Source organism: Ruegeria jejuensis (genome assembly GCF_041537905.1).
Classification (GTDB): Bacteria; Pseudomonadota; Alphaproteobacteria; order Rhodobacterales; family Rhodobacteraceae; genus Ruegeria_C.
The window spans coordinates 1-50,571 of record NZ_JBGRUO010000030.1 but is presented as its reverse complement, the minus strand read 5'-3'; the positions used below and the strand labels follow the sequence as shown (position 1 = coordinate 50,571).

Here is a 50,571-nt window from a genome sequence, read left to right as displayed (position 1 = left end):
CATGGGAAAACCCTCTGTCAATCGAGGCAAAATCACCTCGATCAACAGGAAACTCCCAACTCAACAAACCGCGAAACATATCCCGCGTAAGCACAACTCACGCCAAACAGAGCCCATATCGCGGAGCGATTTAGTGCCTGAGCCGGATAGCGACATTTGACGGCTCGCAGCGAATGACTGCATGTTTAGACAGCCAATCGCGGCTCACGAACTTGAAAAGGTCCAGCTATGAAGCATGTAGGTAGCTGTCATTGTGGTGCGATCCGTGTTGAGTTGGAAACGGCCCGCATGCCTCAAGATCAAGTTCTTGGGGCTTGTCAGTGCTCGTTTTGCCGCAAACACAACGCGGCGATACGGAATCTGAACGGCAAGGGTCTTCTGTCGACGGCGATGGGTGGAAAAGTCTGGCACAGGCCAGTCCAACCCAGCCAATCGCAAGAGGCTGGCGACCATCCCCGCCGTCTGTCTCAGTGGCAGCTTGAGCAGTACCTTGATCGACAGGCAGAATTGGATCGCCGCATTCGAAAAGTCCGGCGGACGCCCAGGCCGACCCTCATGCGCTGCCAACCAGGTCATACCCTTGTCCAGCCAGACAAGAAGGGACCCACGCTTCTTGAGCGCAGCATTGTAGTCAGACCAGTTCGTGACGCGGTAACGGGCGGATGATAGCTTGCTCATTCGACCCGATTAACCATATGGATACACGTTGTGAATCCTTCGCAGCTAGAGTTATGCAACAACGCCGGTCGAAGCCCAGATCGGCAGATGGAAACAAGCTATCGGCGATCGCCTGCAAGCGCGTCATTTTGACAATCAAATTGTCGAAGCGAAAATAGCATCAAAAGCGCTCAACCGCATGACTGATCTCGGTCGCGCGGTGTATAAGCGCGTCGTCTGAAGTGATGGGGTAAGGGGCCAATCCGCCCCAATACTGATCCATGCAACATATTCGCTGAGAGCTTACTTTCGCCGGAAAATCGACCTGGCAACTACGGCATTGGGGCCCGACTCAATACCAACTATTTCTATGGTGTCTGGCCCCAGCATTTTGATGCGATGCATGCCAGTGTCTGGGCGATCGACCATGATAAAGGTGCCATCGAAGTCTTTCACACCAACAAGGGTTTCATCGCCGCTTGTGCCCACTTGGACACCGTCATCCACTTCAAGCTCGTCCGTATTCAATTGCCATTGCCACCTGACCGAAAAAGTAACGCCATCAAAGTCAGAGATTTCGAACTCCAAGCGGTCAATGTCTTGTTCGGTAAATCGTGTCCCGTTCCAGCTACGGCCAACGGTTTCAGCCAAGACCCAAGTACCTGGTAGGTTTTCCGAATGGTCTTGGGCGCTAGACGGTTTTGCCGGCGCCAGAATGACAACCACGAGCAAAATGGCATAAATACTCCGCTTCATCTGGCATCCTTTTCGCGTACTGCAGTCATCGGGGCGGGTAGCTGACCATAGTTTCCAAGTCTATACAAGAACGTTTGCGGCGATCAAGGCCAGCTTGGCGCATCATCTCAAGCACGCATTTACCGAGTAACATTGTATAAGGAGAAGCTTGCCCATTTTCGTGGACGTTTTCAACTCTGACGGCAGTGTCGGCTACAAGACCATCGGCTTTGAGGGCTCTACCAACGCGTTTTCTTAGCTTTTCTTGGATTTTGGCCCATGTGGGCAGCGCCAAGACACAACTATCAAGCCGCGTTTGTCCCGGTTCCGTTGTGATGTCTGTCATGTAGGCCTCGGCGGTGGCTTTAGGGCGCGAATGGCGGCGAGGATTTGTCTGAAAACGAGAGAAGATAGTGGGTCGGCTCAAGTCTCACCGGCAGGCTCAAAGATTTCTGTCTGCGCATGACCAGATCAACCTGATTTTCCGCCCCGGCCGATACCAACTCACCGCAATCTCATACTGCCACGCTCGCTCTGACGCGTTTAAACTCTGGGACGACTACGCCGCCGAAATGGCCGCCTGAACCTGCCTTCGCTAGTGCCTAACAAGCTCACGTCAACAACTTGGCAATACCCTGGCGATACATCACCATTCTGGCACATTGCGATGCCGCAGAGCGGGTGACCTGCCCCCGAGACTCCCTCATTCATAGCGAGAGTCTGCGGGTCTGGTTTTCATAGTTTTGGGTTTCGGTTTGAGCAAGCGCATCGGGCACGGAGCCCTTAAATTGCTCATGCGTCCGGCGCGCTTCTGCTGGGGTCTGGTTCCCGAGCGATGAGTAAGGGGCCTTTCCGAAAGCGGGAAAAGACGATGCAAGGCCATCGCTCTCCAGGAGGGTTGCAAATGTTCGTGGCGACCCACTCAGCAATCCGCAATTGTTTCAGCTCTCCCGCTCGCCGCCGCTCAGCCTTAACTATTCGATATCACCGCCTCGAAGCAATTGACGCCTGGATTGCCGCCACTCAAGCAGCCTTAACTTAATGGGACTGCATTTCTTGGAGGTCCGGCAGTTAACGTGACAACACCCCGTTTTGGGACCTGCTCTGGCTGGGGGCAGAATGACACCGTCTCATGAGTGTTTTTGATTTTCCCGGCAAGATGAAAATACCCCGCTGGCGCGGGATGGATCATGAATGATTTCGTCTCAGGTCGCAGATTTTGGCTTCTTTTGTCGGTCCAAGTCCAATTCATTGTCAGGCGGGCGTACGGATGCAACAGTGCCGATGTAAAACCGCAATTTGCGTAGCATGAGGTGGATCTCAATGAAACTTTTGGTGGGTGTCTTTGTATCAATGATGTTTTTCCTGCACGTTGTGGACGCACAAGCGCAGGATTCTCAAAGTTTCGTTGGGACCTGGACGGGGGAGACAACGATCCTGCTGGATACGGGTAAAAAGATCATTGAAGCACCCCGCCAGCAGTCGATCATAATAACGGAAGCGGACGGCAATCTTCTTAGGGGCTATCGTACTTGGAGTGCCTTGGAAGAAGATCAGCAGGGCTTTGTGGGTTCGGTACCGACCAGTGACGCCCAAGAGCCATTCATTGGCGTCATCATGTCCAACGGCACAACGATCCGCATGGTGGAAACTGAAGATGGCGGCTTGATGTTTTGCGAGTTGATCTCTCCGGATCAAATCGAAATGACCTATATGGAAGCAGCCCCGCATGCGGTGATCTACACCACCGTCTACAAAAAGATCGAATGAACCTGCCGAGGTGAACCACTAATCTGGGCAGCTTTGGTCCCCTGTCAAGGGGAGAGCCGGTTCGGACGTCGGGCTCAAAGCGTGGTCTGTATCAATCACACTGGGCTCACGTCTTAGGAGATAGATGAAGGCGGTTGTCAGCTTTCGGACTGTGGGGACGTCGGGACACCATCGCACTGCGCAGAGGCTTAAGACCCTGCGCCAAGTTAAGGTGACAGAACCGCGATACGCTCCTAGATTCCTACAAGGTCGAAGTCTCGAACGTTTGGCTCGTTGCTAACTAAGCGGGGGAGGGTGATCAAAGTTTGGTCCACGCGACACTGTTCCGGTTAGAGTCACCGTAAGAACTTGCGGGGACTTTGCGGTGGCCAAGGAAAACACGGTCGAGGCTGACCATGCGCGCGCTTGGTGGGCGTGCTGTGCGAGCTTGTTTTTTTGCGGCTTTCTCCTAGCCACTTGGATCGCTCATATTCCAAGCTTCGCAGAGCGGTTCGAGTTGAACTCGCGCGAAATGGGCGACGCAATCTTTGGTTTGTTCACCAGAGCTCTGGCTCCCGTGTAATCGCTGACCTGCCCAGCGGATATGAAGAAGCGTATCGGACGTCCGACACTGTCGGTAACGGCGTGCAACTTCGTATTCATGCCGCCCTTGGTGCGCCCGATCAGTCGACCGCGCCCCCCTTTTTCAGCCGCAGGCTGGAGGCCGTGCGATGCGCTTTGAGGTAGGTTGCATCAATCATGATGGTCTTATGGTCGGTTCCTTCCGCCGCGAGCCCAGCCATGATCCGAGCGAACACACCCATGTCGCTCCACCGCTTCCACCGGTTGTAGAGTGTCTTGGGCGGGCCGTACTCGCGAGGTGCATCAGACCACCGCAACCCATTGCGGTTAATGAAAATAATCCCACTCAATACACGCCGATCATCAACCCTCGGCTTGCCATGGCTCTTCGGAAAGTAAGGTTGAAGGCGCGCCATCTGTTCATCAGTCAGCCAGAATAGATTGCTCATGATACACCCCTGAAACTCAGGGGCTTGAATCACGCAGCCGAGATGGCGGCAACCAAATTAATGGGTCCAGAACCTAGAGCCGTGCAAACGATCTGATCCCGGAGGCGTAGGAAGGTCAGACGGAAGGTAAGGCGCAACAGTCGATGAGACGAGATCAGGAAAACCAGATTGCGACACAGTGCTTCGAGCACGTGGCTTTGAATTGGACTTGATCTGAGAACTCCATACGGGCCCGCGGCATGTGAAAGCCGCACTAGGAGGCCGCATACATGTCAGCACCCGACTACGCGAATTGCCAACCAAAGATTCTTCTTGCCCAAAGGGGGATGTCCATACATGTCGCAAACTCTGGCGTCGGTAAGAGCTATCGCATTGGCAGGCGGTTGTTATCCAGCGAGCTCTGCAAATTGACGGAATCCGCTTGTCGAAAGTCCGAGCTGCCCCTTGCGGATCATGTTGGCGGTCTCAATGCCTGCGAGTGTCGCGGCAGCAGAGGCGAAGCTCTTGAAGCCGAGCATCGGCCTCGTGAGCCTCTTTATGAAGCGGTGATCCTGCTCAATAATGTTGTTTAAGTATTTTGATCTGACAGTGTCGATCTTGACCGGTATCTGCAATCGCTTGAAGAGCTTGTTGACCTCTTTGATCCCGGCTGCGTTGCTCCTGCTTTTGTCAATGGTGATCCGTTTCGGAATGCCATTGTTGCACAATGCATTGGCGAAGAATTTCTTTGCAGACTTGGTGTCTCGCTTCTCGGAAAGCATGAAATCAAGGGTTTGCCCGTCGCGGTCGACGGCTCGATACAGGTACACCCATTCACCGCGAACTTTGATATAGGTCTCATCCATGCGCCAGGATTCAGCGGTATTGGCCTTCCGTTTCTGAGCCGCACGGGCGGCCAAAGGTGCGTACTTCACAACCCAGCGGTTCAGCGTCGCGTGATCAACCGATACCCCACGTTCTCCCATGATCTCTTCCAGGTCACGGTAGGAGACGCCGTAGCGCACATAGAAGTAGACAGCGAACAGGATCACCGATTGCGGAAAGTGTGCACCTTTGAACTCGATCACCGGACATTCCCAAACAATGCAGCAGACCGACCACCAGTTGGATCAAACTTCAGGAACGTGCAACAGGCTGGCCAAAGTTTGCGACAGTACCCTTGAAACGTGTTGGGTCAATGCGAAGTGATTTGATCTTGGAATAGACCGTTGTTGGCGCGACACCAAGCATGGCGGCAGCGCCGCGCTCGCCAGACACTTTTCCCTTGCTCCGCCGCAAGGCGTTTTCGAGGTTCTTGCTCTCGAGATCGCGGAGCTCTTCCATGGTCAGAACAACGTCTGACCTGGGATCGGCCCTGCTTTCCGAAAGCTGGAAATCGAACTTCAGCCGCCCGCCCTGAGCAAGGATGGCTGCGCGCTCGATCACGTTTTCCAATTCCCGAACATTTCCCGGCCACGAGTATTGCTGAAGGACATCGATGTTCAGCCGGGTGAGGCGGGTCTTTGGCAATCGCAGCCGTCGAGTGCTGCGATCAAGGAAGTGTTTCGCCAGGTAGGGGATGTCTTCGGGCCGGTCACACAGACGCTCGCAGCGGATCGAAAAGACGTTGAGCGCAAAATACAAATCTTGCCGGAATCGGCCCGCGCGGACTTCGGTCAGCAGGTCACGGGACGTGGTTGCAACAACGCTAAGGGATACCGGTGTTTGCCTGCTCTCACCAAGCCTTTGGAAATAGCCGGTTTTCAGAACGTCGTGAAGCTTGGCCTGCACGGTTTTTGGCAGATCGGCGATCTCGTCCAGATGCAATGTGCCATTGTGGGCCATCAGCACCTTGCCGGTTTCGTCACGGGTGGCACCCGGAAAGGCGCCCCGTCTGTGGCCAAAAAGCTCGGCCTCCAGATGCTGTCTGTTTGTCTCGTCGCAATTGATCCGCACAAGGGGGCGGCGATGGCGTCTGCTGGCTTCGTGGATCGCGGAAACGGTCAGGCTTTTGCCCGATCCCGGCGGCCCGGAGACAAGAACATGGGCATCATTTTGCGCCGCCAGGTCAATCTGTGAATTAAGCGCCTTGAGGGCTGACGAAACTCCCACCACGCCGGTATGGGACCGGGCGGTGCGGATCTCGGTCAGAAGGTACTCGTTCTCCTGTTCCAGCTTGGTTCTGAACTCTTCGACCTGCGCGAGCGCCTCGCGCAATTTGCGCTCGTTTTCCTTGCGCTCTGTAACGTCGCGGAAGATCACCACCGCCCCGGCAAGCACATCGTGATCGTAGATCGGGGTCGACACGTATTCGACCATGATCGGCCTGCCGTCCTTGCGCCAGAATACGTCGTCATCCACACGCATGGTCTCGTCGCGACGAAAGGAGGCATAGATCGGGCATTGATGCGCCGGGAAATGATCGCCGTTCAGATGCTTATTGTGGATGATCGGATGCAGCTCGCGCCCAACTAGATCATCAGAGGACCATCCCAGCATCTCTTGCGCCGCGCGGTTGACGAACGTCGCCTGCCCCTTGGCATTGATGCCATAGATGCCTTCACCGGCGGCTTCGAGGATCAGGTGATTTTGCGCCTCAACCTCCTGAAAGAAAGAATAGATGTTTTTCCATTGTGACAACCCAGCCTTTTGGTGTGCGTCCTTGTCGGCGACCCGATTGCGATGGTTGTGCTCTTCAAGGTCCAGAAAACTGAGCAGAACCCGATCCCGCGCATACTGCACGCCATAGCTTTGCAGGTGCAGCGGTTCTCTGTTCTGTCCGGCAAGGACCAGCTTGCGGTCCACGTAAGATCCAAAGTGCGCCACGGCGTCGAAGAAGACGCAAGTCCATGAATGATCTGATCGGAGCATGTTGGAGAATGCCCCCTCAAGAGCAGCGGCACCAAACATAGCCTGCGCTGCCGGATTGGCTGCAAGGATGCTGTCGCTGGCTGTATCCAGCAGAACGGTTGGCAATGGGTTGTGTTTGACGAGTCGGGTGGAATCTACGGCATCAAGCATGATCGGATCATTTCGCAATCTGACCGACCCACCACTACGAAAATCCGTAATTTACGAGAACTCGTAAAAATCGCTCAAAAAATAGTCAACTATTTCAATACAGTGCCGGTTCTGGTCGGAATGCAGGCGGTCTATGTTCGTCGCGATCTGCATGACAACCTGACGTTAAAAGACGACAGGAGATGGACATGACGATAAAAAGTTTGGGCAACCCTTTTTCCGAAAAGACCGATCTGCGACATGGTGCCGATTGCGGCTGTGACGGATGCCTTGCGGGTCATGGCCACGACAGCGACCATGTCGAACAGCATCAAATGTCCTCTGAGCAGATGATGGAACGCGCGGTGGAAAGCGCGATTGTCCGCTCGGTTTTTGGTCAGAGCGATATCGGGCGGCGGTCCTTCATGGGGATGATCGGCGGGACGACGGCGGCGGCGGCGCTGGCGTCAGTGTTCCCTCTGGAAAAGGCCACGGCGGCGATCCTCGACGATCTGGGTCCGCCTGAAAAGACCGATCTCAATATCGGCTTTGTGCCGATCACCTGCGCCACGCCGATCATTATGGCGCAACCTTTGGGCTTCTACGAACGCCACGGGTTGAATGCGCAGGTTATCAAGACTGCCGGCTGGGCGGTGGCGCGCGACAAGTCGCTTTCGGGTGAATACGACGCCTCACACATGCTAACCCCGATGCCGCTGGCGATGACTTTGGGCGCAGGATCGGTCGCCACGCCGTACATCATGCCTGCGGTCGAAAACATCAACGGTCAGGCCATTGTCCTGTCGAATGAACACCTGGACAAGCGCGACCCCAAACAGTGGAAAGGCTTCACTTTCGGGGTGCCGTTCGAGTACTCCATGCACAACTTCCTGTTGCGCTACTACGTGGCCGAGTTTGGGCTGGATCCGGACAAAGACATTCAGATCCGCGTGGTTCCGCCACCGGAAATGGTGGCCAACCTGCGCGCGGGCAACCTCGATGGTTATCTCTCGCCCGACCCGTTCAACCAGCGCGCCGTCTATGAGGGCATCGGTTTTATTCACATCCTGACCAAGGAGATCTGGGAAGGGCATCCCTGCTGCGCCTTTGCCGCGCCGCTCTCCTTTGCCACCGACCTGCCCAACACCTATGGTGCATTGCTGAAATCGATCATCGACGCAACGCAATACGCGTCAAACCCGGACAACCGGGTGGAAATTGCCGAGGCGATCTCGCCGACGAACTATCTAAACCAGCCGGTAACGGTGGTGCAGCAGGTGCTGACCGGGACCTATGCTGACGGTCTGGGCGAAGTCCAGCGCGTGCCTGACCGGATCGATTTTGATCCGTTCCCGTGGCACTCGATGGGGGTCTGGATCCTGACCCAGATGAAACGCTGGGGTTATATCGAAGGCGACTTGGACTATAAGGCGGTGGCCGAGCAGGTTTATCTTGCCGCGGACGCCAAGAAGGTGATGACCGATCTGGGCTATAACGCGCCCGATATCACCTACAAGTCCCACGCGATCATGGGCAAGACCTTCGATCCGGCGCAACCGGAAGCCTATGTCGACAGCTTTGCGATCAAGGCCAGTTGATGAAGATGCTTACCGAAAACAAGAAGGCTGCCGTGCTTTCGATCCTGATACTCGTGATCGGATGCCTGATTTGGGAGGTTTCGATCCCCGCCCAGAAAACAGCGGGAGAACTGACGGAATACGAGCTGCTGACTGGGGGAGGTCAACCAAAAGCTGGCGTGCCTCCGCCAACCGACGTGCTTAGCAAGGCCTGGGAACAGCTCTCCAATCCGTTCTATGACGCCGGACCCAACGACAAGGGGATCGGCATCCAGATCGGATATTCTATCTACCGCGTTCTGACCGGCTATCTGCTGGCGGCGGTGATCGCGATCCCGCTGGGGTTCCTTATTGGTATGTCGTCGGTGGCCCATAAGGCGCTCAACCCGTTCATTCAGGTGCTACGGCCGATCTCTCCGCTAGCATGGATGCCGCTTGCGCTTTTCATCATTCAGGACAGCGAGGCCTCGGCTATCTTCGTGATCTTCATCTGTTCGATCTGGCCGATGCTGATCAACACCGCCTTTGGCGTGGCTGGCGTGCGCGAAGACTGGGTCAATGTGGCCCGTACCCACGAATTGGGGCCAGTCAAGACCGCTTTCACCGTGATCCTGCCCGCCGCAGCACCCACCATCGTGACCGGGATGCGAATCTCGATCGGGATTGCCTGGCTGGTGATCGTAGCTGCGGAGATGCTCGTCGGTGGTACCGGCATCGGCTACTATGTCTGGAACGAGTGGAACAACCTCGACCTCACTTCCGTTATCTTCTCAATTCTCATGATCGGCGTCGTCGGCATGCTGCTGGATTCCATCTTCGGCTTACTGCAGCGCACCGTCGCCTACACCGAATAGGAGTGGTTTCGTGGCAAAACCCTTTCTCAGCATAGAACAGCTGACCCAGCGGTATCCCGACCGGACGGGCGGCGAGTTCACCGTTTTTGAGAACGCAAGTTTCGGCGTCGAAAAGGGCGAGTTTGTCTGCATCCTCGGGCATTCGGGCTGCGGGAAATCGACCATCATGAACATCCTTGCCGGGTTGGCTGAACCCAGCTCGGGCGTGGTCAAGATGGACGGGATGCATGTCTCAGGCCCCAGCCTGGACCGGGGCGTCGTGTTCCAGAACTATTCGCTGTTGCCGTGGCTCTCGGCGCTCAAGAACGTGACCTTCGGCGTAGCCGCGCGGTTCCCGCAATGGGACAAGGCCAAGGTGGTTGAGCATTCAACTGCCTTCCTCGCCAAGGTGGGGCTGGCGGGCGACACGATCCACCGCAAGCCCAGCCAGCTTTCGGGTGGTATGCGGCAGCGGGTCAGCATCGCGCGGGCCTTCGCCAACGAACCCAAGCTGCTGTTGCTGGATGAGCCCTTTGGCGCTCTGGATGCACTCACCCGAGGAACCATTCAGGACGAGCTGATCAAGGTCTGGAGCGACACCGACCAGACCGTATTCATGATCACCCACGATATTGACGAAGCGATCCTGTTGGCCGACCGCATCCTTTTGATGACGAACGGGCCAATGGCGCAGGTGGCCGAAAGCGTGGAGATTACAATCCCCCGGCCGCGCAACCGCACCAGCATCGTCGAGCATCCGAACTACTATGCGATCCGCAACCATCTTGTGCAGTTCCTCGGTCAACGCTCGGCCGAGCTGGCCGGGCAACTCGGTGGTGAGGGGCTGAACAGCCCAAAAACCGTCCATATCGATCTGAAAGACGATACCGACACCGAAAACCCGGACCCAGCGCCAATGCTGCGCGCGGTAGAAGGTTAAGGCGATGACCGAGACTCCTCCGCGCGCGCCGTTGCCCCCCTTTTCATACGATGAGGCCATACAAAAGGTGCGCATGGCCGAAAACGCCTGGAATACGCGCGATCCGGTCAAGGTCGCGCAGGCCTATACGATCGACACGCGCTGGCGCAACCGGTCTGAGTTCCCGATGGGCCGGGCCGAAGTGCAGGATTTCCTCACCCGCAAATGGGCCAAGGAGACAGGCTATCGCCTGATAAAGGAAATCTGGGCCCATGACCGAAACCGCATTGCGGTGCGCTTTTGCTACGAATGGCACAACGACCATGGTCAGTGGTTCCGTGCCCATGGCAACGAAAACTGGGAATTCGACGATCTGGGCTACATGGCGGTGCGCCACGCATCGATCAATGATGTGCCGATCACGGATGAAGACCGCCTGTTTCACTGGCCTGAGGGCACCGCCCGCCCAGACCATCACCCCGGACTGACAGAGTTAGGATTGTAAGATGAAAGATGCGCTTGAAATGACCGCGATAACCAAAGAGGACGTCACTGCGATGATCCTGTCTGCCAAGAAGCAGGCCGGGCTGACCTGGGAAGAGATCGCGGAAAAGATCGATATGTCACCTGTGTGGACACATTCGGCGGCCATGGGGATGAATGCGTTTCCGCCTGAAAAGGCCGAGCTGATCGTGACCGCGATGGGTTTGCCGCAAGAGGCCGCCAGCGTGCTGGCGGAAAGCCCGACCAAGATCTGGGAACAGGCCGTCCCGACCGATCCGTGCATCTATCGCTTTTACGAGATCGTCGGTGTCTACGGCCCGACCCTGAAGGCCATCATCCAGGAAAAATTCGGCGACGGCATCATGTCCGCCATCGATTTCGACATGTCGGTCACCCGGGTCGAGAACCCCAAGGGCGATCGCGTCAAGGTCGAGATGTCGGGCAAGTTCCTAGGGTACAACAGCTGGTAGGGGGGCATTGCCAACTTGTTTGTGTGGTCTGAACTGGTTACCGCTCACGCATGATGATACCGCCCAAAACGCCGCGCCTTAAGGGTTTTCGTTTGCCAGCTCACTCTGCCATCTTGAGCGATGACGTCGATGTGGTGGTGCGCTGCGCATTCTTGCCGTGAACCGCGTTTTTTGGCGGAGGAATGATGATCTCAACCCCGTGCCCGAACTTCTCGAGCAGTCAGTCTGCCACCCCCTGGCCGTCATAGGCACCATCCGCTGGAAAGCGGCTTAGATCGGCATCCATGTCTGTTAGCAAAGCTGGCAGTGCCGTTTCATCGCCCACATGTTCAGTGGCCAACTCAGTCGCGGCGATATCGCTGGTTTCCGGATCGAAGGCGATGTGGAGCTTGCGCCATGTTTTGCGGGCCTTCTTGGTGCAGTGCTTCTCTTCATGCCAGCCGTCGCCGCCATGCACTTTCAGACCCGTGCTGTCCACAATGAGGGTGGTTGGCTTACTCGCAGCGCGCCGGTTTTGGGCGAGCTTCAACCCCTTGCCGCGTCGCGACAGGATCGAGAAATCTGGCGCCACAAACTCCATGCCCATCAGCTTGGCAATCGACCGCATGAAGCCCTGAGTTTGTCTCAACGCAAGCCGAAACACGACCCGCAGAGTAAGGCAAATCTCGATTGCCAAATCGGAGTATCGCGCCTGGCCACCACGTGTCCTGCGGCGTGGCGATGACCAAATCTGTGCCACTTCATCTGAAATCCAGATCGTCACATCGCCACGTTGTCGAAGGCTTTCGTTGTACGTCGACCAATTTGTGACCCGATACCTGGCCTTCGGGAACTTGCCCCTGCGGGCATCATTGAATTTGTGGGGCATCTACTGTCGCTCGCGTCAGAGAAAACGCTGGAACTACCGCAACCGCTCGATCCATGCAACTCGCCCCTGCACGGCCTAACACCGTTCGAATACATCTGCAAAATCTGGACAAACGAACCTGATCGTTTCAACGTCAATCCAACCCATCACAGTATGGGACTGAACACCTATTTGAGGTACGAACCTCAAAAATATCTGGACTTGAGGTGCGTACCTCAAATAGCCTTGGAAGTACGCCGCGATTCGCACATCCTCGATTGACGGCGCAAAAAGGGAGGAATGGATGACTTACACAAAACTGGCCTCGGCCAGCGCACTGGTCCTTGCCGCTACTACTCTTTCTACCAAGGCAAATGCTGAAGATCTGACATTATGTTGGGCTGCATGGGACCCGGCCAACGCGCTTGTTGAGCTATCAAAGGAATTCGAAGCACAATCCGGCCACGCGATGAACTTCGAATTTGTTCCTTGGCCGAATTTTGCGGACAGGATGCTGAATGAGTTGAACTCTGGGGGTAAGCTCTGCGACCTTCTGATTGGTGACAGCCAATGGATCGGCGGTGGCGCTGAAAACGGTCACTACGTCCAACTGAACGACTTCTTCGATGCTGAAGGCATCAGCATGGACGATTTCGCGCCCGCAACCGTCTACGCCTATTCGACTTGGCCCAAGGGAACACCAAATTACTACGCACTGCCAGCGATGGGCGATGCAAACGGCTGGTTCTATCGCAAGGACTGGTTTGAAAACCCCGAAATCCAAGCTGCATACAAAGAGGCAACCGGACAAGATCTGCGTGAGCCTCAGTCTCAGAAAGAACTCCTGCAGATCGCGCAGTTCTTCCAAGGTCGTGAGATCGACGGCAAGACGGTCTACGGGGCAGCAATCTTTACCGAGCGTGGCTCGGAAGGGATCACCATGGGTGTGACCGGAGCGCTTTATCCTTGGGGCTTCAAATATGAAAACACTCCGGGCTCGTATGACATGGAAGGCGCCGTAAACTCACCGGAAGCGGTTGAGGCTCTGGAATTCTATAAAGAGTTTTACAAAACGGCGACGCCTCCGGGATACACTAACTCTTACATGGGTGAAAGCTTGGACGCCTTTAAGTCCGGTCAGGTCGCCATGGCCATGAACTGGTTCGCTTTCTTCCCAGGTCTTTACGCCGATCCCAATACCGGCGGTGACAAGATCGACTTCTTTGTGAACCCGCCGCAAAACCAGGCAGGCTCAACACTGGGCGGTCAGGGGATTTCTGTTGTCAGTTACTCTGACAAACAGGATGCCGCACTAGAGTATATAAAGTGGTTCGCGCAGCCAGAAGTGCAGGCCAAATGGTGGGAACTCGGCGGCTATTCGGCACATAACTCAGTGTTGGAAGATCCTGGTTTTGTGGATAGCCAACCGTTTGCCCGTGACTTCCTAGAAGCAATGGGTGGTGTGCAGGACTTCTGGCAAGAGCCTGCTTATGCGGAACTGCTGCTGGCAATGCAGAAACGCATCCACGACTACGTGGTTGCCGACCAAGGCACGGCTCAAGAAGCGCTTGATCTTCTGATCGAAGATTGGACGGAAGTCTTCGAAGACGAAGGCAAGCTGTAGTCCGGACAAAGGCGGGAGCGGGTGCAATCTCGCTCCACCTTCACCCGTGAGTCCTAACCAACAAGAGCTGGCAAAGAGATGTCTGACAGGACTGTAGATCGCGTTGCGCAGGCAACGCCCGAGCGAGTTGCGCGAAAAATCCGGGGCTTATCCGACCGCGCGATCACCTGGATATTCATCTCCCCAACGATATTTCTACTGCTGGCGATCAACATCTTTCCGTTGATCTGGACCATCCAACTAAGCTTTACCAACTACAAGGCCAACCGGATCGGGCGTGAAGTCAAGGATGTCGGGTTCAGAAACTACGAGCGCATCCTGACCGACTCGGACACTTGGTTGAATATGCAGGCCACCGCGCATTTCTTGTTTTGGACGATCTTCTTTCAGGTGCTGATCGGGTTCACGCTGGCGTGGTTGATCAACAAGAAATTCAAGGGCAACGATCTTTGGACCACGATCATCGTGCTGCCGATGATGCTGTCTCCTGCGGTCGTCGGGAACTTCTGGAAGTTCCTCTATCAGCCTCAAATCGGCCTGTTTAACTATATCGTGTCCTGGTTTACCGGCAAAGACCCGTCGAGCTTTGAGATGCTGGGCTCTGTGACATTGGCGCCATGGGCGATCGTGATCGTTGACACCTGGATGTGGACCCCTTTTGTGATGCTGATTTGTCTGGCCGGGCTGCGCAGCATCCCCGACTATATCTACGAAGCAGCCGAGATCGACCGCGCCAGCAAGCTGCGTCAGTTCTTCACGATCACCATCCCGATGGTGCTGCCGTTCTTAATGCTCGCGGTGCTGTTTCGAGGAATCGAGAACTTCAAGATGTTCGACCTGGTGGTTCAGCTAACCGGCGGTGGGCCGGGCTCTGTAACAGAACTCACTTCGATCAATCTCAAGAGGGAAGCCTTTGAGAAGTGGCGGACGGGTTATGCCTCGGCCTATGCGATCATCCTTTTCGTCACCGTGTTCGGCCTTGCGTCGATCTACGTCAAAGCCCTGAACAAGGTGAAACAGAGATGAGCAGTTTTTCCGTCACCGAACCTTCTAGCCGCTCGAAATGGATCGCCGGCACTTTGGTAATCGGCTACGCGCTGATCACTATGATCCCTTTGGTATGGATTTTATTGACCGGGTTCAAATCCCCAGCCGATGCGATCAGCTACCCGCCCAAAGTGGTGTTTGATCCAACGCTAGAAGGCTATGTCAACCTTTTCACCACACGCACGCGGCAAACGCAGGAGTTTCTGGCAGCCAACCCGCCACAGAATTGGGCCGACGAGATCGTGCGCCAATACGACATGGTGATTGTCGGACCATCAAAGTTCGGCGAGCGTTTTATGAACTCGGTTATCATCGGATTTGGCTCGACGTTCCTAAGTATCTTCCTTGGTACGCTGGCCGCCTATGCGTTCAGCAGGTTTAAGGTTCCGCTCAAGGATGATCTTTTGTTCTTCATCCTCAGCACGAGGATGATGCCGCCGGTCGCCGTCGCCATCCCGATCTTCCTGATGTTCAGAAACCTTGGGCTGAGCGACACGCATTTGGGGATGATCCTGCTCTATACGGGCGTGAATATTTCCTTGGCGGTTTGGTTGCTGAAAGGATTCATCGACGAAATCCCAAGAGAGTACGAAGAAGCCGCTCTCATAGATGGCTACACTCGGTTTCAGGCTTTCTACAAAGTGGTGCTGCCACAAGCCGCCACTGGGATAGCCTCAACAGCTATCTTTTGCCTAATCTTCGCCTGGAATGAATACGCTTTTGCCGTGCTGCTGACATCTGCGAATGCGCAGACTGCGCCGCCATTCATCCCGACCATTATCGGTATCGGCGGTCTGGATTGGCCTGCCGTGGCGGCTGGCGCCACGATCTTCCTGATCCCGGTCATGATTTTCACCATCCTGATGCGCAAACACCTGCTGCGCGGGATTACTTTCGGAGCGGTGCGCAAATGAGCGATTTTCTTATCGGATTGATGCGGCTCCGCCGCGGCCCATGGGAGATGGTCGCGACCATTCTGATTGCACTGGGTGTCTTCATGCTGATGCAGCCCTTTGTCCTTTGGGCCTTCACCTATTCCTTCATCGTCACGCTGATCGGAACCGTCATGTTCATCATCGTCAGCCATTTCCCGGAGTAGAAATGGCCCAGATCTCAGTTAAAAACGTAAAAAAGATGTTCGGCGACTTCACGGCCGTCCGCGAAAGCTCGTTCACGATTGAAGACGGTGAGTTTTTCATGCTGCTGGGGCCATCCGGTTGCGGAAAAACGACGACTTTAAGGATGATCGCAGGTTTGGAGCTTCCCACATCTGGCGAGATCTACCTAGACGGCGAAGAAATCAGCCAGCGGCCACCCTCAGAGCGAGACATTGCCTTCGTGTTCCAGATGTTCGCGCTGTATCCGCACATGAATGTTCGCAAGAATATCAGCTACCCACTGATATCGCAGGGTATGCCGCGTGCTGCCGTAAAAGCCAAAGTGGAGGAAGTCGCTGGAATTCTAGGAATAACAGACATTCTTGACAGTCCGGTAGGTGGACTTTCAGGCGGCGACAGGCAGCGCGTGGCGCTGGGTCGCGCGATTGTGCGTGAGCCCAAGGCGTTCATGATGGACGAGCCGCTTGGCGCTTTGGATGCTGAGTTTCGCGAGCATATGGCCGAAGAACTGCGCGCGCTGCATGATCGCATGGGCGCGACCACCGTGTATGTCACGCATGATCAACTTGAAGCCATGCAAATGGGCGACAAGATCGTTGTGATGAATAACGCCGTGATTGAGCAATTCGGTACGCCTCAGGAAATATATGACAAACCAGCGACCATGTTTGTGGCTGACTTCATCGGGTCCCCGTCAATGAACTTCCTGCCGTTTCAGGGCAAGGTTGCGCCCGGCACTGAAGCAGTGCGATTGAACGGCCATGATGAGGCTGTTCCAATATTGATGGAAGGGGCTGAAGGTGATCTGGTCTTTGGTGTTCGGCCCGAGCATGTGTTTCTGTCCGACACAAGCGGTTACCGTGCCAAGGTGCTTGCAGCAGAATACTTGGGCACGACCCAGATCGTAACGCTGCAAAGCCCCAATGGCGAACTCAAGGCCCGGATCGATGCGCGCGAAACGGTCAGCCCCGGTGAAACCGTGGGGCTGGAGTTCCGGTCCCAGACTGTCACGCTGTTTGATAAGTCTTCGGGCAAGGCGTTGAGGTCCGCGCTGAACGATGAGGTGATTGGCAATGGCTGAAGTCGTTTTGGAAAACATCTCAAAATCGTTCGGCAACGTGACCGCAGTTGACGATATCTCGATGACAATCCCTGACGGTGCTTTCGTGGTGCTGCTAGGTCCAACCGGTGCCGGAAAAACGACGACGTTGAGACTGATCTCGGGACTTGAGAAACTGGATGCGGGCTCCGTTCGCATTGCTGGCCGGGACGTTGGACTTGAAACACCCGCTCAGCGGGATGTGGCGATGGTCTTCCAGCAATACTCACTTTATCCGCATATGACAGTGCGCGAGAACCTGTCGTTTCCTCTGCGATCTCCGATCCTTCGGACGCCGGAAGACGAGATCAGCAGGAAGGTAAACGAGGTCGCGGAAATCCTGCAGATCCCACACAAAATGGATAACAAAGCGACCGAGCTTTCCGGCGGCGAAATGCAGCGGGTGTCGATCGGGCGGGCTTTGGTGCGCGATCCACAGATCTTTCTCATGGATGAACCGCTCAGTTCTTTGGATGCCAAGCTTCGGGCAGATTTGCGGGTGGAACTGAAGAGAATTCAGGCGGACCTGGGATCAACCTTACTATACGTGACCCATGATCAGGTCGAAGCCATGACAATGGCGACGCATATCGGCGTTTTGGAAAACGGCAGGTTGGTTCAGTACGGCACACCTCGCGACATCTATGAAAATCCAGGCAGTGTTTACGTCGCCAGCCGGTTGGGGCTGCCGCGGATTAATATCCTGCCGTCCGAGCTGTTCGGAGGGGATCACAAAGGCCCGCAGATTGGTCTTCGCCCGGAAAACATCATCGAAGGTGAAGGAAGTGATGCGCGTGTGATACGTGCTGAGCATCTGGGAGATCAAACGCGTCTGCACCTAGACTTAAACGGCCACCCGGTTGTGACCTTGATCGATGTCCATCATGGCTACCCCTCTGGAAAAGTCATAAAAATCCGCCCCCACAACGCACTGTATTTTGACGCGTCTGGCGCGCGCGTGAATTAAGGAGCAAAAGCATGGCCCAGTTCCTCAACACAAAAGAAACCTTGGTGACAGAGGCCATAGACGGTCTTCTGGCGTCATCAGGAGGGCAACTTACCAGGCTGGACGGCTACCCTCACATCAAGGTTGTCTACAGGTCGGATTGGGACAAGTCGAAGGTCGCTTTGGTGTCTGGCGGAGGGTCTGGTCACGAACCTGCCCATGCAGGTTTTGTTGGCGCCGGTATGCTGACAGCAGCGGTATGCGGGGAAGTGTTTGCGTCCCCGTCGGTTGAGGCGGTTCTGGCGGGCATTCTTGCGGTAACTGGTGAGGCTGGGTGTTTGCTTATCGTCAAGAATTACACTGGCGATCGGTTGAACTTCGGCCTGGCAGCCGAGCGCTCCAGAGCATTGGGCCGCAGGGTGGAGATGGTCGTTGTGGATGATGACATCGCCCTGCCCGACCTTCCGCAACCACGCGGCGTGGCAGGAACTCTGTTCGTACACAAAATTGCCGGCGCACTTGCTGAAAGGGGTGCTGACCTACAAACCATTAGCCACGCAGCAAGAAACACCATCGCGAAGGTCGTCAGCATCGGTATGAGCCTGGACACCTGTACCGTTCCGGGTTCTCCGAAAGAAGACAGGATTGCGCCCGGCAAAGCGGAACTTGGCCTGGGTATCCATGGCGAGCCCGGTGTACAGCAGGTGGAATTCTCGAATGCTGTATCGGCCATGTCCACAGTGGTGGAAAAGCTGAAGCAAAGGGTGGGGTCTGGGGATTGTGTGGCACTGGTCAACAACCTCGGTTCTACAACTCCGCTAGAAATGGCTGTCCTCACGCATGCTTTGTCTGAAACTGGTATTGCCCGCCATATCATTGGCCCTGCACCAATGATGACATCGCTGGATATGCACGGGTTTTCTGTTTCTATTCTGCCTGTAGATCAGGACGATTTGTCTGCGCTTGAAGCTCCTGTTGAGCTGGCGGCTTGGCCTGGCGTTAATTCCATCGATTCAATAAAAGTAGCACCTTTGCCTGATGGGCTGACTCCGATCGATCCAATTCCTTCGAACAATCCCGCGACAAGGGAAACGATCTCGCGTTTGTCCGAACTACTCATCAATGCTGAGAAGAACCTGAACGAGTTGGACGCCAAATCTGGGGATGGCGACACAGGCAGCACTTTGGCGACTGCTGCAAGAGCATTGCAAGGTAGCCTTGACCGAATGCCACTCGCTGATTTGACGCAATTGTTTCCAGCGCTAGGCAATGAATTGAGCCAGACAATGGGCGGGTCTTCCGGGGTGATACTCGCAATCTTTTTCAACGCAGCTGGAGATGCCTGTGCGAGCGGGGCTTCTGTACCGAAATCCTTGGTGGAAGGTCTGAATCGCGTTAGCCAAGTTGGAGGGGCCAAAGTCGGTGACAGGACAATGATTGACGCCCTGGCACCTGCACTTGCCGCACTCCCATCCGGGCTGTCCCATGCGGCAAAGGCTGCCCGCGAAGGTGCGAATAACACGGCGAATATTCACCGTGCGAAGGCGGGCCGTGCAGCTTATGTTCCCGAAGAAAACCTAGTTGGACATAACGATCCGGGCGCTGAAGCTGTTGCCTTGTTGTTTGAGGGATTAGCGCGGGAGATCGAGGGCTGAAGATCACGTGGAAGACCAAAAACACAAAATAGAATTGGTGAAAAAGCCAACTGTCAATGACATCGCGCGTGTTGCGGGTGTCAGCCTGGCGACTGTTGACCGGGTCTTGAACAGGCGCCCCGGCGTGCGGACAGTGACCGTACAGAAAGTACAAAAGGCAATTGATGAGCTGGGGTATGTGCGCGACACTGCTGCTGCCAACCTCGCGCGAAATCGAGTTTACAATTTCCTCTTTGTTCTGCCGGACACGGACAACGAGTTTGTGGAGGCTATTAGCAGTCAGATCGCAGAGCAATCGCGTGACCAGTTTATCGAGCGGACTCGCATTGCAATAAAGAAGGTCGCTCCGTTTGAGCCGCAAGACATCGTCAACATTCTGGATGCTGTCGACAGTTTGGATGTTGATGGAGTCGCCGTTTTCGGGCCCGAAACGCCTTCTGTCCGCGACGCAGTAAAAAGGCTCAGGGACAAGGGCGTTCCGGTGGTCGCACTGGTGTCTGACTTGCCGAGTTCTGATAGAGACCACTTTGTGGGAATCGATAATGTTTCGGCAGGACGGACCGCCGCTCAGCTGATGGGACGGTTTGTGCATCGCCAGGGCAAGGTGTTGGTCCTGACAGGCTCTCGATTGGCACGTGATCACCTGGAGCGTCGCCAGGGTTTTGATCTTGTTGTGGCTGAGGATTTTCCGCATCTCGAAGTCGTGGCGTCTGTCGAGGGCCGGGATGACCCGGATCTGATCTACACCATGATGCCCCAGATCTTTGAAACTTACCCGGATCTTGTTGGAATATATTCGTCAGCGGCGGGCAACGCAGGTCTGATCCAATTTCTGTCAGAGAACAAGTTCAGCAAAGATCTGGTAATCATCGCTCATGAGCTTACTCCGCTTAGTCGTGAAGCGCTCAGACTTGGTACATTTGACGCTCTGATCTCGCAAGACACCGGGCACATTGTTCGTTCAGCTATCCGCCTACTGCGTGCGACTTCGGACAAAGTTCCGTTCAACAAAGCGCAGGAACGTATCCGTATCGACATCTATCTGAAAGAAAATTTGCCGCCGTAGAGGCATAGGTTTTGGGGAGGAGATTTTATGAAGACGATCAAAGGTCCTGCTTTGTTTCTTGCACAATTTGCGGGGGACGAAGCGCCGTTCAATTCCTGGGACGCGATCACCAAATGGGCGGCCGATTGTGGATACAAGGGCGTTCAGGTTCCCAGCTGGGATGGCCGGTTATTCGACTTGGAACAGGCCGCATCCAGCATCGGTTACTGCGATGACTTCAAAGGCAAAGCCAGGGAAAATGGTGTCGAAGTCACTGAACTGTCAACGCACCTTCAGGGCCAGCTTGTCGCCGTTCATCCTGCCTATGACAGCGCGTTTGATGGTTTTGCAGCCGAAAGTGTTAGAGGAAATCCGAAAGCCAGGCAAGAATGGGCCGTCGACCAGGTCAAAAAGGCGCTTTCAGCGTCGAAAAACTTGGGTATTTCGGCGCATGCGACATTCTCGGGCGCGTTGGCTTGGCCCTATGTCTATCCTTGGCCGCAGCGCCCTGCTGGCTTGATTGAAACGGCATTTGATGAACTCGCTCGCAGGTGGGTGCCCATCCTGAATCACGCGGATGAATGCGGAGTTGATGTCTGCTACGAAATTCACCCCGGAGAGGACCTCCATGACGGCGTGACGTACGAGATGTTTCTCGAACGGACGGGCAATCACACAAGGGCTTGCATGTTGTACGACCCCTCGCACTACGTCCTGCAATGCCTCGACTACCTGGACAACATCGACATCTACAAGGATCGAATACGGATGTTCCATGTGAAAGATGCCGAGTTCAACCCAACCGGGCGGCAGGGCGTCTATTCTGGATATCAAAGCTGGGTTGATCGTGCCGGGCGGTTCCGGTCACTTGGCGATGGTCAGGTGGACTTCGGGGCTGTCTTCTCAAAAATGGCGGCGAATGACTTTGATGGCTGGGCGGTTGTCGAATGGGAATGCTGCCTCAAACACCCAGAGGATGGAGCGCGTGAGGGTGCTCAGTTTGTGTCTGATCATATTATCCGGGTGACCGAGAAAGCCTTTGATGATTTCGCTGATGGTGGTGCAGACGAAGCCGCCAATCGCAAAATGCTGGGGATTGAGTGATGGTCACAGGACGCAGTGAAGAAACCTCAGGTCGCATTCGCCTTGGCATGGTTGGCGGAGGAAACGACGCCTTCATAGGCGGCGTTCATCGAATTGCGGCGCGAATGGACCACAAGTTTGAGTTGGTTGCCGGTGCATTGTCTTCGACGCCAGGGAAATCTCTTGAAAGTGGGCAGGCATTGGGGCTCGAACGGGTCTATGAAGACTTCAAACAAATGGCGATAAGGGAAGCCCGGCTGAAATCTGGGATCGAGGCGGTCTCAATCGTCACGCCAAATCACGTTCACTATGTAGCAGCGCGTGAGTTCCTGAAACGCGGTATTCACGTCATTTGTGACAAACCACTCACCTCGACCCTTGCCGATGCAAAAAAGCTGGTCAAAGCAGCTGAAAGTGCAAACGCCCTGTTCATTTTGACCCACAACTACACGGGCTATCCGATGGTTCGGCAGGCGCGTGAAATGGTTGCCAACGGCGATATTGGAAAAATCCGCGTGGTTCAGGTTGAATACCCGCAGGATTGGCTGACCGAGCAACAGGACTTCAAACAGGCAGAATGGCGAACCGATCCTGAACGTTCCGGCGCAGGTGGTTCAACCGGTGATATCGGAACCCACGCCTACAACCTCGCCTGCTTTGTAACCGGGCTGAAGGCGGAAAGCCTGGCCGCAGATTTGCAGGCCTTTGTGCCGGGGCGCAAAGTCGATGACAACGCACACGTCCTGCTTCGTTTCGAGGGCGGAGCGCGGGGTATGCTGTGGTCTTCTCAGGTTGCTCCTGGCAATGAAAATGCGCTCCGAATGCGGGTCTATGGCGAAAAAGGTGGGCTGGAGTGGTCTCAGGAAGATCCTAACTACCTATGGTTTACGCCCTATAACGAACCTAAACGTTTGATCACCCGAAATGGTGCCGGGGCTGGTGATGTTGCCAATCGGTTAAGTAGAGTTCCTCCTGGACATCCCGAGGGCTATCTGGAGGGGTTCGCGAATATCTATGGAGAAGCAGCTGAGGCCATCCAAGCTTTCCGAAACGGGGTTTCAGCTGACACGTCGGTTGTTTATCCAACGGTCCATGACGGGCTCAATGGCGTTAAGTTTGTAGCAGCGTGCGTGCAAAGCTCTTCAAGGAATGCGGCCTGGGTCAAGTTAGAGTAGAATCTGGATCTAAGCGCACAGCGGGATTCTTGGGTGTTGTCACGTTAACTGCCGTTCGGTTGCTCATGCACGCATTTGGACTTGGGTGACATCGATGAAGTCATCATCAATCTGCTACAAGCGTCACCGATTTCCTCCTCAGATCATCGCGCACGCGGTGTGGCTTTACCTACGCTTCAACCTGAGCCTGCGGGAAGTTGAAGAGATGCTGTTGCAGCGCGGGATCGATGTTGGCGAATTTGCTTCGCGACCTCACGCGCGAACTTCGCACGGTCAACTGTTTTCCGCTATGCGACTCACCAAAGCGAACGCAGGTTCAGTTTCAACAATCGAACGCCGCTCGAAATCGATTCCGGCGGACACATAAGTAATTCAGGATGGCTGAGGATAACTCACCTGGGCAGGGCAGACCTCGTAAGTTGAATCCAACGCAACCGGACATTCGATCGCATTCAGGCCTTGTGCATCAATACAGACACTGATGCTGAAAAGATCGCTCGTCCCATCGGAATTGTTGATACATTGCAGCTCTGGCGTGACACCGAAGGCGTTTCTAATGGCCGCTTCAACCTTGGACGTCTCGACCACCGTCCCGGAACCGGATGCACTGGGGTTAATGTCGGCATCCTCTAATGCAGAGGCGATATCAAACTGACCATGTAGACTGGCGCCGATCGAGAAATACTGCTCCATTGAAGTGACGTTCGCGTCGCACTTGACAGCACAGGTACCGTGCTTTTCCCACTCATGCTTCCACGTCCAGAATTCGTACTTTTCTTCCAGATCGATTTTCTTCAGAATCGGATTGGGCCATACGCGCTTGAGTTCACCTTCGATCGGATCAAGTTGACCGGCGTCGAATGCCTCACCCTTGCATTGTCCAAGATACTTCTCTGTGCTCTCGACTTCGGGCCAGAGGCCATGGACGACCCAGCCAAAGGGCGCGTCATAAGTGTCGCAAGCAGTTGAGTCCGCTTTCAGGCAAAGCGTCGGTATCCAATCCTGAACAAAACGATAATACGAAAAGCCCTCACAACTTGAGGTAAAGCCCGACTCGTCGGACAAGCTTTGGTCCGCCTCCTGGTTTTGCGCCAAGGCGGCGCTCGAAATGAAAAAGCAGGCAAGCCAAAACCACTTAAGCGCGCCGATATGCCCACGTGAGGTAGAAAAAGACTCATGCTGCTTGTTGGTTGTGTTTGCCATGCTCTCTTTGCGACCAAGTTGCATCCCTCGTGACAATCTTGCAAATTCCCAGATGCAAGTCTAGCGAACGCCAATCGACTGCGCAGCTTCACCGATGCCCAAAAGCAGGAGAAATTTGTTTGGAAGCTCTCGACAGTTGGTTTCGAAACGAGGCAAAAAAACAGTCTCGCCTCGTTTCCCTCTATTCGTGCCTGCTGATAGATCGCCTAGCCCCTTACTTTGTCTTTAGGTTGCGATATCTCATCGTGCTCGAGGTGCTGGTTCTATGTGTTCATGTCGCTGAATTCATTATTCTTTCAGCCCATCTTCCGCCATCCAGCGTGATCCTCATCTTCTTGTTTCGCGCGGGCGCTCTGACGATAAGGGGGGCGTGGTGGGGCGCACTGGAAGTCATGCGAGAACGCATTCGTTCATTCCGTGGTCAGGAGGCGACGGACCGAACCGGGACCGAGATTTCGGTATGGCTTGTCTTTTCGATGCTGATCGGTGCCGTCTTCGCGATCGGGATGCTTGGTCTGACGGGCTGGAGATATGGTCAGTCCGGATCAACCGAGACCGCATTGCTGATCTCGATTTACATTGCCGTCATCACGATTGAACTGGCGCTGCAATTTCCGATGCAGGTATTGCATTCGGGTATCTATGCCAGACGACGGATCTACCGGTCTTTCTGGTCGGTGGTGATCCCGACAATTCTTCAGATTGCGGTGCTGGTCGCCCTAACGCCGATTGCACCGGTTTCGGCCTTGATTGTGTCGATCCTGGCATCCTCTGCCTGCGCGCTTGTGGTCTCGCTCGTTTATGTGCTGCGGATGTACCAGATAACAGGAATACGCGCGAAACTGTCACTTGGCTGGTCAGAACTGCGCGCCTTCCTCTCCGGTCTTCCGCTTTGGTCTTTCGCGATCTCTGCGATCTCCGGACTCTCTCTTCGCGTGGACAGCGTTCTGGTTCTCGTGATCCTGGGGCTGAGCAGCTTTGCCGGCCAGTCTGTTTCACTCACCAGCGGGCACCCTGATTGGAACTCTCCGCATCTCGGGGTGTATCTTTACCTCATTCTTCCGGCTGTCCGAGCCGCCTATTCCTGGACGACCCTCTTCTATTTCGATCTGGTCCGGCTGCGCCTGTCACCGCTCTACACACAGATGCGCGCACTGTTGTTTCGCAGGCTGACGCGGGCGGCAGTCATTCTGGCCGCGATCTTTTGGGGGTTGTCCTTTGCAGTTTCGAGGATTGTCTACCCTGATATTTCGGCGACCTTTCTCATTGCCTTGCTGCCTGTCTTCGTTGTGAGGGCCTGGCTGGGTCTGTTGCAAATGCGCGCCTTTACGATGGGATATCACGCGCGCGTCATTCTTTCTGTGGTCACGCTTGCAACGGCAGGCTTTCTGATCGCCGTCGGAGAGTCTGCCGATCCTTATGAGCTGCTCGAAGTTCTGGCCGGGTTTTGCCTCGCCTGCGCGATCCTGTTATGTGCGGACTGGTGGTTTAGCATCGGCAAACCACCACCGGTGCAGCAATCGCTTCATGATCTTGGAACGCTCTTTTTTGACCTTGAGGACGAAACGCCAATTTACCGGGCTCGTCTCGTGAGCGGGCTTCGCAATAGCGCACGAGCCTCAATCGGTGAGATGTTCAACGAACGTTTGAACGGAAGCGGACACTGGGCTTGGCTGCAGCACAACGCGATCCTGTACTTCGCGACAGACGCAAAGAACACCGAACCGGTCTTGCCAAGTTCACTGGTGACGAACACAGGCGGCGCTCTCTATTCGGTAGAGCAACTGCACCCCAAACACGGCAAACCCACAAAGCCAACTGCGCGTCACGCCAGAGACAAGGCGGATATTGACGCGCTTGTCAGTGCATTCAAAACCTATTGGCCAAATGGAACCGTTATCGACCTTGACTCACATGGCTACAGAAAAGAACTGAGCCAGTTTTCCCCGGACCTGTTGCGCTCCATTCTGCCGATCGCATTGCGGGCGTTCAAAGCAGGCGACGCGTTCGTCACGCATGGGGGCATGAATATCTATCCGCTCGTCATCGACGGGCGGATACGGATGATATTTCTGGTAAGCGCGAGCGATGGCTCGCCGCTGGGCTCTCCTTGGCCGGCGGTTCTGCGCAACTGGCAAGCAGGGGCGCTTGCGGCAAAGGACGGCGGATAGAACGATGGAAATGCCACTGGACATCGACAAGGTGCTGTCAGACCCGGATGCCTATGAAAGTGCGATCCAGCATATCTATGAGAAGCGGCGGCTCAAGAACCAGAGCTTTCGGGAGGCCTATTTGGGTGTCAATTATATCGCTATCGATATGAAGCGGCGGCGGCTTGCGCGTCTACTCGCAAAGACTGTGGCAAGCGGCCAATACGAGCTCTCGCCAGTGGACATGTGGATGTTGGAACATGGCGGCAAATGGCGCCCGGCCCACCGTCCGACCCTGCCGGACCTGATTGTGGGCACCGTCATCGCAAGGGTCCTGTCGAAAAATGCCCGCATCATGGGGCAGCCTGGCGTTTATGCCTATCAACCGGGTCTGAGCAACTATACGGCCCTCTCCGACTTTGCGCGCTTTGTCCGACGGCCCGAGCACAAGAACGGCCTCTTCGTGATGCAGTCGGATTTTACCCGCTATGGCGAGAATATCCCGGTATACAAGGATGCCATCGTCTGGGAAGAGCTGCGCCGGGTTGCGGATATGGGCACCAAATCAGGCATATCGGAAAACGCCTGGGCCTTGATAATGGGGCTGGTCCGCCCGGTCACACGAGCGCCGGATGGCACGTCGTTTTCCCGCCTCTTCGGTATTCCCATGGGGACCCCTGTCGTCGCCGTGACAAGCAACCTCGCGATCAATCAACTCGACCTTCGCATGACAGCATATTCAGGCGCCTTCTTTGCCCGTTTCAATGATGACTTTCTGTTCGCCCATAAAGACCCCGAGGTTGTCAAAGAGGCGGATACCGCTATTGACGAGATGCTGGGAACTCTGGGCGTGACGCGAAAGCCAGAAAAGACCAAGCGCAGTTATTTGAATGGGGCCGGCAAAACCCTCGAGGATTGGGCTGAATTCAAGGGCCGCTCCAGCATAGAATTTCTCGGTCTAGCTGCGCACCATTCCGGGACACTTGGCTGGACACAGGAGCGTCTCAACCGCTTTTTCAGGTTCTTTTGCAAGCGGCTTGATCAAGTGTCCAACGAGTTGGCAGGGATCGCGACGCCGGAGCGCGCGCGCGTTCTTGTCAAAAGTGCCGAAACGCTTCTGGAACCGACAAACTCTTTTGCTCCGGTCATTACGCAGGCTCTTATCCGAGACACCACAAATCGAGCTGTGTTGAAGGACCTTGATAACCGTATTGCCAAAAAGGTGGCACAACGGATCACGGGCCGTGCAGGAGTGATCGGGTTTCGATCCTACCCCCCCGAGCGGCTTCGCCAGATGGGTTTACCGTCTTTGGTGGCAATCCGAAATTTACGTTGAAGCTATGAAGCGCTATGCAGACCACGAGGGTCGCGGCTCGCGCGATTTCGCGCCACCTATGGCTGTCCACAGAGACTGCGGTTTTCGGACGGCTTGTTGTTAAGTTGATCCCCGCGGCCCTCACATGACTCATGGATCAACCACAGTAGAAGGAAATTGGTACTCTATTGTGTGAGCCGGCATGGAAAAGTACCGATTAGCGAGGTATCCGTGAGCGGTCCAGGCCGATGCGTGTCAACGGCGGAAGCGGAGAGGGCAGGGAGGCAACCTTGCAAACAATGCACGCATTAATTATACTCCTATACCACACGGATGCACTCGGAGTCTGACATGGGGCGCGTGAAAGTGAACCTGACCATTGACGCGGAGCTGTCACGCGAGGCGCGGGCGCTTGGCCTGAACATGTCGCGGGTGGCGGAGGCGGCAATTGCAAAAGTGGCACGCGAGGAACGCAACCGGCGCTGGCGGCAGGACAATCGTGCCGCATTGGACGCCTATGCCGAGGAGGTGGAGCGCGACGGCCTGCCTCTAGCCCGGTTCCGGTCGTTCTGAGCGGAGGGCTGCATGGCTCAGTTTGATGTGTTTCGCCTGTCCGAAGGGCTGCTTGTGGTAGATCTGCAAACCGACCTGATTGGTATTGAGGCTTCCCGCATCGTTGCACCCCTGCGTGAAGAGGCGCGCTATGCCGCGTTTCCCGGTCTGACTCCACGCGTGAGCGTAGCGGGCCAAACTTGGATCGTTCGGGTGCAGGAGCTAGCCGCGGTGCCGGGCGCAGAGCTGAAGGACCATGTCTCATCGCTGGCCTCGGAGCGGGATGCCCTCAAACGCGCGCTTGATATCCTGATCGACGGGGTCTGAAATAGAGGCAAGGCAGGAGCCACCCTTTCCAACCGATTCCGCCAACTAGTTCAATAGACTGTGTACTGTTTCATGCGAATTTGCTGTAAGCGAAATTATGTTGTGGAACTGCGTTCTGAACGTTTCAAAGCCGTCTTACCAGTCGAGCTACCAACTGCTGATCAGTGGAACATCCTGTCTTCGTCCTCGCATTCTTCAAGCGCTTTTTGATGGCACCGTAGCTGACGCTGAGATGAGCAGAGGCCTGTTCCCTTGTCATCCCTCGGCCGATGCATTTGATCACCTCAAGCTCGCCTTCGCTCAGTTCAAAAGAGGTCTCGATTTTATCGAGCAACGCGTCAAACCAGTCCGCAACACTTTGGATCTCGTCGTCAGTGAACTCGCGATCCTCCCGGGCCAGTGCGCAGAATGATATTCTATAGCCCCGCCGCCTAGCTATCCGAGCTCCGAATTTCATCCCATGTCTTTTGGCGGAGGCCATGACACCCATGACATCGGGCGTCTTGATTTCGGACCACCTCTTGTTGTTGTTTCCTGCATAAATGGTCGAGAGAACCACGGGATCAGCCCACAGGTACATCCGGTTCACATACTCTTCCTGCCATTCGACCGAATAGGTTGCATCGAAATACTCGGAGCCGTGCGGCGTGTGGTTTATCACGAGTGAGAAGCCAGAAGGTGCTAGAACTGCCAGCCACTGGCGATCTTCCATGTAGCCTTTGATGTGCGAGGGTAGACCAATAGAAAGACTGAGGTCTTTCATTGGTTCTCTTTCAATCACAGCATTCATTTGGTTAACTTTTCCCGCTTCATTGGGCTCAATCAGTCGGCGAGTATGACTCTGAGTAGCGTCATTTAACGGAAACTTCTTATAATTGCAAAGTGAAAGATCGTAATCACCTTTTAGTTGCGCGACAAGCCACCAATGTGATTAGACAACATTACTCTTTGGGCCGCTGGCGTAATGTGATGGCAGATCTACCCGGCGGTACTTGGACGCGTCAGCGCCGCCTGCCTGGTCCTTAGTCCACGAGACTTCTTCATCGCCGGTGTTCCATTTGAATACGATGCCGACGCGTTCAAGGGTCACATCAAAAAGCTCAGCCACAGGAAAGGCACCGGTCTTCTTCGCGCTTTCTTTCTTCGTTGCCCGCTCACCTGCCGGACGTTCCCTGACGATCTCGCAAGAAAATGCAAGGAATGTAGCATGCTCGTTGGCGACAAGATTTCCCAAGGGTTTGGGCGAGAACTTCATGATTTTTGCCATTCTCATGAATGTCGGTGGGCCGAGAAAGAGGCATTCTCGCGCACCTATTGACGCAAGGTGGTCGTTTACCGCTGTCAGAATGAGCGGGCCCACCCTCATGTTCCCAACCGAGACGAAGCGGGTCAGTTCCCACACGGCAGGGTCGACAGGAGGTAGCGAAAAACAGAGATTTGCTGGGATGCCTTCGATCCTCTGAAGATAGGCGTCTCTGATCATGTATGAGTTCGGTTCCACGCAGATTGAGGAACTGTACTCTTCGCGAGTCGTGCGGATAAGGCGGGCCCCACCCAAGACTACACCGGTCACCGTGTCCACCGCGATTGCGTATATGGCGGCGTGACAATCGTATTCGTCCATTTCATACCCGATTGCCTCGAACAGTTCCCATCCCATTTTGTCGATGAATACCTGTTTTCTGAGTCTGAAATATTTGTCGATGTATTCCTGGTCCGCTTCTTCTGCGTTGAAGGGCAAGATCTTCACATCGATCATGGAGTTCGTCCTCTAGTTGAATTGTATCGCTCGTTGGTATTCGTGCTTCTCTGCTCTCATCAACTTGACGCATGACCTTTGTCTAGATCGGCGGTCGCAAAATTACCCCTAGGGTACCCAAGGTGCTATTTTGGCTACCTGCAGCGATCTTAACTTGACACGCACGCTCTTGGGTTGTGGCCGCCTCCAGCAAGCAAATGTGCAGGCCCAGGGTGTTGAAAACTCAAGACAAGTCAAAAACTGCTTCGTCTCTATAAAAATTATGTTGATATCATTTCACGTGTTTGATATCGGTACACCATGATGATCACAAATGACTTCATATCGCCCCTGCGAGTTTGTACTAACTCCATTCAGGCAATGGAGTCAGCAAAACATGAGAGATCTAACACCCGTGTTACTGGAGGATGGGTTTCGCGAGGCACTGGAAGATGGCGGCATTTTGGAGGTTCATTGCCTTGCGCCGGTGACGCACGAACGTGGTGTCGTCAGCGGTCAGTGGAAGTTCTTTGTTCTTCACCAACAGGACGGAGACCCGTATCGGCAGGTGTTGATCCTGCAACGCGGCCTCAAACATCGCATCTTTACAACAGCAGCTGGCGTGGCGAGTTTCGCTCTGGGCCTCGGCGCGAGCACCGTGTGTATCCCCATGGTAGAGGGGGGAATCGGTGTTTGTAAGGTCCCCAACTCGGGTCGTAACTGACCAAGCCGTACTACGCCTGGCTACACAGGGAACTGTTTCCCAATTCCCAACTCTTGAATGCACAACTCAACCCAGGCGATTGTCATTCGCCGGGTTTGGTCGTGTGTCTTTGTCCATCTATTCAGTTTCGCCCCGAAAGGGCGGAAACCCGAGGGCTGCAACCCTTCGGGACCAAACGGGCACTGCAACTGCCCGATCAACTCCAAAGCATCCAAAAACAAGGAACAGTGGGAATGCGAAACATGTTGAAGAGGGGGCTCGTTACGGGCCTGACTGCGGCTGGCGTGGCATTGGCGAGCGGAGCGGCAATGGCTGCCGGTACGGACGCCGGTGTTGAGGCTGGCTTTTTTGCACTTGGTAGCGATCTGAACACAGTTCTGAGCGGGGCAGGTGGCTATGTGATCCTGATCCTGTCGGTGATCGTTGCCGCCGCAACTGTTGTGTTCACTGGTCGTTGGGGGGCTGCCGTCGCAGCGTTCGGCGTTGCCGTTCTGCTCGGCTATGGCCTTCCGACCCTCAGCAGCTTCGGCTCGGTTACCGCAACGATCGAAATGCTCGAACCGATGGTCATCGCGTCCGACGTTCACGCACCGATTTCGGTTCAGTGATCTAACGAACTCCCCGGCTTTTCGGATCTCTGCCGTCAGGGCCGGGGAGTTCTCCTCTACAGGTGCGCGTTATGGCTAAGGTAATCAAGGTGGAGCAACGTCTTCAGGACCCGCCGCAATTCTTCATCTTTCCGGCAGACGAAGCGGTCGTGGCGGGCATACCGTTCATGCTCGGCTTGCTCAGCAAACAGGCGTTTGTTGGTGTAGGGCTCGGCATCGTTTTTTTTCTGCTCTGGAAACGTGTTAAAGGCGAACGGGGTTTGAGCGGCCTGCTTGCTTTGCTCTACTGGATCATCCCCAAGGAAGTGACGATCTTCCGCTCGTTTCCCGACTCCGCTGTCAGTCAGTGGAGGGCGTAATGAACTTCCAGAACCTCGACAAAGCCTACAAACGCTCCCGCCGCGCGATGATTGTCCTTGGTGGTGCCGTTGCCCTTCTGCTCGGAACCAACGCGCTGATGGCTGCCAAGCTCTATAGCCAATCCAACCAGGTGGTTCTTGTGCCTTCGACTGTCAGCGACGGCATGGTGGCCCGTGGTGCTGTTGACAAGCGCTATGTTGAAGCGGTCGCGATGGATGCGGCCTATGCGATGTATAATAGCTCGCCAGAAACCGTCAGGTATGGGCGCGCAACGCTTGAGCGTCTTGCTGGGCCCGCTGAGCGCGCGGGCATTCTCGCCAAGTTTGACAAGATCACGGACGATGTTGTTGAGCGCAAGATTTCAACTGTCTTTTTCCCCCGCAAGATCGAGCACAACTTTGAACGTTACGAAGTTGTCGTTGAAGGCGATCTCGCGACGTATCTCGAAACCACTCAGATCACGCGCGAAGACCGCCGCATCCTCATCAAATTCAAGCCGCAGGCTGGCTCGATCCGCCTCGCGTCCATTGGTCTAATCAAGGAGGACGAATGATGCGTCAGATCATCCAGAACGCGCTATTGGCGACTCTCCTGATCTTCGTCGCGCTCGTAGATCCCGCTGCTGCCGCTATTCAAAAATTCTCAGTCAATGAAAACGGTCTGGTTCGCCTCAAGGCGTCGATCACCGGAATTACACGGATCAGTGTCGAAGGGGATCGCATCGCGTCGATCGTCAATGACGATGAAACGTCTGTCTATCAAGTCAAGAATGACGAAAACACCGGTGATCTCTTCCTCCGGTATGTCGGACCTGAGGGCATGCCGGAGAAAGAGGGCGGCTATATCGTCACCGAAAAGGGTCTGACCCTAGCCTATGAAATACTGCCGATCCGGGCCAGCACTCAAACGGTTCTGATCAAGGTCAAAGGCACCCAATCCTCCGAGGCCATTTCAAGCATCTCGTCCAACTCTGGTGGTTTTGCCGGGACAAGTATTGGCGGCGGGGACGGATTTGCCGGGGATCTCACGAACGCAACCCGTGAGACAATCAGAAGCAAGATCCGCAGCCCGCGCCCTGGCTCTTCCAGGAATGGCGCGCTCGTTGCGTCGCACGTGATGGGCGACCTCGTCGGCGAAGTGCGCGTTGCGTCGGCAGGGAAGGGGGCCCGACAGGTCCGCGAACAGGATTTCTATCGCAAGGGCGTTCTTTCGGTCTGGGTTCAAAAGAAGAGCCTTGCCGCTGGTGAACGGTCCTGGGTCGTCGTTGTGAGGGCGAAGTAATGGCGGAAATGGATCGCAGAAAGAAACAGTATATCGCGCTTGCGCTGTTGGGCGGTGCAGTTATTGGTGGCACCGTATTGGTTGGGGAGCTCATCAAACCTGATTCCACACCCGGTCTCTCCACGTCATCACAGCCAACGATCGATGAAACGATCATCGCGGATCGTAGCTCGGCAGCCTCGCCGGAACTGACCTTTGTTCGTCAGGGGCTTGCTCAGATTACAGCGCTCAAGGAAGAGCTGGAGGAGCAGCGCAAGCTCTTCGATCAATCAAGACTGCAAGCACAGCGCGAGGCAGAAAAGAGCCGCCAGGAAAACGAGGAGGTTTTCCTGCAGATGGCGGGCCGTATCGAAGCGCAAGCCAAAGAGCTTGAATCGTTGAAAGGCCAGGTAGGCTCCGGCCCGATTCAATCTGGTGATGTCGTTCCATCGGCGCGTGAACAGCTTCTCCGCAGACAGGCGCAGACCGGTCCGGGATCGGACTTTATCGAGCGGCGCACCCCGTCCCGGCGCAATGCCACCACTCAAGGACAACAACCCGCCGGGACGGGTGATGCGATAGGGCAGGGGAGCGGCTTTGGTCAGAGCTTCACACTTGCATCCATGAAGAATGCCGAAGGGGAAGAGCGCGAAATCAAAACGCTCAGCAACTATCTTCCTGCTGGCAGCTATGCACCAGCAGTCGTTCTTTCGGGCGCCGATGCCGCCACCAACGTCTCAAACCGGGAAAACCCGATACCGGTCATTTTCCGGATCACCGGCCCCGCGATCACGGCAGCAGTCGGCCACACCTCGCCAGCGCGTGTGAACCTCAAAGGATGCACTGTACAGGGCTCAGCCACCGGCGACATTTCATCGGAACGGGTCAAGGTGCGGCTCATTACGATGACCTGCATCAATCGAGCCGGCCAGGTGCTTGAGACGAAAGTTGCCGGGTACATGTCCGGATCGGGCAAAGAGGGCGTTCGCGGCCATGTGACCAGCAGGGCAGGGCCCCAGGTGAAAGCCGCCACGATTGCCGGCGCAATCGGTGGTCTCGGCTCGGGCTTCTCGTCCGCCGCAACGGCCGGGATTTACAACGAAAACGCCTCCGCCAGCCAGATCCTCAAGGGCGCAGGTCTCGGGACACTCTCGGGCGGCCTGGAAGGCGCGGCGAACACCCTGGCCGAATATCACATCAAGCGCGCCGAACAGTATCAGCCCGTCGTGTCGCTCTATGGCGGCACCAAAGTCGAACTCGTCTTTCTCGAAGGTGTGGAACTTGGATCATGAAACGACACTTATTGGCCATACCAGTACTGGCTATCTCAGCCTGTACCGGCTCCAACACCGACACGGACTTCTTGTGCGAGGCACAGGCGGGTTCGCCCTGTACCACCATCGCTGCCGTCGATGGCACTGGTGCATCTGGTGTCACGTCGGTTGCAGAGCGCCCCGAGGACACCGCCGTCAAGAGTCTGACCCAGGAGCAGCTGTTCTCCGGCAAGGGCTTTGTGAGCGGTCTTTCCGATCGTGGGCATCCCTATAACGCCTCTGCATACAGGTCGCCCGAAGTTGTCGGAACGCTTTGGATCGCACCCTTCCTTGATCAAGGCGGGATTTTTCACGAAGCCCGGTTTGTTCATTTCGTCATCCAAGAGGGCAAGTGGCGCAAATGAGCGACGACAAGACAGAAGACAAGCAGGTCGCAGACTATGCCCATCCCGAGAAGACAGCGCGGATGCAGGTCATTCGTCGTGACAGGCGCAAGGCCGGCTTTGCCGAGGTCACAGTCTGGGTTCCCGAGGAGTACGTGCGGTTCGCACGCGATTGGGCCTGGAAACTCATCGACAGGGTAGGGCGCAACTTTCCGCATCGCGCTCCCGACGCCACCGCTCGCAGGGAAAGGAAACGCACCAAATGAGCTTTATTCGAGACATCATGTCGGGTCTTTTTGGCGATGCCCCCTGGACCGATGAAGAGCCGAAGCTGATGGAAGGCGACGTTCTCTCGGACATTCTTCCGTGGCGGATCTATGACCCCAAAACCATGCTCTACCATGGCGCAACCGGTACAGGGTTTCTAATCGAGGTTGGCGCTGCGATTGGGGACCAGGACGTTGCAGAGAATATCGCAGGTGTTCTTGCGGCAAACCTTCCCTCGGACGCCTTTTTCCAGGTGCTCAACTGGACGTCGCCGGCGATCGACACAATTGCCCAGCACTGGCAGCGCGCACGGCGCGGCCGCTCCGCGCTTGTTGACGAAATGATCGATCAACGCCTCGCCCATCTCGACAGCATTCGTTTTGGCGTCGAAGAGGGCGGCGCGCGCGCGATTCCTCTTGATCGGCACATCTTCTTTGCGGTCTGGCTTGAGGGCGATGTCGGCATGGAGGACGAAAAGCGGCTGAACGCGGTCAGGACCGGGCTCAATAGCGTCTTTTCAACCGTGAGCTGGTCGCAGGATGTCCCACCACACTCACTTTTGGCTTTTCTTCGCGAAGTCTTTCACATCGCCCGCCCCTCACAAAGCTCTGGGGATTGGCAGGATGAAGCCTATGACGAGGCGATGCCGCTGAACTATCAGCTGCCCGGCGCGACTGTCCGTGTTAGCAGCGAGGCTTTGATGTTTTCAGGCAAGCCCGAGATGTCGGCTGCCGTGTCTTCCATCAACGCATATCCAAGTGAATGGGTGTTTGGCCTCGGTATGGCGCTGAATGGTGACCCGCCGCGCCTCATGGACCGCCCGCTCGGTCCCGTCCTCACGTCATTCACGCTTCGGTCCATGAGCAACCAGAAGAGCGGCGCGCTGCTCCTGAAAAAGCGCGGCATGGCCGAACATGCCGCAAACAGCAAGTTCGGGCAGTACATTCCACGGTTTACTGAGAAAAAGCAGGAGATTGATGAGCTGTCAGGACAGGTCAATGCAGGTGAACGCCTGTTTGAGACCATCTACACCATCGTAGCTTACGCCAGGGGCGGTCCAACCGAGGCTCAGATGGCGGTAAGCGAAGTCGAAAGCATCTATCGCCGTCAGAAGGTGAAGCTCTCCAAGGATACCTATCTGCAGCTCCCCCTCTTCATGGCCAGCCATCCCTTCGGCTGCACCACTTCGATGATGAAGGATTTTGGGCGCCAAATGCGCATGCGGTTGCTCAAATCGGCCGCCGCCGCCGCTTTCCTTCCCGTGCACGGTGAGTGGATGGGCAATTCCAAAGGACCCGGCATGCTCCTGTTGGGGCGACAGGGGCAAATGTTCCAATGGGACAACTTCGTCAGTTCCGGTAACTACAACGCCGCTGTGGTTGGCAAGTCCGGCGCAGGTAAGTCGGTTTTCATGCAGGAAATGGCCTGTGGAATCTATACTGCTGGCGGCCACGTTCTTGTCATTGACGACGGATATTCGTTTGCGACCACTGTAGAGATTCTTGGCGGCAAGCACATTGCCTTCGACGGCAGCACGCGCAACCGCCTGAACCCCTTTTCGCTGCTCGATGGCGACGCGATGGGCCAGGACGAGTACCGCACCGACGCGATCGAGCTAGTCACCCGCGTTGTTGCCTCGATGGCGGATCTCGGCGCGCACAAGTCCACCCGTGTTGAAGGGGTGGAAGAGGACTACATTCGAGCCGCGATTTCTCGCGTTTGGGACGAAATGGGGCCGGAAGGCGAGATCACGGACGTTCGGGACGCTTTGCTGGAGGCGGCTCAGCACGAACCCCGGCTCCCGGATGTTGTCCGCAAGCTGGATGCGTATGCGCGCGGTGGGTCTTACGGTCACTATTTCGAAGGGCCAGGCAATATCTCGCTGGATGCCTCATTCACTGTTGTTGAACTGAGCGACATCAAAGGGCAGGCGGGTCTTGAGGCCACCATCCTGCAGATCGTGATGTTTCTCGGCACCGAGCTCATGTTCAAGACGCCCCGTGACACGCCGGTTGCGATCATCATCGATGAAGCCTGGGATCTTCTGAAAGGCGAAGGAACCGCGAACTTCATTGAAGGCGTTGTGCGCCGGGCCCGGAAATACACAGGTGCGCTAATCACCGGCACGCAGTCGATGAACGACTATGAGGCAAACCCCGCCGCATCGGTCTGCCTGCAGAACTCCGATTACCGGATCTTCCTCGCCCAGAAGCCCGAAAGCATCGATGCGCTCAAAAGTATCGAACCCCCGGTGAAAATGTTGCTCAAGTCCCTGACATCGGTGCGCGGGCGCTTTGCCGAGATGGCAATCCAGATGCCCGAAGGGTTCGCCTATGGGCGGCTTCTGCTCGATCCCTTCTCGCTCGCTGTGTATTCTTCCAAGGGCTCAACCGTTGAACGGATCAACTATTACAAGTCGCAGGGCCTCAGCACTGTTCAGGCCATCAAGACACTTGTTGAGCGTGGGGAAGTGTCATGAGCTGGCGCAACCTTCTGATCATCGGCCTGTGCGCCATCATCACCCTGCAGGTGGCTTTTGCGGCTGGGTACCTTTTGGCCTCCCACAAAACTGCTGCGCCGGCGATCGTTAGTTTTGATCCTGATACAAGTCTGACCATGTTCGTGCTTTGGGCCGATGGTCGGATGGATAACGAGCAATATGCTGCTGCCCTCCCAGTGTTCAACGAGCGCCTGGAGCGCGATGTAGAAGCGTTTGCGGCCGAGACTGGAACCGTTGTTATCACCGGCAACGTGGTCGCAGGCACAGATCTGGACATCACCGATATCACAATTCCCGTCATGGAAAGGGTTCTACGTGATGAGGCATTCTAAGGCCAAATACTTCGCCCTGTCCCTGATGCTGCTCGTCACCGGCTACTACTTCATGGCGGCTGGCCGGATCGGCGTGAATGCAACCGACAGCATGACCGCCAATGGTTTTGTCATGGTGACCTGGCCCAAGCCGATCTGGCATGGGGCCATTGTCGCAACCAGGCTTCCGAAGGTTCTTGCGGGCAGGTTTGAAGGTAAGGATCTTCTGCTGACCAAACGCGTGGTTGGCGTTGCTGGCGATCCGGTTCGCAGCACGCCCCTGCAGCTTTGCGTGCGGGATGTCTGCGCGAAGGGGCTTGAGAAGAACGGTCGGGTGGTTGCCCCCATCTGGCAAGGCACCGAAGTGCCCGAGGGCACCATTCTCGTCTTTGGTGAAAGCCCCGACAGTCTTGACAGCCGCTAAGCGGCGATTGGCCCGATCCCGTTGGATGACGTGCAGGCGGTTGGCGTCGAAATGCCGTTCCCCCATTGGACCAAGCTCGCGGAGTGGCTGGAATGAAGGGTTACAGCCCGAGGCTCTTTCTCAGAAGCGCGTTGGCGCGTGTCTGCCAACCTTTCCCATCGGCCTTCAAACGCGAAAGCACATCGGGATCCAGCATGATGCTGACACGTTGCTTCTTTTCACCTTCTGGCAAGGGTGGGCGACCGCGGGCGGCTGACTTGAAGAACGCGTCGTCAAGTTCGCTCACCTCACCATCTTCGTCGATATACGGCTTATGTTCGGCTGCTTTGCCCATATCTCTTAACCTCTCTCGCATTGGCCTTTCTCAGGCTGATGATCCGCATGTTTTGGCCGCGCCAGCACCAGGCAAACACACAGATCCGCTCATGGATCGGAGCGATCGTTACAAATCTGGGCTCAGCATAGTCGCTTCGCGTGTCTTCGATCGTCAACGCCTGACTCCAAACCGCATGTGCAACATCGGCAAAATCAAGGCCGCGCTCCTTCATCGTCTGAGCGCGCTTGTTGTCATCCCACTCCAGGTTCTCAGATTTAATATACATACGTTAATTCACAGTTTCAACCGCAAGACCTGCGCGACTTGCAGGGTCGGCACACCAATACGCAGACCTCTCGCACTTCCTCAAGCCATATTGCTGTTGCTGTTGGCCACCGCATCTTTCAGCCACGCCAAAGATCTTGGCGTTCACGGGCCACTGTTTGAGATCACCGAACCGTCGCTGCTCGATACGATCCACTCTCGTCTCAAGGAGATGGAGGCAGCTGGTGAGCTGGACCAGATGCGCGAGGAAATGCAGAACACGACCCGCTCTTATGTGGAGCGTCCCCGCCCGGTTCCTGGTTTGGGCAAGGCCGAGGAATACGCGACCTGGGACGTTGATATGAGCATCACACTGAATGAGGATCTGTCCGACCATAAAGGCCAGATCTTTGCGCGCGCAGGCACGGTGGTGAACCCCCTGGCTTATTCGCGCTTTGACAAGCGCATCGTTCTTTTCGATGGGGATGATCCGGAACAGGTCTCGTTTGCTCTCTCCAGAGGTAACGAGCTGGATACCCTTCTGGTTCTGGTAAATGGTGATCCGCTGGGCCTCATGCGTGAGCATGGGCGGCGGTTTTACTTCGATCAGAACGCCGTGCTTGTGGATCGGTTCGGCGTGCGCAACGTGCCTGCCGTTGTAAGCCGCGCCGATCCCGTCATGCGTGTTGAGGAGGTTGTTGTCCGATGATCTCCAACAAACTCATTGGCGCGCTTGTTGTTGGCTTTATGGCGTCCTCATCGCTTCTCGCTCTCTATGGCCTGGTTTCGACGCGTGTGACGACCGCCAGCAATACCTACTGGTACGACACCGAGGAAATTGCGGTTGTAGATGGCGACACGATCAGGATTAACGGCCATCGATACCGGCTTTCCGGTTATGACACCCCAGAAACCTTCCAGGCGCAGTGCGACAGCGAACGTGCCCTCGGGGAAAGAGCCAAGCAGCGCCTTACACAGCTGATTTCCAAACATGGCGGTATCACGCTCTGGGTCAAATCGCGGAAAGACCAATTCGGCCGCTTCATCGCAAACGGCTCTGTTGGCGACATTGATGTCGGTCACATCCTGATCTCGGAAGGGCTTGCGCAGCCTTACTTTGTTGGACCGCGCTCATCCTGGTGCTCTCCCAAGCACAAGCCTCAAAACGAAGGGAACCAGTCATGAAACGGTTTGCGCTTCTCTATGCGCTTGTCTTTTCGGTTCTCGCAACCGAAGCGGCCGCGATCTGCAACAAGCGCTTTCTCAATCCCATTACCGAAGTGTGCTGGGATTGCATTTTCCCGATCTCAATCGGTGGTCTCAGCATTGGTGGCGGCGGTCGGCCTGATACCCGCAATCAGGCATTTCCACTCTGTATCTGTCCCGGCATTCCACCGCGGCCCGGGCTCGCCATTGGTCTTTGGGAACCTGCGCGGCTTGTGGACGTTGCCAACGAGCCCGGCTGTTTTGTGAACATGGGGTTTGAGTTGGATTTCGGTCTGTTGTCGCTGGGCAAATCCAGCGCCACACAACAGAACGGCGGCAGCACCGGATCACGCTGGCAGGCGCATTACTACTTCTATCCGCTGATTTCCTGGCTGGGTGTCATTGTTGACGGCCTCTGCCTGCAATCGGCTCAGTTCGACGTGGCCTATATCTCCGAGATTGATCCGCTCTGGCAGGATGCCGAGTTGAACAACCTGATCAATCCCGAGGCCATCCTGTTTGCAAATCCCATCGCACAAGCCGCCTGTGCTGCCGATTGCGTGGCGGCCTCAAGCGGCAACCTTCCCCTGGATGGTCTCTTTTGGTGCGCCGGTTGTGGTGGGTCCATCTACCCCATTCAGGGCGATGTTGCTGCTCATGTCGGCGGTGTCATGGCAAGCCAGGTGGTCGCCACAAAGATGCTGGCGCGCATGCACCGTCTCTTCATCGCCCGCAAAACGTCCGACGATCGCGCCCTGTGCCAGACGGAATCGCTGCCGGTTATCAAGAAGAGCCAATACCGCATGCAGGTCACACGCCCCCGACCCAAGACGTCGGGCCGGTTTGGCTGCGGCCCTGTCGGCTTCTCATACCAGTTTATCGACTCACTTCGCGAATTCCCGTTCAAGGGCGAGTCCTTTGGCTGGCTGTTTTGGAGGAAAAGAAATTGCTGCGCACTCTGATCGCTGTTCTCACATCCACCACTGTTATGTGTCCTGTTTTGGCCTCTGCTCAAGACACATCTGACGATCAGCCCGTTGTCGAATACGCACCTGGCTCCACCGGGCCCATCGACGCGCCGCTTGCCACAATTGTTGATGATGCAAAGAATTATGGTGAAGCGCTGAAAGAGCGCCTCGTCCAGCAAGATCCTGCCGAGAATGCCTTCTCGGGTATCGAATTTGAGGGCATCCGGGATCGGGCCATGTCAGATCCGCGCGTGCGCGCTTTGTTGGGGGCAGGGGACGGCGCGGTATCGCCCGGCGGTGATGAGGAAGAGCGCTACGCGGGGGCCACGGTGTTCCTTCTGGCTTCCTTTTCGATGCCCAAACCTTCGCTGCGACAGATGATGGAAGAGGCCAAGATCTATGGTCTGCCAATCGTCTTTCGGGGGTTCGTCAACAACTCTGTCTATGAGACCGAAGCAGCCCTGCGCGAGACGTTTGGTTCTGTTGATGACGCTGTCGGGTTTTCGATCGATCCGACGATTTTCACGCGGTTCCGAGTTGAAGGCGTTCCCCAGGTCATTGCCATGGCAGAGAGCGTCGATGTCTGCGAGACGCCAGGATGTGAGGATGATCCAATTCCACCCCATGACAGGGTAGGGGGCAACGTCCCCGTCGAATATGCCCTTCGCCTCATTGCCGACCAAGGCGATGTCGCGTCCGAGCAAGCCCTGCAGCTTCTTGAAGGGGATCGCTAGGATGTCCGTCTTGCCGCTTCATAGAACCCTCCCGGCTTTCGGTTTGCTTGCCCTCCTGATTGGCTCAGCAGCCAATGCTCAGGACGCCATGGATCGCGCCGGTGTAGCTGTTGGGTCGGTCGGAGATCCATCGGGACATTTCAACGCCACCACCGTTGATGACGTGGTCACGCCATATGAGACAAGCACCCCTGCCGAAACCAATATGGACCACAACACCTTTGAGGACCGGATCCTCACAACACGGCAGGCCGACAATGATCAGGGCCGAGTTCTTCGCGCGACGGAGGAAAGCGCGATTGTGCGCCCGAACGTAGAGATCGATGCCCAGGGACCTTTGCTGGACGATGCCAATTGGGCGCACGAGAATGCGGAAGATATCGCTGGCAAATACTTCACCAGCGAGACCGGGACCTGCACCGAACCCAATCTTCCGGTGACGACCAAGCTGGACTTCTTTTGCGAAAGCTCGCCCGCCCGCGAAACAAAAACCTGCGAGCTGATCCGCAATATTTGGGTCGATCGTACCGACACGTACCGGTGCGATGTGCGGACAGCGAATTTCGTAAAGGTCTGCGACAAGACGAATAGCTACAGCTGCGTTGTGAACTCGAACGCAAATTCCTGCATTCGCAACAACGTCAACATAACGGGCGGCACCGTAACCTGGAACGGCAACCGCGCCACGGTTGCGCTTCCGACCCCTGCGCATCCGCAAGAACCTGCGATTGGCCTTCATCGAACCCGGTGGGCCGCCCTGGTCAAACACCCGATCTCCATCTCTGTTTCGGATCGCTTTCAGCCTTCAACTGTGAGCATTCGTCGGGTTGATGCGCGCGGTGTGGCTCAGGTCACCAAGGACGGGGTTCCGGTCGGGACTTACGTCAATTCGCGCCTCGGTCACTTCGCCAATCCGGGTGCGAACCCATATGGCACGCAATGTCCGAGCGTGGCCAATGACGGGCTCCTGGTCGCTTACACCAACACCAAAATCAGTTCCCATCCCAACAATCGGCATATGCCCGAAGCCTGGATCATGATGCGTCCACATTATTATCAACCCTGGCTTACCAATCGGTGGGTTTCGATTGTGGGAAGCGGGCCAACCGTCTTCGAATCGGGTCATGACGTGCCCGAGGGTATTGGCCCGCTCTATACATGGAACGGTATTTCAACACTTTTCCATCAATGCGTTCAATACGCCTCCTTGCCAGCAAACCGCAATGTGGTTCGCGACACGCTGACATTTCTCGATCTCAACACCTTTGCCAATGCCCGCCCTGTCGGACCCCGGCGCTTCATATCCACGGATCTCACCACCAGGGTGGTCTACGAGACAGACGTTGCGCAGGCCGGATCAGCGCAGCTTACGTTTGAGTTTGAAGGGGCTTGCTGTGATCGCTTCCAGAACAATGGGGATGCGCAATGTCAGTGATCCGTTACTTTTCGCTCGCTTTGTTTTTGACCCTCTCGGTCGGCACTTCGCTCAAGGCTGACATCAACTGCCAACCTGCAGTTTACTCCTGTTTGGAACATGGGACATCCAACGCCGGCGGCGTTCAACTTGCCTCTCATTGCGTCCGGGAGGCAGGTACACAGCAATGTGTCGATACCGATCCTGTAAATGAGTGCAGGAGTGTTTCCCTCAGTGTCAAATGCACCCAGCTGACGGAGGAGTGCATTGACTATGAGAACGGGGCCTGCCGTCAAACGCGCTTCACGTATTCCTGTTTCAATGAAGACGACGACATGAGCCCGGCTATCCTGACGGATACGCAATTCGGGCCCGTTCAACAGACTATCGTCAACACCTGCACGGATTATGACAACAACCCCCAATGCGAGCTTCGCAACACCGTGACGGTTGAGGGCGCGGAGGTCCGCACAATCAACCGCAGGGACTTTTTCCGGAACTGGTGGCGGCGCGAGCGCGAATACAGCTGCATCGTGCCCGGAGAAGGCGACAACGATTGTGGTCCGCTTGAGAGCAACCCAACCTGTCAGCTTGTCGGCAATAGCTGCATGGCCGAAGAAAACGGCGTCTGCTCCAACCGGCAATTTCATTACCAGTGTGGCGAAGAGCCTGGCACCCTGGAAACGTCCTGTGAGCCGATCAATGTATGTGTTGGGGACAATTGCATTGGCGTTGAACAGGAAACGTCCGACGATTTTGGCAATTCTGCAGCCTGGTTGAACATTCTGGCGCAATTGCAGAACGAATTCCGGGCGCAGAACACGCAAGACCCCAACGAGGTTCGGTTCTTTGTTGGCTCCGAAATGACCTGTTCGGATGCACCGGGGCGCGACTGCTGTGGCGACGGCGGCATTCTCACGAACCTTGCCCAATGCCCTCAATCCGCCGAGATCCTTGCTGACAAGCGTCAGGCCGGCGCCACCCACTACATTGGCGTCAGCTGCCAGGAAAAGGTTCTGGGAGCTTGCATCAAGAAACGCCACTACTTCTGCACCTATAACTCCAAGTTTGGCCGCGTCTTCATAGAAGAGTTCAAGAAGCAGACCAATGAGTCCTGGGGCGACACGAACATTCCCAATTGCAGCTTTGTGACCATCGAAGACATCGCCAATGTCGATGTGGACCAGATGGATTTCTCGCCGGTCTTTGGCGACATCATGGCCGATGTACAGCTGCCCGTCTCCAGCGGCATCCAGGACTTTTTCAACTCCCATTACCCGTCCGCCGATACGGATGCCCGGCAAGTGTATGAGGACCAAACCCCATGAAGAGACGCGTTTTCCTGAGTGCTGCGGTCGCCAGCCTGATCGCCGGCACTGCAGCTTTTGCCGAGGCCCCCAAAACCGAGGTTCCCGGCATCGGCGTGATCCTGATCGGGGCCTCCTGGTGTTCGCTGTGCCATTCAGCCGCGCCCGTCCTGGCCGCCATTGTTGATGGTGCCGCAATCCCTGTTCTTGTTGCATCCCAAGATGGTCGGCCAATCGCGCCTTTCCCCGATGTGGTTGATGCAAGCGAGCATCCGGTCGCGGCGGCTGTTCAGCAATTCCCCACGACGCTGATCTATTCGCACGCAGCCGGCAGGATCGTTTCCGAGATCGTCGGTTACAAGAACGCGCGCCAATACGCGCAGCGGGTGAGCAACGCCATTCTGGCGGCGGCGCAAGAGGTTCACTGATGCGGGGCCTGCTGATCTCAACCGCTTTGATCACGCTGTTCGGCCAGGGCGCCGAGGCGCGACTGTTCTGCAATGGCGATGAGGTCACAGGCTGGCATTTCTATTGCGATCCGGAACCGGAAGAGGACCCCGAACCCCAGCCCGAACCTGAACCGGAAACGACACAAGCGCCTGAGCCCGCCCCCGAACCGGACCCCAAGCCATTGACAGCCACGGAACAGATCGAGGCCTATCGCAAACATGCAAATGAGCTGAAGCACCGCGCCATTCTCGAACCGACCCCGGAAAACCTGCAGGCCTATATGCGCGTGAACCGGGAAATGGTTGTCATGGCGCAGAAGTTCACCGCCGTGTGGCAACGGGTTCTGTTCAGTTACCCGGATTTGGACGCAAACGTGAAGCGCCCGCTGACCCAGATGGGCACGCATATCTATCAGGATCAGAAAAACCTTGCCGAACGGGCCGCTCTGCAACGCGCCGCCGAGGACGCCACGCTGATCTTTGTCTTTGATGATCCCGCCTATTGCCGGGTCTGCCTCGCACAAAGCCAGATTTTGGACGCGATGCGCCAGCAGTATGGAGTGGAGATCCTGGCCGTTTCCACCGATGGCAGCGCCATCGAGCATTTCCCTGATGCTGTCGCCGATAGCGGTCAGTTGGAAAGCCTCGGAATGAGTGAGTTTCCCCGCCCGTTTGTTGCCGTTGTCGATCTCACAAATGGTGCAGTCGATCACATTGGCGGCGGCCTTCTGACCGAAGACCAGATCCTCGAACGCATCCGCGTGGTGCGCGAAATCCCGATTGGAGAGCGATATGAATAAGGACTTCGAACTTGCCGATTTTTCATTTGGTCTTTGGTCTCTTGTTGCAGGTATTGCGTGTTTAGCGGCCTTCGCCCTTGGTCTGATGCCCGAAGATTTCCACCTTTGCCTGCCTTTCCTGTTTTGGGGCTTCGGTAGCTCTGTGATCGGTGTGGTGAGTCTCGTCTTCGCGATCTTCGTGCCCGACAGTTCAGAGGAAGTTGAGCCTCGCGAGACCGGATCGGGTCCCGAAAACCCTGATCATCAGGGGGGGATCGTATGAGTTATTTTATCGGCAACACCGCGATCGATCCGACAAGCGAGACGGGACAGAAGGCGCTTGCCGCTGCCCATCGCAACCGGGAACGCGTCACCTGCGGATGTTGTTCACCGCGTCCTCGAATGTATGTCGCTGCCGTCAATGGCCGGTTCATCGTCAAACGGATGCCATCAACGGGTGACGAACATGCCCCTGGCTGTGCATCTTTCCTTCCTCCCGATGAGCTGTCCGGTCTCTCGCAGGTCCAGGGGTCCGCGATCAAGGAAGAGGCTGACACCGGCATCACCTCACTGCGCATTGATTTTCCGCTGATGATGAGCGGGATGCGGGCGGCCCCTCCCGAGCCGTCCGGCAAAAAACCGACGGAAGCCAAGGTTGCGCCGAAGAAACTCCGCCTCACGGCTTTGCTGCATTATCTCTGGCATGAATCCGAGCTGGTGAAGTGGTTTCCGGCGATGGAGGGCAAGCGCTGGTGGGGCGTCGTGCATCGTGCGGTAAATGATGCGGCCCAGGGCAAGGTTGCCAAGTCCAAAAACCTCGCTGAAATCCTCTATATTCCCGAGCCGTGGAAACTGGACACCAAGGCCGAGCATGCCGCGCGCCGCCAAAGGCTCTTCCGGTCGCTGCGACGTCCAACCGGACGCGCGCCACTCGGCATCCTCGTTGCTGAATACAAGACCCATGAGCATACCCGGCTTGGGGCGAAGTTTCTGTTCAAGCAGATCCCGGACTGCCCATTTTTTGCCGACGATGATCTCACGACACGATTTGAAAAGGTGTTTGCGGATCAACTGATGCTCGCCGACATGGCGGGTGACACGCACATCATGGCGATCGCAACCTTCTCGATCGCGCGCAAGGGGTATCCGGTTCTTCAGGAGATCGGCCTGATGCTTGTTAACAAGACTTGGATCCCTTTCGAGCATATGCGTGAATTCCAGTTGCTGCAGACCCTTACCGCCAGCAAGCGCGCTTTTCTCAAGTCACTCCGGTTCAACCTCGATGTTGACGCGCCGATCGCGTCTTGCGTTCTCACCGATCTTCAAAATCCGGTTTCGCTCTTCGTGTCGGATATCAGCGACAGCGCTCAAATGATCGCGGATCTGCATGCGACGGCAGAGGAGGGGGCTTATAGCCCCTGGCTCTGGCTTGGCGATCAGCCAATGCCCGACCTTCCCCATTTGCCACAAGGACGTTTTCAATGACCGTTCACCAGAGAAAGCCGCTTCCGACGCGCCGGCATACTAAAAACCGGAAGGTCATGATCCCGCGCGATCAAACCATTCACCTGTCCGTCGGGTACCACCCCGAGGACACAGCCCGTCCGCGAGAAGTGTTTTACAGCGCCGGTCTCAAGTCAGGCAGTGATCTTGAATATCACATGCAGGACGTGTGCTTCCTGATCTCCCTGCTTTTGCAGCACGGTCTGTCACCCTTGGAGATCGGCCACTCGCTCTCGCGCCGCGAAACCGAAAACGTTGCCGTGAACTTTGGCAGCCTTGTTGGTTTGGTTCTTGATGAAGTCCGCAAACCCCCGCTTTGGGCGGCTGAGAAAGAGGAAAGTCAATGAAACACCTCCTGCTCAGTTCCGTGTTCGCGGTGTTTCTTGGACTTCCTTCCATGGCTCAGGATCTCGGTGGCGATCTTCGGGACTTTTGGGAACGCACAGGCGGCGGCGTGAACGTCACTAAACCCACCGCCTATCAGGGCCAGCAGGCCGGATATGCGACGCTTGGCTCCCTATATCTTCGGACACAACCCCGCAACAGCCAGCTTGCTGCAATTCAGCTTCCCAGCATTCGTGCCGGTTGTGGCGGGATCGACATTTTTGGTGGTGCCTTCAGCTTTATCACCGAGGAAGAGTTGATCGCGCTGATGGAAGCGATCATGCAGAATGCAGCCGGCTTCGCTTTTGAGCTGGCTCTGGAAAGCCTGTCTCCGGCGGTTCAGGAAATCGTCGCCAAGCTGCGCGATCTGATCCAACAGGTGAATGCCGCCAACATCAATTCCTGCGAAGCGGGCCAGCTGCTCACAGGCTCGCTCTGGCCCAGGATGGAAGGTGCCTCCCAGCATGTGTGCCAGACTATTGGTGGCTATTCCGGCTTCTTTGCCGACCGCGTTGCCGCGCGTCATGGCTGCGGGACCGGTGGTCAACACCGCGACACGATTGGCCGCGCAACAGGGGAGCTTGCGGACCAGGTGCCCACCAACGTCAACTACGCTTGGCGCGCCATAAAGAAGAACGCGTTTCTGGTTAGCAATCGCAGGATCGCGGAATACTTCATGACGCTTACCGGCACAATCATCACAGTGGCCGGATCAGATGACGATTCCCCAACAACACACAGAACGATCCCACCCAAAGCGCTGTCTCCCGAGATGGCGCGCGCTCTGGTGGAAGGGGGCGATTTTACTGTCCTCAGGTGTGACGAGGTAAACGAATGCCTGAACCCGACCTCAGGCCCCAGATCCCTCGTCCGGGCAAATGCGTTGTTTGCGGTGACGGCTGACGCTATTCAGGCTCTTTCCGACGCGATCAGCAACGATACGGCTCCACCAGCCGCCTCCATCGCGCTGATCAACCTGACCACCATCCCGATCTATGATCACCTGGTTACCGCGAAGAGCTATAAGTACCGCTTCGTCCAGGATGATATCAACAACATGGCTGAGCTTGTCGCGGTGGATCTCGCGATGGCCTATATTGATGAGGCTGTTGACGAGATCCTGACAAGCGCGGCCAATGTGGACATTGCTGGCGATATCAACCGCGAGTTCCAGGAAAAGGTCAGCCAGTCCAGACAGGTTCTCCAGCAGTTCCGGGCACAGGCGCAGCGTAAATACGCAGAAGCCCTGAGCAACCTTGATCGACTGAAACTCGCCAAGGGTGAGTTGGCAGCGTCCACAAACGCGATCTTTGCCGGCGTCCTGACCAACTCAGGGGGTCAGTGATGCCGGAGCTTGAGATCCACACTGTTGGCGGCGGGTACTACCTGTACGACATCTTTAGCTATCTCGCCGCATTCACCTCCTCTGCGAATTTCAACGCCCTTCTGTATGGCGGAATTGTTGCGGGTCTTCTTGTAGCGGCTTTTCAGGTTGCATTGTTTGGTTCGATCCGCTCCGCGCTGACCTATTTTCTGGGCACCGCACTGGTGCTTGGGATTGGCGTTGGTCCCAAGGCAAAAGTGATCGTCATGGATTCCACCGTGCCGCTCGGCATTTACGGTATCGTGGACAACGTGCCCTGGTCCGTTGCCTTTGTCGGCTCGCTCACGTCGCGCACCAGCGACGCGCTGACCGACACGATGGAAACGCTTCTCGCAGCACCCGATGACCTCACATACCAGAGCTCCGGCATGATGTTTGGAGCCACGATCCTGAGCCAGTCGACCAGATGGCGCGCGGTCACACCTCTGGTTCAAGAAGGTCTCGTGAACTTCATGGAAAACTGCATTGTGGACGGCTCCCTAGTCGGCATCGTTCCAACGGGCCGGTTGGCAAATACAGGTTATCTCAATTCCTTCATCACCAACAATGTTCCACTCTCGTTGGCCTATTATGACCCTGTTCTGGATGCCACCACCACCTGCACCGATGGTTGGCCGCAGATCCAGAACCGTATCACGGAGGAGGTCAACAAGGTCCTCCTCCAGAAAGCCGCTGCAAAATACGCCGGCACCCCATCTCTCAACCTGGTAGCAGCGGGCAACAAGATGGGGAGCACCCTCAGCCAGTTTCAAAACTTCATCGGTAGTACCTCTGCGACGGCCGTCACATCGATAAGGCAATCGATGCTGTTAATTGCGATGGACGATTCCATCCAGCGCCTCATTGCGTCATCTGGCAATAACGCGGCGATGACAGCCTATCAGGCGGCGCGGACCGAGGCCCAAACGTCTGCCAGCTACAGCGCCGTTGGGATCAGCGCGCTTAGATGGGTGCCGCTCCTGAAAATCGTCTTTGAGGCGCTCTATTACGCTGCCTTCCCGATCGCTATGGTTCTGATGATGACGCCTTTGGTCTGGACGGTTCTCAAGGGCTATTTTGGCGGCTTTGTCTGGCTTGCGGCCTGGGACCCGCTCACGGCCATTCTTCATTCCATGGTGATGAAGGCCAGCTCTGGCTATTACCGCGAGGCGATGGGCCAGTATAACGGCACCTCCATCGACTACGTCATGTCCTTCGCCAATTACCTCGGCGTGCGCGCAGTCGAACGGCTCTGAAGGTGTAGACGCCCCCGCTGGCCTTGGTGTGCCATTGTGGGTTTACAAACAACCTGAATGGAGGCGTCTATGGATGAGATTAGCATGATTGGCCTGGATTTGGCGAAGAACGTTTTCCAGGTGCACGGGGCGGATCAGA

54 protein-coding genes and 7 pseudogenes are annotated in these 50,571 nt (G+C 56.0%); 48 read left to right on the top strand and 13 right to left on the bottom strand.

Features of this window, described 5'->3' with window-relative positions; translation table 11 throughout:
• Nucleotides 1–282: 282 nt before the first annotated feature.
• The 3 genes and pseudogenes from AB1E34_RS23715 to AB1E34_RS23705 form a co-directional block, all read right to left on the bottom strand.
• Nucleotides 283–678, bottom strand: a pseudogene (locus AB1E34_RS23715) (transposase); the annotation flags it as partial.
• A gap of 282 nt (nt 679–960) precedes the next feature.
• Nucleotides 961–1,413, bottom strand: coding sequence for a hypothetical protein (locus tag AB1E34_RS23710; RefSeq protein ID WP_372574777.1), 453 nt, complete (start codon nt 1,411–1,413; stop codon nt 961–963).
• Between the two features lie 25 nt (nt 1,414–1,438).
• Nucleotides 1,439–1,738: a hypothetical protein gene (locus tag AB1E34_RS23705; protein WP_372574776.1), complete on the bottom strand. Its 300-nt coding sequence runs from the start codon at nt 1,736–1,738 to the stop codon at nt 1,439–1,441.
• A gap of 52 nt (nt 1,739–1,790) precedes the next feature.
• On the opposite strand from AB1E34_RS23705, the pseudogene AB1E34_RS23700 reads away from it, so the two are divergent.
• Nucleotides 1,791–1,976, top strand: a pseudogene (locus tag AB1E34_RS23700) (IS6 family transposase); the annotation flags it as partial.
• Nucleotides 1,977–2,099: 123 nt separating this feature from the next.
• Here AB1E34_RS23700 and AB1E34_RS23695 read toward each other — a convergent pair.
• A pseudogene (locus tag AB1E34_RS23695) lies at nt 2,100–2,237 on the bottom strand (IS3 family transposase); the annotation flags it as partial.
• A gap of 2 nt (nt 2,238–2,239) precedes the next feature.
• On the opposite strand from AB1E34_RS23695, the pseudogene AB1E34_RS26135 reads away from it, so the two are divergent.
• Together AB1E34_RS26135 and AB1E34_RS23690 are read left to right on the top strand one after the other, a co-directional pair.
• A pseudogene (locus AB1E34_RS26135) lies at nt 2,240–2,434 on the top strand (IS6 family transposase); the annotation flags it as partial.
• Nucleotides 2,435–2,715: 281 nt separating this feature from the next.
• Nucleotides 2,716–3,162: a hypothetical protein gene (locus AB1E34_RS23690; RefSeq protein WP_372574775.1), complete on the top strand. Its 447-nt coding sequence runs from the start codon at nt 2,716–2,718 to the stop codon at nt 3,160–3,162.
• Between the two features lie 534 nt (nt 3,163–3,696).
• Here AB1E34_RS23690 and AB1E34_RS23685 read toward each other — a convergent pair.
• From AB1E34_RS23685 to AB1E34_RS23675, 3 genes and pseudogenes are all read right to left on the bottom strand, one after another.
• Nucleotides 3,697–4,172: pseudogene (locus tag AB1E34_RS23685) on the bottom strand (IS5 family transposase); the annotation flags it as partial.
• Nucleotides 4,173–4,558: 386 nt separating this feature from the next.
• Nucleotides 4,559–5,239, bottom strand: coding sequence for an IS6 family transposase (locus AB1E34_RS23680; RefSeq protein WP_372574774.1), 681 nt, complete (start codon nt 5,237–5,239; stop codon nt 4,559–4,561).
• A 49-nt stretch (nt 5,240–5,288) separates the two neighbouring features.
• The gene (locus tag AB1E34_RS23675; protein WP_372574773.1) at nt 5,289–7,172 is read right to left on the bottom strand and encodes a sigma-54 interaction domain-containing protein; all 1,884 of its coding nucleotides are present in this window, start codon (nt 7,170–7,172) and stop codon (nt 5,289–5,291) included.
• A gap of 188 nt (nt 7,173–7,360) precedes the next feature.
• On the opposite strand from AB1E34_RS23675, the gene AB1E34_RS23670 reads away from it, so the two are divergent.
• Genes AB1E34_RS23670 through cynS form a run of 5 tightly spaced genes read left to right on the top strand, consistent with a single transcriptional unit; the run spans nt 7,361 to nt 11,454 of the window.
• Nucleotides 7,361–8,749 (top strand): CmpA/NrtA family ABC transporter substrate-binding protein, encoded by a 1,389-nt coding sequence (locus AB1E34_RS23670; RefSeq protein WP_372574772.1) that lies wholly within the window; start codon nt 7,361–7,363, stop codon nt 8,747–8,749.
• On the top strand, nt 8,749–9,582 hold the full coding sequence (gene ntrB / locus AB1E34_RS23665) for a nitrate ABC transporter permease (RefSeq protein WP_372574771.1): 834 nt from the start codon (nt 8,749–8,751) through the stop codon (nt 9,580–9,582). The genes AB1E34_RS23670 and ntrB overlap by 1 nt, the downstream gene beginning before the upstream one ends.
• A 10-nt stretch (nt 9,583–9,592) precedes the next feature.
• On the top strand, nt 9,593–10,501 hold the full coding sequence (locus tag AB1E34_RS23660; RefSeq protein WP_372574770.1) for an ABC transporter ATP-binding protein: 909 nt from the start codon (nt 9,593–9,595) through the stop codon (nt 10,499–10,501).
• 4 nt (nt 10,502–10,505) lie between these two features.
• Entirely contained in the window at nt 10,506–10,985 is a 480-nt protein-coding gene (locus AB1E34_RS23655) for a nuclear transport factor 2 family protein (protein WP_372574769.1), read from the top strand.
• Between the two features lies 1 nt (nt 10,986).
• Complete coding sequence (cynS, locus tag AB1E34_RS23650; RefSeq protein WP_372574768.1) at nt 10,987–11,454, top strand: cyanase; 468 nt, start codon at nt 10,987–10,989, stop codon at nt 11,452–11,454.
• A gap of 220 nt (nt 11,455–11,674) precedes the next feature.
• Here cynS and AB1E34_RS23645 read toward each other — a convergent pair whose 3' ends face one another.
• The gene (locus AB1E34_RS23645; protein WP_372574767.1) at nt 11,675–12,322 is read right to left on the bottom strand and encodes an IS5 family transposase; all 648 of its coding nucleotides are present in this window, start codon (nt 12,320–12,322) and stop codon (nt 11,675–11,677) included.
• A gap of 66 nt (nt 12,323–12,388) precedes the next feature.
• Here AB1E34_RS23645 and AB1E34_RS23640 point away from each other — a divergent pair.
• The 12 genes and pseudogenes from AB1E34_RS23640 to AB1E34_RS23585 all read left to right on the top strand — a co-directional run.
• Nucleotides 12,389–12,490: pseudogene (locus AB1E34_RS23640) on the top strand (IS481 family transposase); the annotation flags it as partial.
• Nucleotides 12,491–12,605: 115 nt separating this feature from the next.
• Nucleotides 12,606–13,925, top strand: a complete 1,320-nt coding sequence (locus AB1E34_RS23635; RefSeq protein WP_372574766.1) for an ABC transporter substrate-binding protein — start codon at nt 12,606–12,608, stop codon at nt 13,923–13,925.
• A gap of 78 nt (nt 13,926–14,003) precedes the next feature.
• Nucleotides 14,004–14,951 (top strand): carbohydrate ABC transporter permease, encoded by a 948-nt coding sequence (locus AB1E34_RS23630; protein WP_372574765.1) that lies wholly within the window; start codon nt 14,004–14,006, stop codon nt 14,949–14,951.
• The gene (locus AB1E34_RS23625) at nt 14,948–15,886 is read left to right on the top strand and encodes a carbohydrate ABC transporter permease (RefSeq protein WP_372574764.1); all 939 of its coding nucleotides are present in this window, start codon (nt 14,948–14,950) and stop codon (nt 15,884–15,886) included. Before AB1E34_RS23630 ends, AB1E34_RS23625 begins: the two co-directional genes overlap by 4 nt.
• Nucleotides 15,883–16,071, top strand: coding sequence for a hypothetical protein (locus AB1E34_RS23620; protein WP_170772431.1), 189 nt, complete (start codon nt 15,883–15,885; stop codon nt 16,069–16,071). Before AB1E34_RS23625 ends, AB1E34_RS23620 begins: the two co-directional genes overlap by 4 nt.
• A 2-nt stretch (nt 16,072–16,073) precedes the next feature.
• A complete protein-coding gene (locus tag AB1E34_RS23615; RefSeq protein WP_372574763.1) occupies nt 16,074–17,171 on the top strand; it encodes an ABC transporter ATP-binding protein in 1,098 nt (365 codons plus the stop codon).
• Entirely contained in the window at nt 17,164–18,156 is a 993-nt protein-coding gene (locus AB1E34_RS23610; RefSeq protein WP_372574762.1) for an ABC transporter ATP-binding protein, read from the top strand. The genes AB1E34_RS23615 and AB1E34_RS23610 overlap by 8 nt, the downstream gene beginning before the upstream one ends.
• Before the next feature lie 11 nt (nt 18,157–18,167).
• Nucleotides 18,168–19,790 carry a dihydroxyacetone kinase subunit DhaK gene (locus tag AB1E34_RS23605; protein WP_372574761.1) on the top strand — a complete coding sequence of 541 codons (1,623 nt, stop codon included), beginning with the start codon at nt 18,168–18,170 and terminating at the stop codon, nt 19,788–19,790.
• Between the two features lie 7 nt (nt 19,791–19,797).
• A complete protein-coding gene (locus AB1E34_RS23600) occupies nt 19,798–20,856 on the top strand; it encodes a LacI family DNA-binding transcriptional regulator (RefSeq protein ID WP_372574760.1) in 1,059 nt (352 codons plus the stop codon).
• 27 nt (nt 20,857–20,883) lie between these two features.
• Nucleotides 20,884–21,939, top strand: coding sequence for a sugar phosphate isomerase/epimerase family protein (locus AB1E34_RS23595; protein WP_372574759.1), 1,056 nt, complete (start codon nt 20,884–20,886; stop codon nt 21,937–21,939).
• Nucleotides 21,939–23,093: a Gfo/Idh/MocA family protein gene (locus AB1E34_RS23590; RefSeq protein ID WP_372574758.1), complete on the top strand. Its 1,155-nt coding sequence runs from the start codon at nt 21,939–21,941 to the stop codon at nt 23,091–23,093. The genes AB1E34_RS23595 and AB1E34_RS23590 overlap by 1 nt, the downstream gene beginning before the upstream one ends.
• A 94-nt stretch (nt 23,094–23,187) precedes the next feature.
• Nucleotides 23,188–23,325: pseudogene (locus AB1E34_RS23585) on the top strand (IS6 family transposase); the annotation flags it as partial.
• A gap of 140 nt (nt 23,326–23,465) precedes the next feature.
• Here AB1E34_RS23585 and AB1E34_RS23580 read toward each other — a convergent pair.
• Nucleotides 23,466–24,296 (bottom strand): T2 family ribonuclease, encoded by an 831-nt coding sequence (locus tag AB1E34_RS23580; RefSeq protein WP_372574757.1) that lies wholly within the window; start codon nt 24,294–24,296, stop codon nt 23,466–23,468.
• 119 nt (nt 24,297–24,415) lie between these two features.
• Here AB1E34_RS23580 and AB1E34_RS23575 point away from each other — a divergent pair, with 119 nt between their 5' ends.
• The 4 genes from AB1E34_RS23575 (at nt 24,416) to AB1E34_RS23560 (ending at nt 28,640) form a co-directional block, all read left to right on the top strand.
• Nucleotides 24,416–26,467: an MATE family efflux transporter gene (locus AB1E34_RS23575; protein WP_372574756.1), complete on the top strand. Its 2,052-nt coding sequence runs from the start codon at nt 24,416–24,418 to the stop codon at nt 26,465–26,467.
• On the top strand, nt 26,385–27,782 hold the full coding sequence (locus AB1E34_RS23570) for a reverse transcriptase domain-containing protein (RefSeq protein WP_372574755.1): 1,398 nt from the start codon (nt 26,385–26,387) through the stop codon (nt 27,780–27,782). Before AB1E34_RS23575 ends, AB1E34_RS23570 begins: the two co-directional genes overlap by 83 nt.
• Before the next feature lie 330 nt (nt 27,783–28,112).
• Nucleotides 28,113–28,334, top strand: a complete 222-nt coding sequence (locus AB1E34_RS23565) for a type II toxin-antitoxin system CcdA family antitoxin (protein WP_372574754.1) — start codon at nt 28,113–28,115, stop codon at nt 28,332–28,334.
• Nucleotides 28,335–28,346: 12 nt separating this feature from the next.
• Nucleotides 28,347–28,640, top strand: coding sequence for a CcdB family protein (locus tag AB1E34_RS23560; RefSeq protein ID WP_372574753.1), 294 nt, complete (start codon nt 28,347–28,349; stop codon nt 28,638–28,640).
• Nucleotides 28,641–28,764: 124 nt separating this feature from the next.
• Here AB1E34_RS23560 and AB1E34_RS23555 read toward each other — a convergent pair whose 3' ends face one another.
• Both AB1E34_RS23555 and AB1E34_RS23550 read right to left on the bottom strand, forming a co-directional pair.
• Entirely contained in the window at nt 28,765–29,403 is a 639-nt protein-coding gene (locus AB1E34_RS23555) for a helix-turn-helix transcriptional regulator (RefSeq protein ID WP_372574752.1), read from the bottom strand.
• A gap of 168 nt (nt 29,404–29,571) precedes the next feature.
• Complete coding sequence (locus AB1E34_RS23550) at nt 29,572–30,399, bottom strand: acyl-homoserine-lactone synthase (protein WP_372574751.1); 828 nt, start codon at nt 30,397–30,399, stop codon at nt 29,572–29,574.
• 376 nt (nt 30,400–30,775) lie between these two features.
• On the opposite strand from AB1E34_RS23550, the gene AB1E34_RS23545 reads away from it, so the two are divergent.
• The 11 genes from AB1E34_RS23545 to AB1E34_RS23495 all read left to right on the top strand — a co-directional run bounded on the left by AB1E34_RS23545 (nt 30,776) and on the right by AB1E34_RS23495 (nt 38,489).
• On the top strand, nt 30,776–31,102 hold the full coding sequence (locus tag AB1E34_RS23545; protein WP_372574750.1) for a hypothetical protein: 327 nt from the start codon (nt 30,776–30,778) through the stop codon (nt 31,100–31,102).
• A gap of 308 nt (nt 31,103–31,410) precedes the next feature.
• Nucleotides 31,411–31,710: a hypothetical protein gene (locus AB1E34_RS23540; RefSeq protein WP_372574749.1), complete on the top strand. Its 300-nt coding sequence runs from the start codon at nt 31,411–31,413 to the stop codon at nt 31,708–31,710.
• Between the two features lie 71 nt (nt 31,711–31,781).
• Complete coding sequence (traL, locus tag AB1E34_RS23535; RefSeq protein ID WP_372574748.1) at nt 31,782–32,069, top strand: type IV conjugative transfer system protein TraL; 288 nt, start codon at nt 31,782–31,784, stop codon at nt 32,067–32,069.
• Complete coding sequence (locus AB1E34_RS23530) at nt 32,069–32,623, top strand: TraE/TraK family type IV conjugative transfer system protein (RefSeq protein WP_372574747.1); 555 nt, start codon at nt 32,069–32,071, stop codon at nt 32,621–32,623. The genes traL and AB1E34_RS23530 overlap by 1 nt, the downstream gene beginning before the upstream one ends.
• Nucleotides 32,623–33,351, top strand: a complete 729-nt coding sequence (locus AB1E34_RS23525) for a TraK domain-containing protein (RefSeq protein WP_372574746.1) — start codon at nt 32,623–32,625, stop codon at nt 33,349–33,351. Before AB1E34_RS23530 ends, AB1E34_RS23525 begins: the two co-directional genes overlap by 1 nt.
• On the top strand, nt 33,351–34,622 hold the full coding sequence (locus tag AB1E34_RS23520) for a TraB/TrbI/VirB10 family type IV secretion system protein (RefSeq protein ID WP_372574745.1): 1,272 nt from the start codon (nt 33,351–33,353) through the stop codon (nt 34,620–34,622). The genes AB1E34_RS23525 and AB1E34_RS23520 overlap by 1 nt, the downstream gene beginning before the upstream one ends.
• Nucleotides 34,619–35,008 carry a TraV family lipoprotein gene (locus AB1E34_RS23515; RefSeq protein ID WP_372574744.1) on the top strand — a complete coding sequence of 130 codons (390 nt, stop codon included), beginning with the start codon at nt 34,619–34,621 and terminating at the stop codon, nt 35,006–35,008. Before AB1E34_RS23520 ends, AB1E34_RS23515 begins: the two co-directional genes overlap by 4 nt.
• On the top strand, nt 35,005–35,253 hold the full coding sequence (locus AB1E34_RS23510; RefSeq protein ID WP_372574743.1) for a hypothetical protein: 249 nt from the start codon (nt 35,005–35,007) through the stop codon (nt 35,251–35,253). The genes AB1E34_RS23515 and AB1E34_RS23510 overlap by 4 nt, the downstream gene beginning before the upstream one ends.
• Nucleotides 35,160–37,733, top strand: a complete 2,574-nt coding sequence (locus AB1E34_RS23505) for a TraC family protein (RefSeq protein WP_372574742.1) — start codon at nt 35,160–35,162, stop codon at nt 37,731–37,733. Before AB1E34_RS23510 ends, AB1E34_RS23505 begins: the two co-directional genes overlap by 94 nt.
• A complete protein-coding gene (locus AB1E34_RS23500; RefSeq protein ID WP_372574741.1) occupies nt 37,730–38,086 on the top strand; it encodes a TrbI F-type domain-containing protein in 357 nt (118 codons plus the stop codon). The genes AB1E34_RS23505 and AB1E34_RS23500 overlap by 4 nt, the downstream gene beginning before the upstream one ends.
• On the top strand, nt 38,073–38,489 hold the full coding sequence (locus AB1E34_RS23495) for a S26 family signal peptidase (protein WP_372574740.1): 417 nt from the start codon (nt 38,073–38,075) through the stop codon (nt 38,487–38,489). Before AB1E34_RS23500 ends, AB1E34_RS23495 begins: the two co-directional genes overlap by 14 nt.
• A gap of 100 nt (nt 38,490–38,589) precedes the next feature.
• Here AB1E34_RS23495 and AB1E34_RS23490 read toward each other — a convergent pair whose 3' ends face one another.
• Nucleotides 38,590–38,823: a BrnA antitoxin family protein gene (locus tag AB1E34_RS23490; RefSeq protein ID WP_372574739.1), complete on the bottom strand. Its 234-nt coding sequence runs from the start codon at nt 38,821–38,823 to the stop codon at nt 38,590–38,592.
• A complete protein-coding gene (locus AB1E34_RS23485; protein ID WP_372574738.1) occupies nt 38,801–39,037 on the bottom strand; it encodes a BrnT family toxin in 237 nt (78 codons plus the stop codon). Before AB1E34_RS23485 ends, AB1E34_RS23490 begins: the two co-directional genes overlap by 23 nt.
• Here AB1E34_RS23485 and traW point away from each other — a divergent pair.
• The 13 genes from traW to AB1E34_RS23420 are packed head-to-tail and all read left to right on the top strand — an operon-like array spanning nt 38,999 to nt 50,432.
• Nucleotides 38,999–39,778 carry a type-F conjugative transfer system protein TraW gene (traW, locus tag AB1E34_RS23480; protein WP_372574737.1) on the top strand — a complete coding sequence of 260 codons (780 nt, stop codon included), beginning with the start codon at nt 38,999–39,001 and terminating at the stop codon, nt 39,776–39,778. The genes AB1E34_RS23485 and traW overlap by 39 nt on opposite strands.
• Nucleotides 39,775–40,254, top strand: a complete 480-nt coding sequence (locus tag AB1E34_RS23475) for a thermonuclease family protein (protein ID WP_372574736.1) — start codon at nt 39,775–39,777, stop codon at nt 40,252–40,254. Before traW ends, AB1E34_RS23475 begins: the two co-directional genes overlap by 4 nt.
• Nucleotides 40,251–41,237: a conjugal transfer pilus assembly protein TraU gene (gene traU / locus AB1E34_RS23470; protein WP_372574735.1), complete on the top strand. Its 987-nt coding sequence runs from the start codon at nt 40,251–40,253 to the stop codon at nt 41,235–41,237. Before AB1E34_RS23475 ends, traU begins: the two co-directional genes overlap by 4 nt.
• Nucleotides 41,222–41,977 carry a type-F conjugative transfer system pilin assembly protein TrbC gene (trbC, locus tag AB1E34_RS23465; protein WP_372574734.1) on the top strand — a complete coding sequence of 252 codons (756 nt, stop codon included), beginning with the start codon at nt 41,222–41,224 and terminating at the stop codon, nt 41,975–41,977. Before traU ends, trbC begins: the two co-directional genes overlap by 16 nt.
• A gap of 1 nt (nt 41,978) precedes the next feature.
• Complete coding sequence (locus AB1E34_RS23460) at nt 41,979–43,412, top strand: hypothetical protein (protein ID WP_372574733.1); 1,434 nt, start codon at nt 41,979–41,981, stop codon at nt 43,410–43,412.
• Nucleotides 43,403–44,719 (top strand): conjugal transfer protein TraN, encoded by a 1,317-nt coding sequence (gene traN, locus AB1E34_RS23455; RefSeq protein WP_372574732.1) that lies wholly within the window; start codon nt 43,403–43,405, stop codon nt 44,717–44,719. The genes AB1E34_RS23460 and traN overlap by 10 nt, the downstream gene beginning before the upstream one ends.
• Nucleotides 44,716–45,126: a conjugal transfer protein TraF gene (traF, locus tag AB1E34_RS23450; RefSeq protein WP_372574731.1), complete on the top strand. Its 411-nt coding sequence runs from the start codon at nt 44,716–44,718 to the stop codon at nt 45,124–45,126. Before traN ends, traF begins: the two co-directional genes overlap by 4 nt.
• Nucleotides 45,126–45,947: a conjugal transfer protein TraF gene (locus tag AB1E34_RS23445; protein WP_372574730.1), complete on the top strand. Its 822-nt coding sequence runs from the start codon at nt 45,126–45,128 to the stop codon at nt 45,945–45,947. Before traF ends, AB1E34_RS23445 begins: the two co-directional genes overlap by 1 nt.
• Entirely contained in the window at nt 45,940–46,209 is a 270-nt protein-coding gene (locus AB1E34_RS23440) for a hypothetical protein (RefSeq protein WP_372574729.1), read from the top strand. Before AB1E34_RS23445 ends, AB1E34_RS23440 begins: the two co-directional genes overlap by 8 nt.
• Nucleotides 46,206–47,411: a DUF1173 family protein gene (locus AB1E34_RS23435; protein WP_372574728.1), complete on the top strand. Its 1,206-nt coding sequence runs from the start codon at nt 46,206–46,208 to the stop codon at nt 47,409–47,411. The genes AB1E34_RS23440 and AB1E34_RS23435 overlap by 4 nt, the downstream gene beginning before the upstream one ends.
• The gene (locus tag AB1E34_RS23430) at nt 47,408–47,776 is read left to right on the top strand and encodes a TSCPD domain-containing protein (protein WP_372574727.1); all 369 of its coding nucleotides are present in this window, start codon (nt 47,408–47,410) and stop codon (nt 47,774–47,776) included. The genes AB1E34_RS23435 and AB1E34_RS23430 overlap by 4 nt, the downstream gene beginning before the upstream one ends.
• The gene (locus AB1E34_RS23425) at nt 47,773–49,158 is read left to right on the top strand and encodes a conjugal transfer protein TraH (RefSeq protein ID WP_372574726.1); all 1,386 of its coding nucleotides are present in this window, start codon (nt 47,773–47,775) and stop codon (nt 49,156–49,158) included. The genes AB1E34_RS23430 and AB1E34_RS23425 overlap by 4 nt, the downstream gene beginning before the upstream one ends.
• The gene (locus AB1E34_RS23420) at nt 49,158–50,432 is read left to right on the top strand and encodes a conjugal transfer protein TraG N-terminal domain-containing protein (protein WP_372574725.1); all 1,275 of its coding nucleotides are present in this window, start codon (nt 49,158–49,160) and stop codon (nt 50,430–50,432) included. The genes AB1E34_RS23425 and AB1E34_RS23420 overlap by 1 nt, the downstream gene beginning before the upstream one ends.
• The last annotated feature ends 139 nt before the right edge of the window (nt 50,433–50,571 follow it).

What these genes read in the sequence shown, in the direction of transcription:
- AB1E34_RS23710 (WP_372574777.1), bottom strand. Translation starts at nt 1,413, where the DNA reads ATGAAGCGGAGTATTTATGCCATTTTGCTCGTGGTTGTCATTCTGGCG.
- AB1E34_RS23705 (WP_372574776.1), bottom strand. Translation starts at nt 1,738, where the DNA reads ATGACAGACATCACAACGGAACCGGGACAAACGCGGCTTGATAGTTGT.
- AB1E34_RS23690 (WP_372574775.1), top strand. Translation starts at nt 2,716, where the DNA reads ATGAAACTTTTGGTGGGTGTCTTTGTATCAATGATGTTTTTCCTGCAC.
- AB1E34_RS23675 (WP_372574773.1), bottom strand. Translation starts at nt 7,172, where the DNA reads ATGCTTGATGCCGTAGATTCCACCCGACTCGTCAAACACAACCCATTG.
- AB1E34_RS23670 (WP_372574772.1), top strand. Translation starts at nt 7,361, where the DNA reads ATGACGATAAAAAGTTTGGGCAACCCTTTTTCCGAAAAGACCGATCTG.
- ntrB (WP_372574771.1), top strand. Translation starts at nt 8,749, where the DNA reads ATGAAGATGCTTACCGAAAACAAGAAGGCTGCCGTGCTTTCGATCCTG.
- AB1E34_RS23655 (WP_372574769.1), top strand. Translation starts at nt 10,506, where the DNA reads ATGACCGAGACTCCTCCGCGCGCGCCGTTGCCCCCCTTTTCATACGAT.
- cynS (WP_372574768.1), top strand. Translation starts at nt 10,987, where the DNA reads ATGAAAGATGCGCTTGAAATGACCGCGATAACCAAAGAGGACGTCACT.
- AB1E34_RS23645 (WP_372574767.1), bottom strand. Translation starts at nt 12,322, where the DNA reads ATGCCCCACAAATTCAATGATGCCCGCAGGGGCAAGTTCCCGAAGGCC.
- AB1E34_RS23635 (WP_372574766.1), top strand. Translation starts at nt 12,606, where the DNA reads ATGACTTACACAAAACTGGCCTCGGCCAGCGCACTGGTCCTTGCCGCT.
- AB1E34_RS23630 (WP_372574765.1), top strand. Translation starts at nt 14,004, where the DNA reads ATGTCTGACAGGACTGTAGATCGCGTTGCGCAGGCAACGCCCGAGCGA.
- AB1E34_RS23625 (WP_372574764.1), top strand. Translation starts at nt 14,948, where the DNA reads ATGAGCAGTTTTTCCGTCACCGAACCTTCTAGCCGCTCGAAATGGATC.
- AB1E34_RS23620 (WP_170772431.1), top strand. Translation starts at nt 15,883, where the DNA reads ATGAGCGATTTTCTTATCGGATTGATGCGGCTCCGCCGCGGCCCATGG.
- AB1E34_RS23615 (WP_372574763.1), top strand. Translation starts at nt 16,074, where the DNA reads ATGGCCCAGATCTCAGTTAAAAACGTAAAAAAGATGTTCGGCGACTTC.
- AB1E34_RS23610 (WP_372574762.1), top strand. Translation starts at nt 17,164, where the DNA reads ATGGCTGAAGTCGTTTTGGAAAACATCTCAAAATCGTTCGGCAACGTG.
- AB1E34_RS23605 (WP_372574761.1), top strand. Translation starts at nt 18,168, where the DNA reads ATGGCCCAGTTCCTCAACACAAAAGAAACCTTGGTGACAGAGGCCATA.
- AB1E34_RS23595 (WP_372574759.1), top strand. Translation starts at nt 20,884, where the DNA reads ATGAAGACGATCAAAGGTCCTGCTTTGTTTCTTGCACAATTTGCGGGG.
- AB1E34_RS23590 (WP_372574758.1), top strand. Translation starts at nt 21,939, where the DNA reads ATGGTCACAGGACGCAGTGAAGAAACCTCAGGTCGCATTCGCCTTGGC.
- AB1E34_RS23580 (WP_372574757.1), bottom strand. Translation starts at nt 24,296, where the DNA reads ATGGCAAACACAACCAACAAGCAGCATGAGTCTTTTTCTACCTCACGT.
- AB1E34_RS23570 (WP_372574755.1), top strand. Translation starts at nt 26,385, where the DNA reads ATGGCTCGCCGCTGGGCTCTCCTTGGCCGGCGGTTCTGCGCAACTGGC.
- AB1E34_RS23565 (WP_372574754.1), top strand. Translation starts at nt 28,113, where the DNA reads ATGGGGCGCGTGAAAGTGAACCTGACCATTGACGCGGAGCTGTCACGC.
- AB1E34_RS23560 (WP_372574753.1), top strand. Translation starts at nt 28,347, where the DNA reads ATGGCTCAGTTTGATGTGTTTCGCCTGTCCGAAGGGCTGCTTGTGGTA.
- AB1E34_RS23555 (WP_372574752.1), bottom strand. Translation starts at nt 29,403, where the DNA reads ATGAAAGACCTCAGTCTTTCTATTGGTCTACCCTCGCACATCAAAGGC.
- AB1E34_RS23550 (WP_372574751.1), bottom strand. Translation starts at nt 30,399, where the DNA reads ATGATCGATGTGAAGATCTTGCCCTTCAACGCAGAAGAAGCGGACCAG.
- AB1E34_RS23545 (WP_372574750.1), top strand. Translation starts at nt 30,776, where the DNA reads ATGAGAGATCTAACACCCGTGTTACTGGAGGATGGGTTTCGCGAGGCA.
- AB1E34_RS23540 (WP_372574749.1), top strand. Translation starts at nt 31,411, where the DNA reads ATGGCTGCCGGTACGGACGCCGGTGTTGAGGCTGGCTTTTTTGCACTT.
- traL (WP_372574748.1), top strand. Translation starts at nt 31,782, where the DNA reads ATGGCTAAGGTAATCAAGGTGGAGCAACGTCTTCAGGACCCGCCGCAA.
- AB1E34_RS23530 (WP_372574747.1), top strand. Translation starts at nt 32,069, where the DNA reads ATGAACTTCCAGAACCTCGACAAAGCCTACAAACGCTCCCGCCGCGCG.
- AB1E34_RS23525 (WP_372574746.1), top strand. Translation starts at nt 32,623, where the DNA reads ATGCGTCAGATCATCCAGAACGCGCTATTGGCGACTCTCCTGATCTTC.
- AB1E34_RS23520 (WP_372574745.1), top strand. Translation starts at nt 33,351, where the DNA reads ATGGCGGAAATGGATCGCAGAAAGAAACAGTATATCGCGCTTGCGCTG.
- AB1E34_RS23515 (WP_372574744.1), top strand. Translation starts at nt 34,619, where the DNA reads ATGAAACGACACTTATTGGCCATACCAGTACTGGCTATCTCAGCCTGT.
- AB1E34_RS23510 (WP_372574743.1), top strand. Translation starts at nt 35,005, where the DNA reads ATGAGCGACGACAAGACAGAAGACAAGCAGGTCGCAGACTATGCCCAT.
- AB1E34_RS23500 (WP_372574741.1), top strand. Translation starts at nt 37,730, where the DNA reads ATGAGCTGGCGCAACCTTCTGATCATCGGCCTGTGCGCCATCATCACC.
- AB1E34_RS23495 (WP_372574740.1), top strand. Translation starts at nt 38,073, where the DNA reads ATGAGGCATTCTAAGGCCAAATACTTCGCCCTGTCCCTGATGCTGCTC.
- AB1E34_RS23490 (WP_372574739.1), bottom strand. Translation starts at nt 38,823, where the DNA reads ATGGGCAAAGCAGCCGAACATAAGCCGTATATCGACGAAGATGGTGAG.
- traW (WP_372574737.1), top strand. Translation starts at nt 38,999, where the DNA reads ATGTGCAACATCGGCAAAATCAAGGCCGCGCTCCTTCATCGTCTGAGC.
- AB1E34_RS23485 (WP_372574738.1), bottom strand. Translation starts at nt 39,037, where the DNA reads ATGAAGGAGCGCGGCCTTGATTTTGCCGATGTTGCACATGCGGTTTGG.
- AB1E34_RS23475 (WP_372574736.1), top strand. Translation starts at nt 39,775, where the DNA reads ATGATCTCCAACAAACTCATTGGCGCGCTTGTTGTTGGCTTTATGGCG.
- traU (WP_372574735.1), top strand. Translation starts at nt 40,251, where the DNA reads ATGAAACGGTTTGCGCTTCTCTATGCGCTTGTCTTTTCGGTTCTCGCA.
- AB1E34_RS23460 (WP_372574733.1), top strand. Translation starts at nt 41,979, where the DNA reads ATGTCCGTCTTGCCGCTTCATAGAACCCTCCCGGCTTTCGGTTTGCTT.
- traN (WP_372574732.1), top strand. Translation starts at nt 43,403, where the DNA reads ATGTCAGTGATCCGTTACTTTTCGCTCGCTTTGTTTTTGACCCTCTCG.
- traF (WP_372574731.1), top strand. Translation starts at nt 44,716, where the DNA reads ATGAAGAGACGCGTTTTCCTGAGTGCTGCGGTCGCCAGCCTGATCGCC.
- AB1E34_RS23445 (WP_372574730.1), top strand. Translation starts at nt 45,126, where the DNA reads ATGCGGGGCCTGCTGATCTCAACCGCTTTGATCACGCTGTTCGGCCAG.
- AB1E34_RS23440 (WP_372574729.1), top strand. Translation starts at nt 45,940, where the DNA reads ATGAATAAGGACTTCGAACTTGCCGATTTTTCATTTGGTCTTTGGTCT.
- AB1E34_RS23435 (WP_372574728.1), top strand. Translation starts at nt 46,206, where the DNA reads ATGAGTTATTTTATCGGCAACACCGCGATCGATCCGACAAGCGAGACG.
- AB1E34_RS23430 (WP_372574727.1), top strand. Translation starts at nt 47,408, where the DNA reads ATGACCGTTCACCAGAGAAAGCCGCTTCCGACGCGCCGGCATACTAAA.
- AB1E34_RS23425 (WP_372574726.1), top strand. Translation starts at nt 47,773, where the DNA reads ATGAAACACCTCCTGCTCAGTTCCGTGTTCGCGGTGTTTCTTGGACTT.
- AB1E34_RS23420 (WP_372574725.1), top strand. Translation starts at nt 49,158, where the DNA reads ATGCCGGAGCTTGAGATCCACACTGTTGGCGGCGGGTACTACCTGTAC.